General features: G+C 36.5%; 54 protein-coding genes, 4 tRNA genes, 1 other RNA gene, 1 pseudogene and 2 riboswitches (2 of these 62 running past the window's edge). Of the genes and pseudogenes, 44 read left to right on the forward strand and 16 right to left on the reverse strand.

Annotated features, from left to right (window positions below):
* From IGK03_RS04605 to IGK03_RS04620, 4 genes are all read left to right on the forward strand, one after another.
* Positions 1-38 (forward strand) — tRNA-His (locus IGK03_RS04605) (it extends 35 nt beyond the left edge of the window).
* A gap of 14 nt (positions 39-52) precedes the next feature.
* Positions 53-124 (forward strand) — tRNA-Gln (locus tag IGK03_RS04610).
* Positions 125-149: 25 nt separating this feature from the next.
* Positions 150-220, forward strand: a tRNA-Cys gene (locus tag IGK03_RS04615).
* Positions 221-234: 14 nt separating this feature from the next.
* Positions 235-318: transfer RNA gene (locus IGK03_RS04620), tRNA-Leu, on the forward strand.
* Between the two features lie 17 nt (positions 319-335).
* On the opposite strand, the gene IGK03_RS04625 is transcribed toward IGK03_RS04620, so the two are convergent.
* The 3 genes from IGK03_RS04625 to IGK03_RS04635 form a co-directional block, all read right to left on the reverse strand.
* Positions 336-596 carry a hypothetical protein gene (locus IGK03_RS04625; RefSeq protein WP_002358168.1) on the reverse strand — a complete coding sequence of 87 codons (261 nt, stop codon included), beginning with the start codon at positions 594-596 and terminating at the stop codon, positions 336-338.
* A gap of 64 nt (positions 597-660) precedes the next feature.
* Positions 661-828, reverse strand: a riboswitch (M-box (ykoK) riboswitch).
* A 62-nt stretch (positions 829-890) separates the two neighbouring features.
* Positions 891-1,670 (reverse strand): ABC transporter ATP-binding protein, encoded by a 780-nt coding sequence (locus IGK03_RS04630; RefSeq protein ID WP_002360638.1) that lies wholly within the window; start codon positions 1,668-1,670, stop codon positions 891-893.
* Between the two features lie 88 nt (positions 1,671-1,758).
* The gene (locus IGK03_RS04635) at positions 1,759-3,531 is read right to left on the reverse strand and encodes an ABC transporter permease subunit (RefSeq protein ID WP_033624889.1); all 1,773 of its coding nucleotides are present in this window, start codon (positions 3,529-3,531) and stop codon (positions 1,759-1,761) included.
* 44 nt (positions 3,532-3,575) lie between these two features.
* Positions 3,576-3,743, reverse strand: a riboswitch (M-box (ykoK) riboswitch).
* A gap of 314 nt (positions 3,744-4,057) precedes the next feature.
* Here IGK03_RS04635 and IGK03_RS04640 point away from each other — a divergent pair.
* From IGK03_RS04640 to IGK03_RS04650, 3 genes are all read left to right on the forward strand, one after another.
* The gene (locus tag IGK03_RS04640; protein ID WP_031324135.1) at positions 4,058-4,573 is read left to right on the forward strand and encodes an AAA family ATPase; all 516 of its coding nucleotides are present in this window, start codon (positions 4,058-4,060) and stop codon (positions 4,571-4,573) included.
* A gap of 268 nt (positions 4,574-4,841) precedes the next feature.
* Positions 4,842-6,440, forward strand: coding sequence for an Nramp family divalent metal transporter (locus IGK03_RS04645; RefSeq protein ID WP_002382010.1), 1,599 nt, complete (start codon positions 4,842-4,844; stop codon positions 6,438-6,440).
* Positions 6,440-6,865: a universal stress protein gene (locus IGK03_RS04650; protein WP_002358161.1), complete on the forward strand. Its 426-nt coding sequence runs from the start codon at positions 6,440-6,442 to the stop codon at positions 6,863-6,865. The genes IGK03_RS04645 and IGK03_RS04650 overlap by 1 nt, the downstream gene beginning before the upstream one ends.
* A gap of 54 nt (positions 6,866-6,919) precedes the next feature.
* Here IGK03_RS04650 and IGK03_RS04655 read toward each other — a convergent pair whose 3' ends face one another.
* Positions 6,920-8,590, reverse strand: a complete 1,671-nt coding sequence (locus IGK03_RS04655) for a PucR family transcriptional regulator (protein WP_025193339.1) — start codon at positions 8,588-8,590, stop codon at positions 6,920-6,922.
* Between the two features lie 380 nt (positions 8,591-8,970).
* Here IGK03_RS04655 and IGK03_RS04660 point away from each other — a divergent pair, with 380 nt between their 5' ends.
* The 5 genes from IGK03_RS04660 to IGK03_RS04680 all read left to right on the forward strand — a co-directional run bounded on the left by IGK03_RS04660 (position 8,971) and on the right by IGK03_RS04680 (position 14,309).
* The gene (locus IGK03_RS04660; protein WP_002375252.1) at positions 8,971-10,632 is read left to right on the forward strand and encodes a peptide ABC transporter substrate-binding protein; all 1,662 of its coding nucleotides are present in this window, start codon (positions 8,971-8,973) and stop codon (positions 10,630-10,632) included.
* Positions 10,633-11,883: an amidohydrolase family protein gene (locus IGK03_RS04665; protein ID WP_016618214.1), complete on the forward strand. Its 1,251-nt coding sequence runs from the start codon at positions 10,633-10,635 to the stop codon at positions 11,881-11,883.
* Positions 11,880-13,097 (forward strand): amidohydrolase, encoded by a 1,218-nt coding sequence (locus IGK03_RS04670; protein ID WP_010815950.1) that lies wholly within the window; start codon positions 11,880-11,882, stop codon positions 13,095-13,097. Before IGK03_RS04665 ends, IGK03_RS04670 begins: the two co-directional genes overlap by 4 nt.
* A 234-nt stretch (positions 13,098-13,331) precedes the next feature.
* Positions 13,332-13,811, forward strand: coding sequence for a GAF domain-containing protein (locus tag IGK03_RS04675; RefSeq protein ID WP_002360627.1), 480 nt, complete (start codon positions 13,332-13,334; stop codon positions 13,809-13,811).
* 66 nt (positions 13,812-13,877) lie between these two features.
* Positions 13,878-14,309: a VOC family protein gene (locus IGK03_RS04680; RefSeq protein ID WP_025192069.1), complete on the forward strand. Its 432-nt coding sequence runs from the start codon at positions 13,878-13,880 to the stop codon at positions 14,307-14,309.
* Positions 14,310-14,350: 41 nt separating this feature from the next.
* On the opposite strand, the gene IGK03_RS04685 is transcribed toward IGK03_RS04680, so the two are convergent.
* The 3 genes from IGK03_RS04685 to galM form a co-directional block, all read right to left on the reverse strand.
* Positions 14,351-14,989, reverse strand: a complete 639-nt coding sequence (locus IGK03_RS04685) for a sugar O-acetyltransferase (RefSeq protein ID WP_430602511.1) — start codon at positions 14,987-14,989, stop codon at positions 14,351-14,353.
* Between the two features lie 120 nt (positions 14,990-15,109).
* Positions 15,110-15,256, reverse strand: coding sequence for a hypothetical protein (locus tag IGK03_RS04690; protein WP_002384758.1), 147 nt, complete (start codon positions 15,254-15,256; stop codon positions 15,110-15,112).
* A 130-nt stretch (positions 15,257-15,386) separates the two neighbouring features.
* The gene (galM, locus tag IGK03_RS04695; RefSeq protein ID WP_025192068.1) at positions 15,387-16,391 is read right to left on the reverse strand and encodes a galactose-1-epimerase; all 1,005 of its coding nucleotides are present in this window, start codon (positions 16,389-16,391) and stop codon (positions 15,387-15,389) included.
* Positions 16,392-16,643: 252 nt separating this feature from the next.
* Between galM and IGK03_RS04700 the strand changes: the two genes are divergently transcribed.
* From IGK03_RS04700 to IGK03_RS04785, 18 genes are all read left to right on the forward strand, one after another.
* Positions 16,644-17,807, forward strand: coding sequence for a galactokinase (locus IGK03_RS04700; RefSeq protein WP_430602513.1), 1,164 nt, complete (start codon positions 16,644-16,646; stop codon positions 17,805-17,807).
* Positions 17,808-17,822: 15 nt separating this feature from the next.
* Positions 17,823-18,812 (forward strand): UDP-glucose 4-epimerase GalE, encoded by a 990-nt coding sequence (gene galE / locus IGK03_RS04705; RefSeq protein ID WP_010713547.1) that lies wholly within the window; start codon positions 17,823-17,825, stop codon positions 18,810-18,812.
* 14 nt (positions 18,813-18,826) lie between these two features.
* Positions 18,827-20,317, forward strand: coding sequence for a UDP-glucose--hexose-1-phosphate uridylyltransferase (gene galT / locus IGK03_RS04710; RefSeq protein ID WP_025192067.1), 1,491 nt, complete (start codon positions 18,827-18,829; stop codon positions 20,315-20,317).
* Between the two features lie 6 nt (positions 20,318-20,323).
* The gene (locus IGK03_RS04715) at positions 20,324-21,328 is read left to right on the forward strand and encodes a LacI family DNA-binding transcriptional regulator (RefSeq protein WP_010713545.1); all 1,005 of its coding nucleotides are present in this window, start codon (positions 20,324-20,326) and stop codon (positions 21,326-21,328) included.
* A 9-nt stretch (positions 21,329-21,337) separates the two neighbouring features.
* Positions 21,338-21,904 (forward strand): kinase, encoded by a 567-nt coding sequence (locus IGK03_RS04720; RefSeq protein ID WP_025192066.1) that lies wholly within the window; start codon positions 21,338-21,340, stop codon positions 21,902-21,904.
* A gap of 27 nt (positions 21,905-21,931) precedes the next feature.
* Positions 21,932-22,231, forward strand: a complete 300-nt coding sequence (locus IGK03_RS04725; protein ID WP_025186579.1) for a hypothetical protein — start codon at positions 21,932-21,934, stop codon at positions 22,229-22,231.
* A gap of 66 nt (positions 22,232-22,297) precedes the next feature.
* Complete coding sequence (locus IGK03_RS04730; protein ID WP_025192065.1) at positions 22,298-22,810, forward strand: GNAT family N-acetyltransferase; 513 nt, start codon at positions 22,298-22,300, stop codon at positions 22,808-22,810.
* Positions 22,811-22,858: 48 nt separating this feature from the next.
* A complete protein-coding gene (locus IGK03_RS04735) occupies positions 22,859-23,299 on the forward strand; it encodes a GNAT family N-acetyltransferase (RefSeq protein ID WP_010713541.1) in 441 nt (146 codons plus the stop codon).
* Between the two features lie 192 nt (positions 23,300-23,491).
* Positions 23,492-24,646, forward strand: a complete 1,155-nt coding sequence (gene emeA / locus IGK03_RS04740; protein ID WP_002358140.1) for a multidrug efflux MFS transporter EmeA — start codon at positions 23,492-23,494, stop codon at positions 24,644-24,646.
* A gap of 146 nt (positions 24,647-24,792) precedes the next feature.
* On the forward strand, positions 24,793-26,115 hold the full coding sequence (locus tag IGK03_RS04745; RefSeq protein ID WP_002382081.1) for a Y-family DNA polymerase: 1,323 nt from the start codon (positions 24,793-24,795) through the stop codon (positions 26,113-26,115).
* A 4-nt stretch (positions 26,116-26,119) separates the two neighbouring features.
* Entirely contained in the window at positions 26,120-26,509 is a 390-nt protein-coding gene (locus IGK03_RS04750) for a hypothetical protein (protein ID WP_002407077.1), read from the forward strand.
* Between the two features lie 71 nt (positions 26,510-26,580).
* Positions 26,581-26,778: a hypothetical protein gene (locus tag IGK03_RS04755; RefSeq protein WP_002360617.1), complete on the forward strand. Its 198-nt coding sequence runs from the start codon at positions 26,581-26,583 to the stop codon at positions 26,776-26,778.
* A gap of 17 nt (positions 26,779-26,795) precedes the next feature.
* Positions 26,796-27,101, forward strand: a complete 306-nt coding sequence (locus tag IGK03_RS04760) for a hypothetical protein (protein ID WP_002358136.1) — start codon at positions 26,796-26,798, stop codon at positions 27,099-27,101.
* A gap of 52 nt (positions 27,102-27,153) precedes the next feature.
* Complete coding sequence (locus IGK03_RS04765; protein WP_010706572.1) at positions 27,154-27,585, forward strand: universal stress protein; 432 nt, start codon at positions 27,154-27,156, stop codon at positions 27,583-27,585.
* 70 nt (positions 27,586-27,655) lie between these two features.
* Complete coding sequence (locus IGK03_RS04770; protein WP_002358134.1) at positions 27,656-27,898, forward strand: hypothetical protein; 243 nt, start codon at positions 27,656-27,658, stop codon at positions 27,896-27,898.
* 369 nt (positions 27,899-28,267) lie between these two features.
* A complete protein-coding gene (locus IGK03_RS04775) occupies positions 28,268-28,714 on the forward strand; it encodes a GNAT family N-acetyltransferase (RefSeq protein ID WP_010713539.1) in 447 nt (148 codons plus the stop codon).
* A 139-nt stretch (positions 28,715-28,853) separates the two neighbouring features.
* Positions 28,854-29,567 carry a DsbA family oxidoreductase gene (locus IGK03_RS04780; RefSeq protein WP_174120964.1) on the forward strand — a complete coding sequence of 238 codons (714 nt, stop codon included), beginning with the start codon at positions 28,854-28,856 and terminating at the stop codon, positions 29,565-29,567.
* Positions 29,568-29,637: 70 nt separating this feature from the next.
* Positions 29,638-30,033, forward strand: a complete 396-nt coding sequence (locus IGK03_RS04785) for a DUF805 domain-containing protein (protein WP_002358131.1) — start codon at positions 29,638-29,640, stop codon at positions 30,031-30,033.
* A gap of 177 nt (positions 30,034-30,210) precedes the next feature.
* On the opposite strand, the gene IGK03_RS04790 is transcribed toward IGK03_RS04785, so the two are convergent.
* Entirely contained in the window at positions 30,211-31,632 is a 1,422-nt protein-coding gene (locus IGK03_RS04790; protein ID WP_202334792.1) for a helix-turn-helix domain-containing protein, read from the reverse strand.
* Positions 31,633-31,806: 174 nt separating this feature from the next.
* Here IGK03_RS04790 and ebpA point away from each other — a divergent pair, with 174 nt between their 5' ends.
* From ebpA to srtC, 4 genes are all read left to right on the forward strand, one after another.
* Entirely contained in the window at positions 31,807-35,271 is a 3,465-nt protein-coding gene (gene ebpA, locus IGK03_RS04795) for an endocarditis and biofilm-associated pilus tip protein EbpA (RefSeq protein WP_202334941.1), read from the forward strand.
* A gap of 3 nt (positions 35,272-35,274) precedes the next feature.
* Entirely contained in the window at positions 35,275-36,705 is a 1,431-nt protein-coding gene (gene ebpB / locus IGK03_RS04800; RefSeq protein ID WP_430602516.1) for an endocarditis and biofilm-associated pilus minor subunit EbpB, read from the forward strand.
* Complete coding sequence (gene ebpC, locus IGK03_RS04805) at positions 36,702-38,585, forward strand: endocarditis and biofilm-associated pilus major subunit EbpC (RefSeq protein WP_430602518.1); 1,884 nt, start codon at positions 36,702-36,704, stop codon at positions 38,583-38,585. Before ebpB ends, ebpC begins: the two co-directional genes overlap by 4 nt.
* A gap of 93 nt (positions 38,586-38,678) precedes the next feature.
* Positions 38,679-39,536: an Ebp pilus assembly class C sortase gene (gene srtC, locus IGK03_RS04810; protein WP_430602520.1), complete on the forward strand. Its 858-nt coding sequence runs from the start codon at positions 38,679-38,681 to the stop codon at positions 39,534-39,536.
* Positions 39,537-39,848: 312 nt separating this feature from the next.
* Here srtC and IGK03_RS04815 read toward each other — a convergent pair whose 3' ends face one another.
* Complete coding sequence (locus IGK03_RS04815) at positions 39,849-40,142, reverse strand: hypothetical protein (protein ID WP_002358125.1); 294 nt, start codon at positions 40,140-40,142, stop codon at positions 39,849-39,851.
* Positions 40,143-40,336: 194 nt separating this feature from the next.
* Here IGK03_RS04815 and IGK03_RS04820 point away from each other — a divergent pair, with 194 nt between their 5' ends.
* Positions 40,337-40,540 carry a DUF378 domain-containing protein gene (locus tag IGK03_RS04820; protein WP_002381996.1) on the forward strand — a complete coding sequence of 68 codons (204 nt, stop codon included), beginning with the start codon at positions 40,337-40,339 and terminating at the stop codon, positions 40,538-40,540.
* Positions 40,541-40,727: 187 nt separating this feature from the next.
* Positions 40,728-41,021, forward strand: a pseudogene (gene tnpA, locus IGK03_RS04825) (IS200/IS605 family transposase).
* Between the two features lie 155 nt (positions 41,022-41,176).
* On the opposite strand, the gene IGK03_RS04830 reads toward tnpA, so the two are convergent.
* The 3 genes from IGK03_RS04830 to IGK03_RS04840 all read right to left on the reverse strand — a co-directional run bounded on the left by IGK03_RS04830 (position 41,177) and on the right by IGK03_RS04840 (position 44,458).
* Complete coding sequence (locus tag IGK03_RS04830) at positions 41,177-42,943, reverse strand: collagen binding domain-containing protein (protein WP_430602522.1); 1,767 nt, start codon at positions 42,941-42,943, stop codon at positions 41,177-41,179.
* Between the two features lie 704 nt (positions 42,944-43,647).
* Positions 43,648-44,014: a transfer-messenger RNA gene (gene ssrA / locus IGK03_RS04835) on the reverse strand.
* A 138-nt stretch (positions 44,015-44,152) separates the two neighbouring features.
* Complete coding sequence (locus IGK03_RS04840; protein WP_010713532.1) at positions 44,153-44,458, reverse strand: DUF898 family protein; 306 nt, start codon at positions 44,456-44,458, stop codon at positions 44,153-44,155.
* Between the two features lie 334 nt (positions 44,459-44,792).
* Here IGK03_RS04840 and ace point away from each other — a divergent pair, with 334 nt between their 5' ends.
* The 3 genes from ace (at position 44,793) to IGK03_RS04855 (ending at position 49,341) form a co-directional block, all read left to right on the forward strand.
* Positions 44,793-46,817 carry a collagen-binding MSCRAMM adhesin Ace gene (gene ace / locus IGK03_RS04845; RefSeq protein ID WP_202334795.1) on the forward strand — a complete coding sequence of 675 codons (2,025 nt, stop codon included), beginning with the start codon at positions 44,793-44,795 and terminating at the stop codon, positions 46,815-46,817.
* A gap of 124 nt (positions 46,818-46,941) precedes the next feature.
* Positions 46,942-48,537: an ATP-binding cassette domain-containing protein gene (locus IGK03_RS04850; protein WP_016617183.1), complete on the forward strand. Its 1,596-nt coding sequence runs from the start codon at positions 46,942-46,944 to the stop codon at positions 48,535-48,537.
* Between the two features lie 69 nt (positions 48,538-48,606).
* Positions 48,607-49,341, forward strand: coding sequence for a class I SAM-dependent methyltransferase (locus IGK03_RS04855; protein ID WP_025187104.1), 735 nt, complete (start codon positions 48,607-48,609; stop codon positions 49,339-49,341).
* Here the strand turns inward: IGK03_RS04855 and IGK03_RS04860 are convergent.
* From IGK03_RS04860 to IGK03_RS04875, 4 genes are all read right to left on the reverse strand, one after another.
* Entirely contained in the window at positions 49,338-49,739 is a 402-nt protein-coding gene (locus tag IGK03_RS04860; RefSeq protein WP_002375201.1) for a YxeA family protein, read from the reverse strand. The two genes, IGK03_RS04855 and IGK03_RS04860, sit on opposite strands and share 4 nt — an antisense overlap.
* A 109-nt stretch (positions 49,740-49,848) precedes the next feature.
* Positions 49,849-51,201, reverse strand: a complete 1,353-nt coding sequence (locus IGK03_RS04865) for an amino acid permease (protein ID WP_025187102.1) — start codon at positions 51,199-51,201, stop codon at positions 49,849-49,851.
* Between the two features lie 170 nt (positions 51,202-51,371).
* Positions 51,372-51,557, reverse strand: coding sequence for a hypothetical protein (locus IGK03_RS04870; protein WP_002358046.1), 186 nt, complete (start codon positions 51,555-51,557; stop codon positions 51,372-51,374).
* A gap of 180 nt (positions 51,558-51,737) precedes the next feature.
* On the reverse strand, positions 51,738-52,025 hold the full coding sequence (locus IGK03_RS04875; RefSeq protein WP_002390077.1) for a hypothetical protein: 288 nt from the start codon (positions 52,023-52,025) through the stop codon (positions 51,738-51,740).
* Positions 52,026-52,394: 369 nt separating this feature from the next.
* Between IGK03_RS04875 and IGK03_RS04880 the strand changes: the two genes are divergently transcribed.
* The 5 genes from IGK03_RS04880 to IGK03_RS04900 all read left to right on the forward strand — a co-directional run.
* A complete protein-coding gene (locus IGK03_RS04880; protein ID WP_002365495.1) occupies positions 52,395-53,156 on the forward strand; it encodes a (Fe-S)-binding protein in 762 nt (253 codons plus the stop codon).
* A gap of 12 nt (positions 53,157-53,168) precedes the next feature.
* Positions 53,169-54,641, forward strand: a complete 1,473-nt coding sequence (locus tag IGK03_RS04885) for a LutB/LldF family L-lactate oxidation iron-sulfur protein (RefSeq protein ID WP_430602526.1) — start codon at positions 53,169-53,171, stop codon at positions 54,639-54,641.
* Positions 54,634-55,353: a LutC/YkgG family protein gene (locus IGK03_RS04890; protein ID WP_430602528.1), complete on the forward strand. Its 720-nt coding sequence runs from the start codon at positions 54,634-54,636 to the stop codon at positions 55,351-55,353. The genes IGK03_RS04885 and IGK03_RS04890 overlap by 8 nt, the downstream gene beginning before the upstream one ends.
* 220 nt (positions 55,354-55,573) lie before the next feature.
* On the forward strand, positions 55,574-56,122 hold the full coding sequence (lepB, locus tag IGK03_RS04895) for a signal peptidase I (RefSeq protein ID WP_002358039.1): 549 nt from the start codon (positions 55,574-55,576) through the stop codon (positions 56,120-56,122).
* Positions 56,123-56,232: 110 nt separating this feature from the next.
* A protein-coding gene (locus tag IGK03_RS04900) for a PD-(D/E)XK nuclease family protein (RefSeq protein WP_430602530.1) crosses the window boundary here: on the forward strand, positions 56,233-57,671 show its 5' end (the start). It continues 2,152 nt past the right edge of the window; 1,439 of the gene's 3,591 nt are visible here — the first part of the coding sequence; the start codon lies at positions 56,233-56,235; its stop codon lies beyond the right edge, outside the window.

Below are 57,671 nucleotides of genomic sequence, written 5' to 3' on the forward strand. Positions count from 1 at the left end.
GGCTCTGGCATTCGTGGGTTCGATTCCCATCGGTCGCCCTTTGTAATTTTATTGGGGTATAGCCAAGCGGTAAGGCAACGGACTTTGACTCCGTCATGCGTTGGTTCGAATCCAGCTACCCCAGTTTTTTTGTAACAAAAATGGAATATGGCGGTATAGCCAAGTGGTAAGGCAGAGGTCTGCAAAACCTTCATCACCGGTTCAAATCCGGTTACCGCCTTCCAAAAATATCTTGCCGGCGTGGCGGAATTGGCAGACGCGCTGGACTCAAAATCCAGTTCCTTCACGGGAGTGCCGGTTCGACCCCGGCCGCCGGTATACTAAAGACTGTTAAATCATTGATTTAACAGTCTTTTTTGTTTATTATTTTCTCGAATACATAAAAAAACCATCTCAAAAAAATGAGATGGAAAGTTAAGTGAGAGAGTGATAAGTATAGTGCGAATAAATACAAGGGTTACAGAAGAATGTGGGGGTTCTGCATCATCGTCATTAAATGTTCCTGCAGTAGGAATGTGAATTTCTGTCATATTATATTCAATAACTTGAACTGTGATGATTGCAACAGTTCCAATGATTGCTAACATAGTAGTCATACTTTCACTCCTCTCTTAATTTTAAATAAAAGTACTTAACTGATTAACTAGAGACTAAAAAGATACATCAACATGAACGTTGAGCTTTAGCACTATACAACGTAAAGATCACTCTTAGCTATTTTGAGAAAAGCCTTCTCCTCGACCAGTCTTGTTCTACTCATTGGTGTCTCTCGACATTTCTGAGCAATAGCCTATGTTTGTATAGGAGCCTCACCTAACTTATTACAAAGAAATAATAGTCTTTTAAGTAACTCTTTGTCAAGACATAAGCAGAAGTCAAAACAGTTCTATTTACAAATGAATGCGACGAACCATTTCTTCTGTTATTTGTTCTACAATATCAATGGTTGTTTTTGGCGAACGTTGATTTCTGGGGATATCGATTGAGTAAATTTTGGCAATACGACCAGGATTTGCATCCATTAATACAACCCGATCAGAAAGTTGGACTGCTTGTTGAACGTCATGCGTGATCATTACAATTGATTTAGTCGCAATTTGATTGTTTAACCAAATTTCTAATAAATCGTTGGATAATTGGCTGGCTGTAATGATATCTAAAGCTGAAAAAGGTTCGTCTAAGAGCAATAAGCTAGGTTCGATGGCTAAAGCACGAGCAAAGCCTACACGCTGTTTCATTCCACCAGATAACTCTCTGGGATATGCTTTTTCAAAACCAGTTAAACCAATCATTTCAATGAGATTACTGACTCTTTTATTTATTTGTTCACGGGAAATTTCTTTACGGTTTTCTAAGCCAAAGCTGATATTTTTTTCAACTGTCAACCAAGGAAAAAGGGCAAAATGTTGAAAAACCATGCCGATATTGGCATCAGGCTCATTAATGATTTTATCTTCAAAAGTAATTTCACCTCTAGTTGTACGAAGAAGTCCAGCGATACTTCTGAGCAACGTTGATTTTCCTGTTCCTGATTGTCCGATAATACTTAAAAATTCATTCGTTTTAACCGTTAAATCAATATTTTCAAGGACTTTTAAATGTTCTGAATGTCCTTCAATTTCAAATTCTTTATATACTGATTTTATGCTTAATAATTCTTTATTTTCCATCGTCTTATTAGATAGGCAAAGGGAAATCACCTATCGTTCTCCTCTCTAGTTTATCTTAAAAATTTAGTCGAGTTGAGTCGTCCAGCTATTAATAGTGAAATTTTTGTTTTGCTGCTCGATATAAAGGTTGCCAAACAAAGGCGATACATAAACCAACAACGAAACACATCGCTAAGGTTCCTAAGGCAGATTTATCTTTTACACCATCGTTTGCCGCAATATATTGTCCTAGGCCAGTAACATCTATTGATTTTTTTCCCCATTGAATGCTTTCTGCTGCGATATCAGCGTTCCAAGCAGCACCAGCAGCGTTAATAATTGCTGTAATGAGGTAAGGTAAAATAGAAGGGATCAAAAATTTTGTCCACCATTGCCATTTAGATAATTTAAAAAGTTTGGTTACGTCACGAATATCATCAGGGATGGCTAAGTAGCCAGCAATTACATTAAAGAAAAAATACCATTGGCAACCAACCATGATGAGTGGTAAAATCCACCATTCTAATTTGTTGAAGCCCATACTAATAATCAACACAATGAATGGAGTATAAACATTTGACGGAATGGAGCCTAAAATTTGTCCAATCGGTTGAACGATACTTAAGCGCCGATTATCATTCGCAACCCAGATTGCTAAGGGAGTAAAGAGAATGCCAGCAACGACCATAGCCAAGGTAACCCGTAGCGTAGTATAAAGGGTTAATCTTGGAATCATGCTGAAATCTTGATGGGGCAAAAAATGATAGAGCTTAATAGAACAATAAACCCCGACAATGGTTAAGCTGACATACCATAATGTTTTGAAGAAATGGCGTAATTTTGCTAGTAATCGATAGAGATAGTCTAGCTTGAAAAAGTACCAAACTTTTGGTAAATCGTAAATCCAAAAATGACTGAATTTCACAAAAGCTTTTGAAAAGTATTTCGTTAAAGTTGCTTTTTTTAATAAATGATAAATGATGGATTTAGGTGGCGTCGTACTTTCGACATCTGTTTCATATTTAAAATAATAAGTGGCTCGAACTAAAGGTTGAAAGACTAAAAAGTTTAAAATCACCACATTGATTAATAAGGCAAAAACAGCCCATAAACAGGATTTAAAGTCGGCTCGATTTAATGCTACTTGGATATAAGAACCAATTCCTGGTAAATAAAGGTTGGTTTCTTTAGGAAAGGCAACAGAAGCTTGCTCACTAGCCACCAAGGCAAACCAAGCCGCAGTTTGAGAAATAATAACGTTCCAAAGTAAGCCAGGAATTGAGTAAACAAATTCAAGACGCCAAAATTTTTCCCAAGCATTGTACTTGAACTGATCGGTCACATTGACTAGATCTGAAGGAATAACTTCCATTATTTGATAAAGAGTCAACATGATGTTCCAAGCTTGACCTGTGAAGATGGCAAAAATAGCAACCGCTTCTGCGCCCATCACATTTCCTGGAAATAAACCAAGTAACCAAGCAGTTGTAAAGGTTAAAAAGCCTAGTAATGGAACAGATTCAAGGAAATTAACTAATGGTAAAATGACTCTTCGTGCCGTTTTATATTTTACGGCTAAAATACCAAAAACAAAGGAAAACAGGAAGGACCAAGCCATACCCACAATCATTCGAAACATGGTTCGAATTGAAAAGTAAAAAAGATTTGATGGAGATAAGAAATCATCTGTTTTACTTGGTGTTGCGAGGAATTCTTCTGAGGGAAGGGTGTGAAGAGGGCGATTCATTTTTAGCCAAGAGAAGACGATGATAAAAATGAAAATGCCTAAAATGATGAGTAAGGTAAGATTCCCGATACTTTTAGCAAGTAGGGTATTTTTCTTAGATGATGCAGTGACAGCTTTCAATTTAAAAACCTCCAATTAATCATATTAAAGAGGTCGCCGAATAAAAGAAGAAGATTATAGGGTAATCACAATAATTGAGCTTTGGCTTTCTGAGACGTAAGAAAAAAATTCTAGTTATCTTAGGAAAGCCTTAATTCGACAATCCCTGCTTTACTCGTTACTGTCTCTCGACATTTCCGAGCGATAACCTGTGTTCTTCAGAGTAACCTCACCTAATATGATTCTATTTGATTTACATGCTTATCATACTCGTGACTAAAAATAAAACAATTTCTAGCTGGTTATACCTGAATTACTGTTTGTTGTTATTCTATTCAATGATTCTTAAAAAGATTGCCCACATTCTGTTTTTTTAGGGAGAAATTATCAGATGAGTATGTTATGTAACCCGAGGTTAATAGCGTAGGATGTTGTATTTTTAGTTTGTCTCGTTTACTGTTAAAGATGTAAGTAGTAACTATAAGTGAATGGCTAAAAAAATTAAAAGTAATCTAGCACCTAAATTAAACAACAAAGAAATTTGTTCAGAAGAAAGGAAATTATGATGATTATTTGGTTAAACGGTGCGTTTGGAGCCGGAAAAACGACCATTGCACATGAGTTACAACAAAAACTTCCCAATGCAATCATTTATGATCCAGAAATTATTGGTAGTGCATTGATGGAGCTAGTTCCCGAAGAAATGAAAGAAAATGATTTTCAAGAGTATCAGGAATGGCGTTGCTGGAATGCTCATTTATTAAAACGAATGTCCAAAGAGTCTGGACGGCCGATTATTGTTCCAATGACCCTTTATAAAAATGAATATGAAGAAGAGCTGATTGGATATCTGAGACGAGCAGGCATTGACGTTTATCATTTTTTGTTAGCGGTCGAGAAAGAAGAAATTTTACAGAGATTATTGAAAAGAAATGATGGAACTTTTGAATGGGGGAAAAATAAGTTGCCCGAAGTACTTGAAGGTTTTCGTCAGATTCAGTTTACCGAGATTTTTAGAAATCATTCAGCTGACACGACAGAAATTGTAGCATCCATTCTTAATAGAATAACCGAATAAAAATAAAATAAGGGACCTAAGCCGAAATGACTTAGGTCCCTTATTTTCTACTTCTTAAGATAATCAACTACCAGCTATCCTGATTTCTTCAAACTTTAAGACCGCACATTTACGACAATCTATTTTTACACTGTCAAAATTTTCTTTCAAGTCTTGCATTTTGTTATTTTTAGCAGTATATTTTAGGTGTACCTAAAATATATTAGAGGTTAACCATCTAATGGGAAGGGCCTTTTAAAATTATTGCAAAACGAAAGAAGGAATTGAATTGAAAAATTCAGAAGAACATGAACCAAAGCAAAGACATCATTTGATTGAATATGCAAATGGTCCTTCGCTTGAAGAAATTAATGGCACCATCGACGTGCCTAAAAATATGAGTTTTTGGAAAACGTTATTTGCTTACTCAGGTCCAGGAGCATTGGTAGCAGTGGGGTATATGGATCCAGGAAACTGGTCTACTTCAATTACTGGGGGACAAAATTTTCAATATTTATTGATGTCGATTATTTTAATTTCCAGTTTGATTGCAATGTTGCTCCAATATATGGCTGCTAAATTAGGCATTGTTTCACAGATGGATTTAGCACAAGCGATTCGTGCTAGAACTAGTAAGACGTTAGGTATTGTATTATGGATTTTAACAGAGTTAGCAATTATGGCTACAGATATCGCTGAAGTTATCGGGGGCGCAATTGCCTTATATTTATTATTTCATATTCCTTTAGGTCTGGCTGTCTTCATTACGGTATTTGATGTTTTACTTTTGTTGTTATTGACAAAAATTGGTTTTAGAAAAATTGAAGCTATTGTTGTTGCTTTAATTGTTGTTATTTTTGTGATTTTTGCTTATCAAGTGGCATTGTCAAATCCAGTATGGGGAGATGTAATTAAAGGGCTGGTTCCTAGCGCAGAAGCTTTTTCTACATCACATGCGGTGAATGGGCAAACGCCACTGACAGGTGCATTGGGGATTATTGGTGCAACAGTGATGCCTCATAATTTGTATTTACATTCTTCTGTTGTACAAAGTCGTAAAATTGATCGTAAAGATAAAACCGATATTCAACGCGCTTTACGTTTTTCAACTTGGGATTCTAATATTCAATTAACGATGGCATTTTTTGTTAACTCTTTGTTATTGATTATGGGTGTGGCCGTTTTTAAATCCGGTAGTGTCAAAGATCCTTCATTCTTTGGTTTGTTTGATGCTTTATCAAATCCAGCGGTTATGAGTAATTCTATTTTAGCGCATATTGCAGGTTCTGGAATTTTATCGATTTTATTTGCGGTAGCCTTATTGGCATCAGGACAAAATTCAACAATTACAGGAACGTTAACTGGTCAAATCATTATGGAAGGGTTTATTCATATGCGTGTGCCAATTTGGTTACGTCGGATGGTCACACGTTTGTTATCTGTTATTCCTGTCTTAATCTGTGTTTTAATGACCAGCGGGAAAAGTACAGTGGAAGAGCATATCGCGATTAATAATTTAATGAACAATTCACAAGTTTTTCTAGCATTTGCTTTGCCATTTTCTATGTTGCCTTTACTGATGTTTACAGATAGCCGTGTTGAAATGGGTGAACATTTTAAAAACTCGTGGTTAATTAAATTGTTAGGCTGGGTTTCTGTCATTGGCTTAATTTACCTCAATATGAAAGGCTTACCTGATCAAATTGAAGGATTTTTCGGTGATAATCCGACAGCGAGTCAAATTACGTTAGCCGATAATATTGCCTATGTCATCATAGCACTCGTCATCCTCTTGTTAGTTTGGACGGTTGTGGAATTATATAAAGGCGATAAACGATATGCACAGCAGCTTGCAGCTATGGAGCAACAAGTAGAGGAGGTTAAATAATGAAATTTTCAAAAATTATGGTTGGTGTTGAAGAGTCGCCAGATGCGTTAAAAGCATTTCATTATGCTATCCAAAAAGCAAAAGAAGAACAAGCTGAATTGGTTATTGTTTCGATTTTAGAAGAGAAAGAGATTAATGTTTACCAATCGTTAGATAAAAATTATTGGCAAGAACAGTTGGCGAAATTAGAGAAACAAACGGAAAAATATCAACAAGAAGCGTTAGCGAATGGCATCGATAAAGTAAGTGTAATTGTCAATGAAGGGAACCCAGGAGAATTAATTATTAATAAGCTTATTCCTTTGAATAAACCAGATTTGTTAATTATTGGCTCCAAGTCAACTAGCAAATTAAAAAGCTTTTTTGGTAGCCAAGCAGCTTATATGGCTCGATATGCACCAATTTCTGTAATGATTATTCGCTAACAAAATTGAAACAGTTAAAAAAGCCGCCACGATTTACTATTCGTGGTGGCCTTTTTATAGTAATTTTTGTTTATATAAATAAACAGCCAAACTTAGTTGTAGCGAACTATCAGGAAATTCTAAAGTTAAGTGAAGAATCTCTTCTATTTTTTTTAAGCGGTAAATAATTGTATTACGATGTACATACATATTTGTGGCAGTCAACGAAATATTTTTATTCGATTGAAAGTAGGTGTTGATGGTTTCTAGTAGGGAACTTTCATGTTTTTGATCTTCTTTTTCTAATGGTGCAATCAATCGTTGATATATTTTTTGTTTGGCTTGTTTGGTCAGGGTTTCGATCATTAAACGATAAAAAAAGAGGTCGTCATAATTCAAAATAGTTCGTTGTTGTAATTCTTGACTTGCTTGTGCTAAGTGGAATGTTTCTTGTGCTAATTTATAAGAATCACACAGATTGGTGATTTTCTTGACAGTTGGACCAATCGCTAATTTAAATGATAATTTTGGATTCAGTTTCATTAGTTGCTCTAGTAAATTCTTGGCAAGATGAGTGGTTTGTGCAAGGTAGGTGGCTTCCTCTTGCGCTGGATTTTCTAGTAATAAAATAAAGCCAGTTTGTGTAGGAAAGGCAGTAATTTTTTGTCGATATCCTTCTAAAATATGATTCAATTGATGGCCAATGCTATTCATTTGAATAGTCGGATTAAACAGTTGTTCCAATTGTTCAATGGCTACAAGCAAGAGACTAAATGTATCTTTTTCATTTAATTGCAGATAATTACTAAATTCTTGCCAAGCTTGAGGATTGGTATTTTTTTCTTGGATAAGGTCTTGAAACAGCGCCCCGATCTTTTGCCTCGTTGTTAAATTTTCCGAAGATTCTAATTGAAGTTGTGGTAAAAGGTAGTGAGCACAGACCTCCACAGATAATAAATCAATCGTCTGTAATTTTTTGGTAGTTTGCCAAATCACTAAGTAAGATAAGCTGAGATTTTTCTTTTTGATGGGTAAAATTCGCAAAGATAACTGATGGTTCGCTAAGGAAAATTCAACAGTCAATGGTTCTTTATAAAATAATAGTAGCTCATTGTTCTGGGCTTTTAAAGCTGTCTCAAACTGTTTTTTGAGAGTCGCGTTGTTTAAAATACTGGTGATTCTTGTTGGCGCATCAGGTAAATCAAAATGATTCATAATCTGAAAACGCTCGTCTAAAAGCATTACAGGCGCTTGAATCGCGGCACTTAATACTTCTAGTAATTGGGTACTTTTTCCGCCAGCTTTGATAATTGTATAAAATTTATTATGCATATGAACAGAATGTTGGCTAATCGTTTCGTCAGGTTGATTGACTCGGCGATTGACCAATGAAATAATTTGAGAAAAGTTGTAATTATAAGGGATTGAGAGAATTGGTAATCCGACGTCATTCGCTAATTGGATCATCTCTTGTGGAACTTCATTGAAATAGCGTTGGACTTTAAAGCCTAGAGCAGCGCAGTTCATATTTGCTAGTTCTTGAATAAGACGTTTTTGCAAGCAAGGCTGATCTTTGAAAATATAGCCGGTAGTTAATAAAATTTCTCCTGGCGTTAACCAGTCAAAAGCATCAGGATTTTCTAAAATATTTGCTTGTAGAATTGGCGCATCTAAATTGGTCTCGTGCGTCAATAAGGTTAAACCAGGTAGTTCTTCTGCATGGAGTAGATCATTGACCGTCATCATTAGCAAGGCCTCCTTTTGTATGAATTATCTAAAAATTAAGTGTATTTATTGTAAGATGTTACAAAACTATTTTAGGGAAAATAAGGTATCCTTATACTAATAGAAAAAAGTTCCAAGTCATCACGTGATTGGTAGTCACAAGTGACCAAATAAGAACAATCAGCGCTTACAACCTATAGAAACGCATTGTTTAAAGATATAGCAATAGTATACTTAATTTTTAATGCTTTTACTATTGTTTCAGCTACTTTAAATTTCTCAAGTATTTCTATAATCTGTAAGTTTTTTGAGACTCTTATCAGATATGCTTCTTTTTCTATATTTTATCAGAAAATTCTGGTAACTTTGAAGGTTATAGTTTGTAAAATGGAGGGATCGGTATGAAAAAATTAAAAATGTTAGGATGCGTCGGTTTGCTTTTAGCTTTAACGGCTTGTCAGGCGGGAACGGGAAACTCGGCTGATAGTAACAAAGCAGCGGAACAAAAAATTGCAATTAGTTCTGAAGCGGCTATTTCGACAATGGAACCACACACAGCGGGGGATACGACCTCGACTTTAGTCATGAATCAAGTTTATGAAGGACTCTATGTTTTAGGTAAAGACGATGAATTAGAGTTGGGGGTCGCTGCCGAAGAACCAGCGATTTCTGAAGATGAAACCGTTTATACATTTAAGATTAGAGAAGATGCCAAATGGTCGAATGATGATCCAGTAACAGCAAACGACTTTGTTTATGCATGGCAACAAGTTGCTTCCCCTAAATCAGGATCGATTCATCAAGCTTTATTTTTTGATGTCATTAAAAATGCTAAGGAAATTGCTTTAGAAGGCGCAGATGTGAATACTCTTGGGGTTAAGGCGCTAGATGATAAAACGTTAGAAATAACTTTAGAACGGCCCACCCCTTATTTGAAATCTTTGCTTTCGTTTCCTGTTTTGTTTCCGCAAAATGAAAAATATATCAAAGAACAAGGGGATAAATATGCCACTGATGCAGAACATTTGATTTATAATGGTCCTTTTAAATTGAAAGAATGGGATAATGCCTCTTCCGATGACTGGACCTACGAAAAAAATGATACGTATTGGGATGCTGAAAAAGTTAAATTAACAGAAGCAAAAGTTTCAGTAATTAAGAGCCCAACGACAGCGGTGAATTTGTTTGACTCGAATGAATTGGATGTAGTGAATAAGCTAAGTGGTGAATTTATTCCTGGTTATGTTGATAATCCAGCCTTTCTTTCAATTCCTCAATTCGTCACATACTTTTTAAAAATGAACAGTGTTCGTGATGGAAAAGAAAATCCGGCTTTAGCGAACAACAATATTCGTAAAGCGTTGGCACAAGCTTTTGATAAAGAAAGTTTTGTAAAAGAAGTCTTGCAAGATCAATCAACGGCCACAGATCAAGTAATTCCGCCGGGACAAACGATTGCGCCAGATGGAACAGATTTCACAAAACTAGCTGCTAAGAAAAATAACTACTTAACCTACGATACAGCGAAAGCAAAAGAATTCTGGGAAAAAGGGAAAAAAGAAATTGGGCTGGATAAAATCAAATTAGAATTTTTAACAGATGATACAGACAGCGCCAAAAAAGCTGCTGAGTTTTTCCAATTTCAATTGGAAGAAAATCTAGACGGATTAGAAGTGAATGTTACTCAAGTTCCTTTTACTATTCGTGTTGATCGTGATCAAACGAGAGACTATGATTTAGAATTATCTGGTTGGGGAACCGATTATCGTGATCCATTAACAGTTATGCGCATTTTTACTTCGGATAGTACCTTGGGCGGCGTAACGTTCAAGAGTGATACGTATGATCAATTAATCCAAGAGACTAGAACAACACATGCGGCTGATCAAGAGGCTCGTTTAAATGACTTTGCTCAAGCACAAGATATTTTGGTGAATCAGGAAACGGTTTTAGCACCAATCTACAATCGAAGCATTTCTGTATTAGCTAATCAAAAAATCAAGGATCTGTATTGGCATTCATTTGGACCTACGTACAGTTTAAAATGGGCTTATGTTAACTAATTGAATGAAGGTAGGAAGGGGTTTGTCATGCTTTTAAAAAACTGTAAATTAGAAACAGGATTTTCTACTGTGAATCAGCGAATTGTTGCGACAGAAACAGCTAGCTATGATATTCGAATTGAAAACGAGGTCTGTACTGCGGTCGCACCGCAGTTAAGGCCTTTAGAGAGCGAAACAGTTATCGATGTGAATCAGCAACTCGTTTTACCTGCTCTAAGAGAAATGCATATTCATATTGATAAAACGTATTTTGGGGGACCTTGGAAGGCCTGTCGTCCACTAACGAAAGGAATTTTAACACGTATTGAAGAAGAAACTTGGCTGTTACCTGAACAATTACCAACTAGTTTAGAACGTGCTTGCCAAGTTATTGAGCAGTATATTCAACAAGGCCATTATCATATTCGCAGTCATTGTAATGTAGATCCATCTATTGGAACGAAACATATTGAAATCACTAAAGAAGCATTTAGTCGATATGAACAATACATTACTCATGAAATTGTGGCTTTTCCTCAACACGGATTACTCCGCTCACAAGTCGAACCTTTGATGCGCGAAGCCTTACGCATGGGGGCAACTCATGTCGGCGGCGTTGATCCAGCCCTTGTGGATCGTCATGTGGATCATTCAATCGCAAAAATATTTGAATTAGCTACCACATTTAATAAAAAAATTGATGTTCATTTACACGCCCGTGATACTTTGGGACTTTATGAATTTAATAAATTTGTTGATTATACAGAACAAGCAAAAATGTTTGGCAAAGTTACTTTAAGTCATGCTTTAGCTTTGGGGAGCTTAGAAGAAGCAGCAATTAGAGACATTGCGCAAAAATTCATCGAAACAGGGATTGATTTGACTTCGACTGTACCGATTGGAATGCCCACCATGCCGATTCCAACCTTGGTTGAACAAGGTGTTAAGATCTCCGTGGCTCATGACAGTTTGACGGATCATTGGTCGCCTTTTGGCAGTGGCAATACAATAGAAAAATTAAATACAGCGGCTCAAAGATTTAAAATTAGCGATGAGTATCGCTTGAATCGTTTATGGGGCTTAGCGAGTAATTTTGTAACGCCTCTTGATCCTAACGGGCAGCGAGTTTGGCCTAACGTCGGCGATTCTGCAGATTTCCTACTATTTAATGCTGAGAGCACTGCTCACGTGATTGCACGCCAACAGCCAATCCAACAACTGATACTAAAAGGACAACTGGTTGAAGCCGTTCAAAAGGGGGAAAGAGAATGACAGCATCCATTGTTTATTTGAATAATGTTCGTTTAGAAACTGGTTTTGCTAAAGACCACCACGAATTAACGTATACTAAAACCGCACGCTATACTTTAGCGATTCAAGAAGGCAAAATTCAAGCGATTATTCCGCAAAATCAAGTCACTGAAAAGCAACAAGGAACTGATTTAAACGGACAACTGGCTATTCCCGCTTTTCAAGAGAGCCATAACCACTTAGATAAAACCTACCTTTCATTAGGCTGGCGTGCTAGCCAACCTGTTAAGAATTTAAAAGAGCGTTTAGCAGACGAAGCCAGTGAACTTAAATTGTTAGCGCCGTCAACAGAACAACGAGCGACGGCCATGATTGAAAAATTGATTGGGTATGGAGCCTCTTATATTCGGACACATGTCAACATTGATCCTTATGTAGAACTAGAAAACTTCTGGGGCGTCAAAAGAGCCTTAGAAAAATATGCGCATGTGATTGATTATGATATTGTTGTCTTTCCACAGCATGGATTATTAAAAAATCCCCAAACGGTTTTACTCATGAGAGAAGCCCTAAAAAATGGTGGAACAATGGTTGGCGGTTTAGATCCTGCAGGCATTGATTATGCAATTGAAGAATCTTTAGAAACCATTTTCGATCTGGCAGAAGAATTTCAAGTAGGAATCGATATTCACTTGCATGATACGGGGGAAGTGGGTGTTTATACAATTGATAAATTTTTAGACATTTTGGAAGAACGAAAATTTACTCAGCGAACCGCTATCAGTCACGCCTTTGCGCTGCTAGATGTACGACCAGCAGAAAAAGAAAAACTATACCAACGCTTGGCAACGCATCAAACGGCGATTATGTCTACAATTCCCTATGATCCTCGTTATTTATTGCCACCAATTGATGTGTTACGCCAAACTGGTGTATCGGTTCATTTAGGTAGTGATGGCTTTTTTGACTCTTGGAGTTCTAATGTTTCAGGTGATTTATTTGAAAAATTACGTAATTTTTGTGAAATGACAGGAAAGATTACAGAAGAGCAACTTACTCAAGCTTACGTCCATGGCTGCGGCAAAGAAGCACCTTTTTCATTTGAAGAAGAACGTCTTTGGTTTACAGAAGGCGACGAAGCAAACTTTATCTTTACAGAAGCAGCTTCTACAGCAGAAGTGATTGCTAGAAAACCACAGAAACGCCAGATTATGTTGAAAGGACAATGGGTTTAACTTGCTTTAAAATTAGGTAGAAATAGAATGCTAAAAAGCCAAACAGAGGAAACAGGGTTCAGCTCTGAGCGACGCATAGTGTCAGTCCAGCGGTTACTCGTCACAGTTTAATCCTTATAAAGTGCTTCTGCTCACAACGTGTATCAGCGTTTCAAGTTTGTTTGACTCACTTTAACATAGCACTTTTGCGTATCTTCCTTTATAATAAGACAAAATGAAGGAGATGAACCAAGCATGACTGAACAAACGAGAGAAAACAAAAAAGCAGCCTACGAATTGTGCTTACAACAATTGAGCGGTTTGCTAGAAATAGAAACGGATGCTATTGCAAATTTAGCAAACTCGTCCGCGTTACTTGCACAAACATTACCAGATACCGTTTTTGCTGGGTATTATTTATATAAAGATGAAGAATTAGTTTTGGGGCCTTTTCAAGGGAAAGTCTCTTGTACCAGAATTAAAATGGGCAAAGGTGTCTGCGGTGAATCAGCGGAAAAACAAGCTACATTGATTGTTGATAACGTGAAGACACACGCCAATTATATTTCTTGCGACTCAGCTGCGATGTCTGAAATCGTTGTACCGATGGTAAAAAATCATCAATTGGTCGGTGTTTTAGATATTGATAGTGGTGTAACAAATAGCTATGATGCGGTTGACCAACTGTATTTGGAAAAATTTGTTACCTTGTTACTAGAAAAATCAGATTTTTAAGCAGACTATTTTTGCTTTCTGACAAATCATGAGAAAATAAAGTATAAAATTTGATCATGAAAGAAGGTGAGTCATTTGTTAGAGCTGTATATAAATTTTAAAGGTGAAGCAAAAGAAGCAATTGCGTTCTATGAAGATGTTTTTGATACAAAATGTCAAAATTTAATGACTTTTGGCGAAGCACCTGAGGATCCTGAGCATCCTATAAGCGACGAGATAAAGGATTTAGTGATGAACGCAAGTATCATTATTGAAGGAACCTATGTAATGATTTCAGATGTTCCTGATATGTTTGGTTTTGAAGTTACGGAAGGAAATAACCTTTCGCTCGTGGTTAGCACAGATGATGATGAAAAAATTGATCGCTTATTTAAACGATTATCTGAAGGTGGCACTGTTACAATGCCATTATCTGAAACTTTTTGGTCCAAAAAGTATGGTTCCCTAAAAGATCAGTTTGGCATCCATTGGATGTTTAATTATTATGAAGAAGATTAAAAAAAGCCCCAATCCGTTGTTTTCATTGGATTGGGGCTTTTTTATTCATGAAAGAATTGCTTCTTAGCGATTTGATACTGCCGTTGCTTTTCTGTCCAAAATTGCTGATCGTTTTCATCAATTTTGCGAATGACTTTTGCTGGATTACCCCCAACAATCGTGTTCGCAGGAACGTCTTTTGTAACCACAGCACCAGCAGCGACAATAGCATTTTTTCCAATTGTAACGCCAGGTAAAATGGTGGCACTGCCGCCACTCCACACGTTATCTTCAACAATAATTGGCGTCCCGAATTCTAATTCTGCAGTTCGAATCGTTGGATCAATTGGATGGCCGGCAGTATAAAAACTAGCACGAGGGCCAACCATGACATTATCACCGAAGATGATTTTGTTTACATCTAAAAAAATGCAATCCATATTTGCATAAAAATTTTCTCCTACCTCAATATGGCGACCGTAATCTACATGGAGGGGTGGGGTGATATATAACTCATTGCCAGTTTTTCCTAATAATTCTTTTTCTAGGGCCACAATTTCTTTCACATTATCGATAGGAAGTTGATTGATTTTTTGAGCTAACACCTTGCCTTTTGTTGATTTGTTTTCGGGTAAAATGGTGGGGGCGTAATATAATTCACCTTTTAACATTTGCATATAATCAAAGTCATTTTGTTTCATGTAAGCGCTCCTTTAGGCTTTTTCTCTATTGTATCAAATCAATACAATAAGTCGAGGAATATGTAAAATAAAAAAGGATAGATAGCAAAATAGCCTTGCTTATCTATCCTTTACCTAAGGTTATCCAATTTTTTTAACTCTCCCGCCAATTTTATCTGCTAATTTTTGTGCTTCTTTTTCAGAGTGGTAAACTAAACAACCTGATTTATCTCGCGTACGTTTACCATCTGCAGTTAAATAGCCATGAAAAAATTTGATTGCATACATAGACATCACCGCCTTTCTAATTGAAAATAGTGTAAATGGAGCGATTAAAAATGTCAAATAATAGAAGTGCTCTTAACCATTCTTATCTTTTTTAGTTCGAAGATAAGCTTGGTTAAGAGCATCTTTTCACTTAATAAATTAGTTTGAAACGGGTCGTTGAGTGAAATTCCTGTTCAGGTAAGAGGGTGATAGAACCGAACAACGGAAATCTTTCAGCACCAGGACAGACTTGGGTTTCAAATGTGAGCGCTCCGTGATTGACTAATTTTTGCCCTTGAATATCGGGACCGTTATCAGCAAAATTTGCTGAAAAAATAACAACTGAAGGTTGATCAGTGAACATCTCTAAGGTGATATCTTTAGTTGGACTTTTTAAGATAACATCTGGGTTAATTAAATCATGATTGGTTAAGATGAAAGGGTGATCGAAGCCGTTCATCTTTTGGATTTGTTCATCGTTACTTGAAAAAACCTCAGCTAATTTTTTAGGTTTTTGTAAATCAAAAGCTGTCTGGTCGACGGAAGCTAATTCTCCAAGCGGTAAAACTCTTTCATCAAGCGGGACAAACTTTTGGGCATTTATTTGTAACTCATGCGCATCAATGGGGATTGTAGGATTTCCAGTTAAATTAAAGTAGACATGATTGGTTGGATTAAAAAGTGTTTGTTCATCTGTAGTTGCCTGATACTCAATTTGCCATTCATTTTCTTCAGTCAATGTATACGTGACTGAAACAGTGAGATTTCCAGGAAAACCATTTTCACCAGCAGGACTCTCTAGCCAAAATTTCACAGAAGGATTTGCTTGTGCCTCTTGGATTTCGCTGTGCCATTTTTTACTTTCAAACCCAGGTGTGCCACCGTGAAGTGTTGTTTGAGTAGGAGTATTAATCATCGTTTGATACGTTTTACCCGCTAGTTCAAAGGAGCCATCGGCAATTCGGCCAGCTGTTCGACCAATTGTTGCACCAAAATATACGTCTTTAGACAAATATTCATCTGCTGAGGGAAAGCCTAGCACGAGTGATCGGGATTCATTTTTTGTAAGAGGAACGTCGAGCGCAACAATTCGCGCACCAAAATCTGTTGCTTTTAAAGTCACACCATTTTTATTCGTCAGTGTGTAAAGAAGCATTCCTTGTCCAAATGATTCAGTTGAAATAGTCAAAATAATCAATCCTTCCTTTAAGTAAATATTTAGTAAATTTAACTTTGTTGTTTAGATTATTTAAATAGTCAAAAAGAAACGCTAAGAAAATAAATCTTTATTTAATTGTATTGTACACGTTTTCAATCAAAATGACAATCAAGAAAATGTTAAGTAAATATTTGCAAAAGTTTAGTAAATATTATACAATTTGTTTACTAGTGAAAGGAGCGATTAGTGATGGAAGAACTGTTAATGAATCGATTTGTAGAAATATTTGGTGAGAAAGGGACAGCCTGTTATTTTGCCCCTGGAAGAATTAATTTGATTGGTGAACATACAGATTACAATGGCGGTCATGTTTTCCCAGCGGCTATTACTTTAGGGACATTTGGTGTGGCAAGAAAAAGAGACGACCAAAAAATTCGAATGTTTTCTGATAATTTTAAAGAGGTTGGTCTCATCGAATTTTCATTAGAAGATTTAACCTATTCAGATTCGGATGATTGGGCAAATTATCCTAAAGGCGTTTTAAATTACTTGATTGAAAGCGGACACAATATTGATTCTGGCTTAGATGTGCTCTTCTACGGTACGATTCCTAATGGTGCTGGCTTGTCTTCTTCTGCTTCTATTGAACTTTTAATGGGAACGATCTGTAATGATTTATATGCTTTACACTGTCCAATGCTTGAATTGGTGCAAATCGGTAAAAAAGTGGAGAATGAATTCATTGGCGTTAATTCGGGAATTATGGACCAATTTGCCGTAGGGATGGGAGAAAAAGATCAAGCTATTCTACTAGATACCAATAATATGCACTATGAAATGGTTCCCGCCAAATTAGGTGAGTATACGATTGTTATTATGAATACTAACAAACGTCGTGAATTAGCAGATTCAAAATATAATGAACGTCGTGCAGAATGCGAAGAAGCCGTTCGTTTGCTTCAAAAAGAGTTATCTATTGAATTTTTAGGTGAATTAGACAGCGAGACATTTGAACAATATCAAGCATTGATTGGAGATCCAGCGTTGATTAAACGAGCGCGTCATGCCGTCACAGAAAATGAACGAACTTTATTGGCAAAACAAGCGCTAACTGAAGGGGATTTGGAAGAATTTGGCTTATTATTAAATGCCTCACATCGTTCGCTAAAAGAAGATTACGAAGTAACTGGCATTGAGTTGGATACCTTAGTGGTTTGTGCGCAAGAACAACCAGGCGTTTTGGGCGCACGGATGACTGGTGCAGGGTTTGGCGGTTGTAGTATTGCTTTGGTACCAAAGCAAAATATAGATGCATTTATTGAAGCTGTTGGCCAGAGTTATCAAGATAAAATTGGCTATGCTGCTGATTTTTATCCTGCATCAATTGATGACGGTGCCAGAAAGTTATTTTAGAAAGGAAGGCTTTAAATGTCTATTTTAGTATTAGGTGGCGCAGGCTACATTGGCTCACATGCCGTCGATCAATTAATTTCAAAAGGCTATACCGTTGTGGTTGTTGATAATTTATTAACGGGGCATCGTGCAGCAGTTCATGAACAAGCGACTTTCTATGAAGGCGATATTCGTGATAAAGCTTTTTTACGTAGTGTCTTTGAAAAGGAATCAATTGAAGGGGTGTTACACTTTGCGGCCAATTCTTTAGTAGGAGAATCCGTGGAGAAACCGTTAATGTATTTCAATAACAATGTTCACGGCACTCAAATTGCCTTGGAAGTCATGCAAGAATTCGGGGTGAAACACATTGTTTTTTCTTCCACAGCGGCCACTTATGGCGAACCAAAAGCAATGCCTATTACAGAAGAAACCCCAACGAATCCTAAAAATCCGTATGGGGAAAGTAAATTAATGATGGAAAAAATCATGAAATGGTGCGACAACGCTTATGGAATGAAATATGTTGCTTTGCGTTATTTTAATGTTGCAGGAGCAAAAAAAGATGCCTCAATTGGTGAGGATCACACGCCAGAAACGCATATTGTGCCAATTATTTTACAAGTGGCATTAGGCCAACGAGCAGAGCTAAGTATTTTTGGGGATGATTATGATACACCAGATGGCACGTGCATTCGAGATTATGTTTACATTGAAGACTTGATTGCAGCACATATTTTGGCTTTAGAATATTTGAAAAATGGCGGCGAAAGTGACGTCTTTAACCTGGGAAGCAACAACGGCTATTCTGTTAAAGAAATGTTAGATGCTGCACGCGAAGTGACAGGTCAAGAAATTCCTGCGACAATCGCCCCACGCCGAGCAGGGGATCCTAGTACGTTGATTGCTTCTAGTGAAAAAGCCAAACGAGTTTTAGGCTGGCAACCAGAAGTAACTGAGGTCAAGGATATTATCGCCACCGCTTGGCAATGGCATGTGAAACATCCTCAAGGCTATAATGAATAGGAGAACATCAGATGATGAAAGAAAGTAGTAAATGGATTGCTGCATTTGTAGAGATAATCATAGAAAATGGCGATTGGACGGAAACAGACCGTTATTATTTGACGAATCGGATTGCCAAACTAGTTGGCTGTGATTTTTTTGAACAACCAGAAGCGGTTGTTTGTGAGCAAGAACCGTTGCGTGTGGTGGAACATCTTTTAAACATTGCACAAGCCAATCACCAAATCGATGACTCAATTACGGAAGCAGAACAACTAGAAGCAGAGTTAATGGATTTTATTACGCCGACCCCAACCATCATTAATCGGAAGTTTATGGATTATTATCAAGAGTCTCCACGAAAAGCAACGGATTATTTTTATCAGTTATGTAAAACAAATAACTACATTAAAACGAAAGCAATCGCCAAAAATATTATTTTCCCAATGGACTCACCCTATGGTAAACTAGAAATTACCATTAACTTATCGAAGCCAGAAAAGGATGCTCGAAAAATTTTGGCTGAAAAGAAAATGAGTCAAAAAAAATATCCAGCGTGTATGTTATGTATGGAGAATGAAGGCTATTATGGTCGTGTGAATTATCCAGCACGGACAAACCATCGGATTATCCGACTAAATTTAGAGGACGAAGCTTGGGGCTTTCAATATTCGCCATATGCTTACTATAATGAGCATGCGATTTTCTTGGACCAACAACATCGAGAAATGAAAATCGAGAAAAAAACGTTCCAGCGGCTCCTTAAAATTACGGAGTTATTCCCTGAATATTTTGTGGGCTCTAATGCAGATTTGCCAATTGTTGGTGGTTCTATTTTATCTCATGATCATTACCAAGCAGGACGTCATACATTTCCAATGGATTTAGCACCAATGGAAACAAGATTTTCTTTGAAAAAATATCCTGAGATAACTGCTGGTATTTTAAAATGGCCGATGTCTGTGATTCGTCTTCAAAGTGATCATCAAGAGGAACTAGTTGAGGCAGCCGAATTAATTTTGACCAAATGGCGCAATTATTCTGATGAACGAGTCTCGGTTCGGGCCTATTCAGAAGATGGTACACCGCATCATACGATTACGCCAATTGCTCGACGCAAAGGGTCATTATTTGAATTGGATTTAGTTTTACGAGATAATAATGTTTCGGAGGAATTTCCAGATGGCATTTTTCATCCACATCCAGAAGTACAACATATTAAGAAAGAAAATATTGGCTTAATTGAAGTAATGGGACTAGCTATTTTGCCACCAAGGCTGGCACAAGAATTAAAAGAAGTCGAAAAGTATTTATTAAAGCAACCCAATCAAATTGCTGAAAGTCATCGAGCTTGGGCGGATGAACTCAGTCAGCAAACCATCACTGAAGCCAATGTCAAAGAAGTGATCCAACAAGGAATTGGGACAATTTTTGTTCAAATTTTAACAGATGCCGGCGTCTTTAAACGTGATGAAGAAGGCCGTCGTGCTTTTGAACGATTTATTCAATGTATAGAAAATGATTAGTTTGAGGTGAGGAACATCGTAACCATTAAAGATATAGCAGAGCAAGTCGGTGTTTCTTCAGCGACAGTTTCGAGAGTTTTGAACTATGATGAAACATTATCAGTTAGTGATGAAACGAAGAAGAAAATATTTGAAACAGCAGAAACGTTAAATTATAAAAAGCGAGCCAGAAAAAAACAAGCAGGCAAAAAGAAAATTCGGTTTGTCCAATGGTTCAGCGATCCAGAAGAACTGGATGATATTTACTATTTATCGATTCGTTTAGGTGTTGAAAAGCGGGCAGAGGAATTGGGTTTTCTTTTAGTCAAAGAATCTCTGACAAACCTGTCTCAAAAAAGATTTGATGGGACAATTGCCCTAGGAAAATTTGATGAAAAGCAAGTGGCGGCCTTAGCCGCCTTAGGCGCACCTCTTCTATTTGTAGACTTTGATGCAATGGTTTTTGGCCAAAACTCCATTGTTGTTGATTTTACTGGAAGTGTTAAAACAATTGTGCAAGAATTTTTGGCGCAAGGGCATCAGAAAATTGGTATGCTTTCTGGGCAAGAATATACGAAAGAGTCCCACGTGGCATTGGTTGATCCACGTTTTGTCGCTTTTAAAGAAACCTTAAAAGATCTGGACCTTTATCATCAAGAATGGGTTGTCGAAGCAGCTTTTTCTGTTGAAGAAGGCTATCAAGCGATGAAAGACTTTATTGAAGAAGCGGACACTCGTCCAACCGCTTTTTTCGCTGCAAGTGATACATTGGCGATTGGTGCAATGCGGGCGTTACAAGAAGCAGCCATTCGTGTGCCAGAAGATATTTCTATCATTGGTTTTAATGATATTAGTGTCGCAAAATATGTTTCACCAACATTAACAACAGTTAAAGTTCATACTGAATGGATGGGTGAGCTAGCCGTTGAGACAATGAAAGAGTTATGCTTGAATACCCCACCAGTTCCTAGAAAAATTATTGTCGGAACGGAATTCATTCAGCGAGATTCAACGAAACATTCATCAAAATAACAGCAAAACTTGGAGAGTTTTTTCCAAGTTTTTTGCTCTTTTGTGCTGGTTTTCAACAATCAAGAAAATGGAGGGAAACAGATGCAACCAAAATTAATTATTTTACGTGGTAATTCTGGTAGTGGTAAAACAACGATAGCTAAAGCGCTTCATCAGTGTCTTAAAGAACAATCGTTATTGATTTCTCAAGATGTGGTGCGCAGAGAAATGCTTCGTGTTAAAGATGAAACAGATAATCTAAGTATTGCTTTGTTAAAACAGTTGGTAGCTTTTGGTTATCAAGAATGCCAGTATGTGATTGTTGAAGGGATTTTTCAAAAAGCCATTTATCATTCCTTTTTTCAGGAAATAATTCATCTCTTTGAAGGAAACGTTCAGGTTTATTATTTTGATATTTCTTTTGAAGAAACGCTGAAAAGACATAGCCAGAGAAACAAGAATCAAGAATTTGGTGTCGTGGAAATGAAACGTTGGTGGCTACCAGAAGATTATTTAGGGTTTCCGGGAGAACAGCGGTTATCTGAACAACTGTCTGAAAAGCAGATTATCAGGCAAATTTTAGCAGATATTCAGTAGTAAGTGCTGCGCTTTTTAGAGAAATGGATGTTGTGGTATGATAAAAAAGAAGGAGTGGTTTCAATGGATTATCAAGAACGATTAAAAAATTTACCACCTGAAGTCATGACAGCTTTTTCAGAATCATTTATTTTTTTAATCAGTAACGATAAAGTTCAACATTTTCCTGCACGAGACTTAACGCAAGCTGAAATGATTCAACGAGTGAAAGAGAAATTAGGTGAAACGGTGACGTGGTCCTTATGGCAAGGGTTCGTTATTGCTGTTAATTCAGAAGAAACATGTGTTGCTGTTTTGCCCAAATATCATCAACTCGATGGTTTTTGAAAATGAATAAGGGAGCGAAGAATTATTCGCTTCGTTTTATAAAATGAAAACGCTTTTCGGGAGGAAATGCTAATGTCTGAGCTAGTGGTTATTAGAGAAATGCAAGAGAAAGATATCTTAGCGCTGGATACTCAATTTGTCCAACAAGGTTGGCCAAGTCGCCAAGAGATTTTAATGAACTATTTAGAAGAACAATTAGTCAAGCAACGAACGGTTTTTGTAGCGGAGAAAAAGGCAACGCTGTTAGGGTATGTGACGTTACTGCCATTATCTAAGGAAGGACCTTTTAAAAATTTATATCCTGAAATAGCTGATTTCAATGTATTCTTACCATTTCAAAAACAAGGAGTGGGGCGGTTATTATTAAATCGTGCAGAAAATGTTGCCAAAAGTTATGCAGATACTGTTTCTTTGGGAGTAGGCCTGCATCCTGGTTATGGTGCAGCGCAAAGATTATATATCAAACAAGGATATGTGCCAGATGGTTCAGGAGTCTGGTTTCAAAATAAGCAGCTGAAACCAAACGAACGGTGTGTTAATGATGATGAGTTAGTTCTTTATTTATCGAAAAAACTATAGAGTAGCCAAAGTAATACTCTATAAATATCATTTAGGAGGGTGTTACTCTTGATTAGAAAAATGAAGCCAACAGATGCAACGGCGTTAACTATCATTAATAAAGAACAATTGGGCTATGAAGTTCCCGTTGACGTGACCTGTAAACAGATTGAGAAATTACTACTAGCCAGTGACAGAGAGTTTTTATATGTTTATGAAGAAACGAAGACAGGCAAGATTTTAGGCTATGTGCATGCGCAACTGTATGAAACAATTTATTCCCAAACGTTATTGAACGTTCTGGGATTAGCAGTGGCAAAAGAAGCAGAAGGCCGTGGAATTGGCAAACAATTAATGACGAAACTAGAAACGGAAGCTAAAAAGTGTAACTTGTCTGCGATTCGCTTAAATTCAGGGGAACAGCGTACAGCAGCACATCAATTTTATGAACACATTGGCTATATTTCTGATAAAAAACAAAAGCGATTCATTAAATACTTGGATACTTAAGTTATGTCTTTAAAAAATAACAATTTCCTTTAAAAAAATAAGTAAAAACTAGTGAAATTTTCAGCGAATTAGTGTAAAATGTATCTCAATGACTCAACGAGTGTTTCAGCCGAAACACTGTCAAAGAAAGTACATACAAAGAAACAGAAATAGCCATTTTTGATGGCTGTTTTTTTATGGAGGAGGCAAATTATGACGAAAAAAAATAGTATGATGTACTTAGCAATTTCTAACTTATTTCTTGTTTTTCTAGGCGTAGGCCTAGTCATTCCCGTAATTCCCCAATTAAAAGAAGAAATGCATTTTTCTGGTACCACAATGGGAATGATGATTTCTATTTTTGCGATTGCCCAATTAATCACATCGCCAATCGCAGGTGTCCTTTCGGATAAAATTGGTCGGAAAAAAATGATTGCGACGGGTATGTTGGTGTTTTCAATTTCTGAGTTATTATTTGGTTTAGCCCAAGCGAAAAGCGGTTTTTATATTTCTCGTGGTTTAGGTGGGATTGCCGCCGCTTTATTAATGCCGTCAGTGACAGCCTTTGTGGCAGATATGACCACGATTTCTGAACGTCCGAAAGCGATGGGACTTGTGTCAGCTGCAATTAGTGGTGGTTTTATTATCGGACCAGGAGTTGGTGGTTTTATTGCTTATTTAGGTATTCGCGCCCCGTTTTTTGCAGCCGCATTTTTAGCGTTTATTGGTTTTATTTTGACATTAACTGTTTTGAAGGAGCCAGAGAAACGAATTTTAGCCGCTGTTGAAGCGAAAAAAGGTTCATTTATGGATATTTTAAGAAATCCAATGTTTACCTCATTATTTGTGATTATCTTAATTTCCTCTTTTGGCCTGCAAGCGTTCGAATCTATTTATAGTATTATGGCGACTATTAATTTTGGCTTTACCACAAGTGAAATAGCAATCGTGATTACGGTTAGTGGTATTTTAGCGTTGATTTGTCAGTTGTTTTTCTTTGATGCAATCGTCCAAAAAATAGGTGAAATGGGTTTAATCCAATTAACCTTTTTTGCAAGTGCCATTTTTATTGCCGTGATTGCCTTTACAAAAAATAATTTAGTTGTTGTATTTTCAACGTTTATTGTCTTTTTAGCGTTTGACTTGTTTAGACCAGCAGTAACTACTTATTTATCCAAACATGCTGGAGATCAACAAGGAACCATCAACGGTCTAAATTCGACATTTACAAGTTTTGGTAATATTTTAGGACCAATGGCAGCAGGAGCTTTATTTGATATCAATCACTTTTTCCCTTATTATGTTTCAGCAGTAATTCTGTTAGGAACGGGCTTTTTATCATTATTTTTAAATCGAAATAAGATGTAAAAGAAAAAATAAGTATTTGGAATATAAAAATTCCGAATACTTATTTTTTTTGATCACCAACCGTTCTTGAAAAAAAACAAAAAAATAAACAGTGTTCGCTTGATTAATCGAACATTTGTTCGTATAATGATTTTGCAAGTGAGGTGATGTTTGTGAAATTTGATTATGAAAAAGAACCTAGTCGCGATATTCTTTGTATTGATTGCAAAAGTTTTTACGCTAGTGTAGAATGCGCAGAACGTGGGTTAGATCCGTTGAAAACGATGTTGGTAGTGATGAGTAATGCCGAAAATGCGGGGGGATTAGTTTTATCAGCATCGCCAATGGCAAAAAAAGTTTTAGGTGTTTCAAATGTTACGCGTAAAAATCAAGTGCCCGCTCATCCTGATTTATATGTGGTTCCGCCACGAATGAATTTGTACATGAAAAAAAATCAAGAAATTAATAATTTATATAAAAAGTTTGTCGCAGATGAAGATCACTCTGTGTTTAGTGTAGATGAATCATTTCTTGATGTAACGGCTTCTTTAAGTTATTTTCATTGTGAAACTGCCTATAAAATGGCTCGGATTATCCAAAGAGTCGTTTATAATCATGTGGGTATTTATGTGACCGTTGGGATAGGGGACAATCCGTTACTGGCTAAATTGGCGTTGGACAATGGCGCCAAACATTCGCCAGATTTTATTGCAGAATGGCGGTATGATCGTGTACCAGATACTGTCTGGCAGTTGCCTTCTTTGACAGATTTTTGTGGGATTGGTCGCAGAATGGCTAAACGACTGAATCGTTTAGGAATTGATTCTGTATATGAGTTAGCGCAAGCGAATCCGCATCTTTTACAAGAAACATTTGGCGTGATGGGGCTTCAATTGTATGCTCATTCATGGGGGATTGATCGTACCTTTTTAGGGAAAAAAGCGCAACATAAAGCTGAAAAATCATTTGGAAATAGTCAGATTTTGCCGAGAGATTATGCGCGAAGAGATCAGATTGAACTAGTCTTAAAGGAACTGACAGAACAAGTGGCTGCTCGTTTAAGAAAAGCGCATTGTCAAACGGAATGTATCACAGTCTACGTTGGTTATTCCAAAGGTCAAATTGACCGTGAAGGACGAACTGGTTGGCGAAAACAACAAACGATTCCTGCAACAAACAATACAAAAGTTTTGATCACCTATGTATTAGCCCTTTTTAGAGAACATTATCTAGCGGGAACCGATGTCCGGCAATTAGGGCTTTCTTATGGGAAATTAGTTTGGAATGAATCTTTACAATTAGATTTATTTTCGGAACCAGAAGAGCAAATTAGTGAAATGGAGTTAAACTATCTGATTGATAAAATCCGACAAAAATTTGGCTTTCAAGCTTTAATCCACGCCTCTTCTTTGTTGGAAGGCGCGACGGCAATTCATCGTTCAGGATTAGTCGGTGGACATGCTGGAGGAAATGTCGGTTTAGGAGGATAACACCATGAAACGAACAAAAAAAGAATTTACACCTTATAATGAGTACCATGATCGGCCCTTTGAACTGAAATGGGCGACCGCTTTTGCATTGGGGGAGTTACAAGAAGGAATCGAAGCTTCTGACGAATATTCTAAGAGAGCGTTTGAACGCTTACCGCAACAGACAACAGAAGAAATTGAAGAATACTTAGAGCAGTCTTTAAAAAATAACCAGGTTTTAGAAATCCAATTGAATACATTGGATGATTATGGCCGTGTTCAACCGCCAATTGTTGGTGTTTTTGAAGGGATGAGTTCAATGGAGTATGCAAAAGTTGGACATACACATATTTTATTTGAAGAGATTCGGCATATTAAAAGTCATGAGTTTACAAAGTGGTCGAGCCTTGATTAAAAAACTATTGTTATACGTGCGTTTTGTGAAAACATATGAGATAATGTTCATAGGTAATAGAAATAAAAATTATGGAGGTGGCTAGGATGGGACATCATTTAAAAGGACACCATGGCAAAAAAACAAACGCAAATGGCGGTTTTTTAACAAAGTTATTGGCAGGCGGCGCCTTAGTGGGCGTAGGAAAAAAGTTATACGATAATCGTGAAAAAATTAAAGAGCTGTTAAGTGACGACAAAGAAAAAAGCAACGACACTGAAAACAAATAAAGGACTGGATTGACGGAATGGTAAAAGATGCAGCGTATATTATTGAAGAGATTACCACGATTTTAGAAGGAACCTATTTTGTGATAACCAAGAAAGCGAATAAGCGCCGCATGTGTTTACATGTTTCAGATACCGCGAAAGAATTTTTACGTTGTCGACTGGAGTATGAAACATTCTTAGAGCAACAGTTTGATTATGCCACAATGTTTTTAGAAACATGTACGGAAGATGTTTCTGTTGAAATTCAAACGGGACTACTTGAAGAAACAAATTATCAAGCATTAACCGTGGAAAAATTACAACAGATAGCCACTAAAATGTAACACAGCTGTTGTGTTAGTTTTGATTCTTAATTTGGTTAAGGAGGCGGATAAAATGTCAGTATATCAACATATTTTGGTTGCTCTTGATGGCTCAGATCAATCTGAAAAAGCTTTTCATGAAGCTGTCAGGATTGCCAAAGAGGAACAAGCCACTCTTTATTTAGCTACAATTATTAATGATGCTGAATTTACGACGAGTCCATTTTCTTTTGAAGAATTGTATGATTTAGAAAAACACAAGTCAGAAGAGATGCTCACTGGAAAGGCAAAACAAGCGAGTGAAATTGGTGTAAAAACAGTCAAAAAAATTGTTGAACTTGGGAGCCCAAAACGTTATCTTGCCAACACGATTTCTGAAAATTATGCCATAGATTTAATTGTGCTAGGTGCCACGGGAAGAGGTGCTATTCAACGAACCTTGATTGGTTCTACTACAGATTATGTGGTTAACCATGCTTTGTGCAATGTCTTAGTCGTTCGCTAATTGTGAGTAATTAATCAAGGAAACAATGTTTTATCGGGACGTTTTTTTAAATTAAACGAGAGGTGAGTTTATGAAAACAAAAATCGGAAAAACAGTTATCTTGTCAGCGTTTTTATTCACAAGTTTCCTTTTACTGAGTGGTTGTACCTCGGCTGGCGAAGAGATGGAAAAAACAATTGATCGACAGAAAGAAAAAGTCGATAAAACGGTCGATAAGCAGAAACATAAAAATGAAAATTCCATGGAAAGTTACGACGAAAAAGTTGACCGTTCTTTAGATAGTCAAGAAGACAAAATCGATACTACTGAGTAACGGGAAAGCTTTCAACTATCGGCTAGTAAATAAATAATATACAAAAGGGAGCATCCACTGCAGTTATTTCTCACAGCGGATCCTCTCTTTTGTGGTTAAAAAGAAAAAGTTAACTGCTCCCCAACAGTTAACTTTTAATCATGTTGCACATAGTTAAAACACTCTATATATCATTTATATCATTTGAAACGGGCAGTGTAAAAAGAAATCTCTTGAAAAGAGTCTCCATTTATAGGGAAGATTTCCCATAAAAAAGAGAAACGTATAATCACAGAGAGTTAGAGAAAGCAAAGGGAAATAAGTATGTTAAAATAAGAAGCAAGAAAGAAGACAAGTATGCAGAAAATAACAACTAATTAGGTGAAAACAATGGAAATACATTTTGAAAAAGTAACAAACGATAATCGTAAAGCAGTGGAAAACCTACAAGTTTTCGCTGAACAACAAACCTTCATTGAATCAATGGCAGAAAATCTAAAAGAATCGGACCAATTTCCAGAATGGGAATCGGCAGGTATTTATGACGGCAATCAATTAATCGGCTATGCCATGTATGGACGTTGGCAAGATGGGCGCGTTTGGTTAGACCGCTTTTTAATTGATCAACGGTTCCAAGGACAAGGTTATGGGAAAGCAGCCTGTCGACTTTTAATGTTAATGCTAATAGAAAAATACCAAACAAACAAGCTATACTTGAGTGTTTATGATACGAACAGCTCAGCAATTCGGTTGTATCAACAACTTGGTTTTGTATTTAATGGTGAATTAGATACGAATGGTGAGCGGGTAATGGAATGGACACATCAGAATAAGTAGATAGAACAGGTGAGACAAAAGCCATAGCGCATTTTGTTTCATCTTTTTCTTTTAATTGGCTTCATTTGTTTACTTTTAGTAAGCAAAATGGTAAATTTAGTTCAATCTGTTTTGAAAAAAGAGTTACTGGAGGGTAAGGATGAAAATAGAATTTTTCCATGATGTTATTTGTAGTTTTTGTTTTCCAATGTCTGACCGCATGCATGAGATTCAACAAGAATTTCCTGAAATTGAATTGATTCATCGGTCGTTTGCGTTGGGGTGGTCCGCAAACGATTTTGAAACAATGTTTGGCTCACGAGCAGCAGTAAAAGAAGAAGTTTTGACGCATTGGGTGCATGCCAATCAAAACGATTCAAAGCATCGTTTTAATATTGAAGGGATGAGGAAGCAACGATTTGATTTTCCAACATCAAAGAATGCATTATTAGCAGCAAAAGCAGCTGGATACATTGGCAACCAAGACACTTATTGGGTACTGTTTGATAAGTTACAAGAAGGTTTATTTATGAGAAGTTTAAATATTGAAGAGCCAGAAGTAATTGAGGAGCTAGTAAAAGAGACAACGATTGATTTTGCTTTATGGAAAGAAGCTGTTGCTTCCGAGGCTGTTTGGACGGCGGTTCAAGAAGATTTTGCGCTAGCTTCTGCTTATGGTTTACAAGGAGTTCCCGCACTAATCATTAATCAAAAATATTTAATTAATGGTGCAGTACCGAAACAGCAAATCAGCCAAACTATTCAAAAAATTCTCGCAGAAGAAAAACAACAGCAACCGTTAGTTTCATTAACTCCTTCTTCTGAAGAGTCAGCTTCGTGTGAGTTTAAGGAAGGCACATGGACGTGTCATTAAGCGGCATAAAATAACGTTATTCTTTGACAAAACGAAAGACTTCTGTAATAGTTAATGCGGGGGTGATAATATGTTTAACGCGTATAGAGAATACTGGAATAATATTACAACAATGAATGCGTCAGCAACACGAGCACAATATTGGTGGCCACAATTAATTAATTATTTGGTGTTAGGGATTTATTCAGCAATTACGGGCGTTTACAGATATATTGAAGTAACACCCAATGATGGAACAATCATTAAAGAATGGAATACTGTGACCATTATCTTTTTCTTGCTGACTGCTTTAATTTGGTTGGCAAACTTTACTGTTCGAGCAAGAAGATTGCATGATCGCGACCACAGTAACTGGTGGATTTTATTCTATTTACTTCCTTTTATCGGTACTTTAGTGATCTTCATTACATTAATTTTGCCAAGTAAAAGTCACACAAGATGGCCAGTGAATCAATCAGAAATTTAATTTGCTGGTTTCGTTTATCAATTTTTAAGCCTGGGACAAAAATCCAAAGTGATTTTTGTCCCAGGCTCATTTTCTTTTTTATTTTAGAAAAATATCTTCTGTATGATGGCACCTCACATTACGCGGTTCTTGATAAAAGGGCTATCTTTTTGGTAGATAGGGAAAACCATTAAGACGTTAAAAGTTTAATAAATCGAGCAATTCTCTTTTGTTAGAAAATAAGATAGCATCATTAATTAAAATACTTGGAACACTGGTTTCAATAATTGGTTGATTGGTAATAATCAAATCAAATTCTTCAAGTTGATGTTCACCTAATTGTTCTTCCGTAATTGCTAACGTATTTGAACGAATCCGATGCAAAGCTAAAATATCGTGGACATAGTTTCCAATATATTGACTATGATTCAGGCCCATGTCGCTAATAATCAAAATCTTTTTTGAGTCGAAACTCTGGTTAATTTCTGGAAAAGTATTAAGCAACCAAAAAATATAAGAAGATGAATAGTTTAATAGATTTGTTTCTAAAAGAGCGGAAAAGAAATGCAATTCTGCTTTTAATCGTGCATATAAGTGAAGCTGAGTAAAATGAATTTGTCGAGTGAAAAAGGTGGCCCTTTGTGTCAATTCGGAGGTGTCAAAAGGCACTAATTGAGAAAACAAATAAAGACAGGTTAACAAGTGAACAGCGAAGTCGACGACTTCTTCTGTTAATTGTTCAATCTGTGAAAAAGCATTAAATTTTAAATTTTCACGTATTCTTTGACTGATGACTTCTTGGTCTTCGGAGTAGTATTGCTGAAAAGCGCCTCTTTGAAAATACAGGAGAACTTCCCGATAGGTCTCACGGCTGAGTCCAGTAAAATGACGACTGAGTAAAAGATAATCTTCCATTTTGATTGGACTCTTTTTATCTGTTTTTTTCTGGAAACGTTGTTGAAATCCTTGATGCTCTCTTAATAAATCAACAATAAAATACATAATAAAGAAATCGTGTTCATAACTGTTATCCATACTAATAATATTTAATTGGCATTGATTACGGCGCATTAATTGTTTGATTTCCTGCTTATCTAATTGATAAGGCAATTCATAATGACCATAATACATTAAAAAGAAAAAGGTTGTAAAAATACGTAAAGGCAATTCTTCTGTTTGGCTAGTTAATTGATAGCCTTGATCAACGATAACGCGAAGAGAGTAAGTTTCCAAGACCTGATTACACTGCTTCAATTTTCGAGCAAAAGAAGAGCGACTAATATTGATGGTATCGCAATAATATTCGATGGTTTTGCCAGGATTTTGGATAAATTCATGGAGCAATTGGGTGGTCGTTGACGTTTTTGCCATATCCGTCAGTACGTTTAAATATAAGGACACATTAAAGTTTTCTAAACGATAGCCTAATTTATGCGATGTTTTAATGGTTAAACTTTCGCCCCAACGCTGTTTAATCTCCTCAATATAACGAATAAAAGTAGACTCAGAACTACCAATATATTTTGCAAGTTCTTTTTTAGTCATCCATTTATCAGAAATGGATAAGACACGAATGATTTCTTCCATTTTCCGATAATTTTTTTCTAAAAACCTAATCATATTGTTTCCTCCCAAGTCCTTTACTTTAATGAAACAATCATCGAAACAATAACGCAATTTCAGAAATGAAACCGCTTGGTATGAAAGCTGGTGTGATTTAATGAGCTCCTTCTCTGTATAATAATTATCAGATTAGAATAATGAAATTTTACGTGCTAGGCAATTCTAATTTAACTGTTAATTCATAAAAGAAAGGAGAGAACAGACATTAAATTACTAAAGAAATTTGGGGTTTTCGGCGTAGTCTTTTTACTTGTCTCATCCTATTTCATACCGCTCATTGGCTATGCAGAAACAGCCAAAGAAGTTGAAATTACATCCGCTCAAATGATAACAGATGAGAATGATAAAACGAATATTAATATCGAGTTAAATCTTCTCAACCAAACAGAGCAGCCATTACAACGAGAAATTCAATTGAAAAATGCACAGTTCATGGATACTGCTGTAATTGAAAAAGACGGATATTCTTACCAAGTGACTAATGGTACGCTTTATCTGACTTTGGACGCACAAGTAAAAAAGCCGGTACAGCTTTCGTTAGCTGTTGAGCAAGGTTCGCTTCAAACAGCTCAGCCACCTAAGTTATTGTATGAAAACAACGAATATGATGTTTCAGTTACTTCTGAAAAAATAACAGTAGAGGATTCTGCTAAAGAATCAACTGAACCAGAAAAAATAACTGTACCAGAAAATACGAAAGAAACTAACAAAAATGATTCGGCTCCAGAAAAAACAGAACAGCCGACCGCAACAGAAGAGGTAACCAATCCATTTGCAGAAGCAAGAATGGCGCCAGCCACTTTGAGAGCGAATCTGGCACTACCTTTAATTGCACCACAATACACGACGGATAATTCTGGTACTTATCCGACAGCTAATTGGCAGCCCACAGGCAATCAAAATGTGTTAAACCATCAAGGGAATAAAGATGGTGGTACACAATGGGATGGTCAAACGAGTTGGAATGGGGACCCTACTAATCGCACAAATTCTTATATTGAGTATGGCGGTACAGGAGACCAAGCCGATTATGCCATCCGAAAATATGCTAGAGAAACAACAACACCAGGGCTTTTTGATGTATATCTTAATGTGCGTGGAAATGTTCAAAAAGAAATCACACCATTGGATTTGGTCTTAGTCGTTGACTGGTCCGGAAGTATGAATGAAAACAATCGGATTGGTGAAGTACAAAAAGGAGTGAACCGTTTTGTTGATACATTGGCAGATAGCGGTATTACCAATAACATCAACATGGGCTATGTTGGCTACTCAAGTGACGGTTATAATAACAACGCCATTCAAATGGGACCGTTTGATACAGTCAAAAATCCAATTAAAAATATTACGCCAAGTAGCACTAGAGGAGGAACTTTCACTCAAAAAGCATTAAGAGATGCTGGTGATATGTTAGCAACGCCAAATGGACATAAGAAAGTTATTGTACTTTTAACGGATGGCGTCCCAACCTTCTCTTATAAAGTGAGTCGAGTTCAAACAGAGGCGGATGGTCGCTTTTACGGGACACAATTTACGAATCGACAAGACCAACCAGGTAGCACTTCTTATATCTCTGGTAGCTATAATGCGCCAGATCAAAACAATATCAGTAAACGAATTAACAGTACGTTTATCGCCACGATAGGTGAGGCAATGGCCTTAAAACAACGTGGGATTGAAATACATGGATTGGGCATTCAATTGCAAAGCGATCCACGAGCTAATTTATCTAAACAACAAGTTGAAGATAAAATGCGTGAGATGGTGTCAGCCGATGAAAATGGAGACCTTTATTATGAATCCGCGGATTATGCACCAGACATTTCTGATTATTTAGCGAAAAAAGCCGTTCAGATTTCAGGAACGGTTGTAAACGGAAAAGTAGTTGATCCAATTGCTGAACCTTTTAAATACGAGCCAAATACATTATCAATGAAAAGTGTGGGTCCTGTTCAGGTTCAAACATTACCAGAAGTGTCGCTAACAGGCGCTACAATTAATAGTAATGAGATTTATTTGGGTAAAGGGCAAGAAATTCAAATTCATTATCAAGTACGTATTCAAACAGAGTCAGAAAACTTCAAACCTGATTTTTGGTATCAAATGAATGGTCGGACAACGTTTCAGCCATTAGCCACGGCCCCTGAAAAAGTTGATTTTGGGGTTCCTTCGGGAAAAGCACCTGGCGTGAAGTTAAACGTGAAAAAAATCTGGGAAGAGTATGATCAAGACCCAACAAGTCGGCCAGATAACGTGATTTATGAAATTAGTAGAAAGCAAGTAACTGACACAGCCAACTGGCAAACTGGGTATATTAAATTATCAAAACCAGAAAATGATACCAGCAATAGTTGGGAGCGCAAAAATGTAACCCAACTTTCCAAAACCGCGGATGAAAGCTATCAAGAAGTTCTTGGACTTCCCCAATACAATAATCAAGGACAAGCTTTCAATTACCAAACAACCCGTGAATTAGCAGTTCCTGGTTACAGTCAAGAAAAAATCGACGATACTACTTGGAAAAACACGAAGCAGTTCAAGCCATTAGATTTAAAAGTAATCAAAAATTCTTCCTCAGGTGAGAAAAACTTAGCGGGAGCCGTCTTTGAATTGAGTGGTAAAAATGTTCAGACAACATTAGTGGACAATAAAGATGGGAGCTACTCCTTGCCAAAAGATGTGCGCCTACAAAAAGGGGAACGCTATACATTAACTGAAGTAAAAGCACCTGCAGGACATGAGTTAGGTAAGAAAACGACTTGGCAAATTGAGGTGAGTGAGCAAGGCAAAGTAAGCATCGATGGACAAGAAGTGACCACCACAAATCAAGTTATTCCATTGGAAATTGAAAATAAATTTTCTTCTTTGCCAATCAGAATTAGAAAATACACCATGCAAAACGGCAAACAAGTGAACTTAGCAGAGGTGACTTTTGCGTTGCAAAGAAAAAATGCTCAAGGAAGTTACCAAACTGTGGCAACTCAAAAAACAGATACTGCAGGATTGAGCTATTTTAAAATTAGTGAACCTGGTGAGTATCGAATGGTGGAACAATCAGGACCATTAGGATACGACACTCTTGCTGGAAATTATGAATTTACTGTTGATAAATATGGGGAAATTCACTATGCAGGCAAAAATATTGAAGAAAATGCGCCAGAATGGACACTGACACATCAAAATCATTTGAAACCTTTTGACTTAACGGTTCATAAAAAAGCCGATAATCAGACGCCACTTAAAGGAGCGAAATTCCGTTTAACAGGACCAGATACGGATATTGAATTACCAAAAGATGGCAAAGAAACGGATACTTTTGTTTTTGAAAACTTAAAACCAGGGAAATATGTCCTAACAGAAACCTTTACGCCAGAAGGATATCAGGGGTTAAAAGAACCAATCGAATTAATAATTCGCGAAGATGGTTCAGTCACGATAGATGGGGAAAAAGTAGCAGATGTTTTAATTTCTGGAGAGAAGAATAATCAAATTACTTTAGATGTTACTAACCAAGCAAAGGTTCCTTTACCTGAAACTGGTGGCATAGGACGCTTGTGGTTTTACTTGATAGCGATTAGTACATTCGTGATAGCGGGTGTTTATCTCTTTATTAGACGACCAGAAGGGAGTGTGTAATCGATGAAAAACGCACGTTGGTTAAGTATTTGCGTCATGCTACTCGCTCTTTTCGGGTTTTCACAGCAAGCATTAGCAGAAGCATCGCAAGCAAGCGTTCAAGTTACGTTGCACAAATTATTGTTCCCTGATGGTCAATTACCAGAACAGCAGCAAAACACAGGGGAAGAGGGAACGCTGCTTCAAAATTATCGGGGCTTAAATGACGTCACTTATCAAGTCTATGATGTGACGGATCCGTTTTATCAGCTTCGTTCTGAAGGAAAAACGGTCCAAGAGGCACAGCGTCAATTAGCAGAAACCGGTGCAACAAATAGAAAACCGATCGCAGAAGATAAAACACAGACAATAAATGGAGAAGATGGAGTGGTTTCTTTTTCATTAGCTAGCAAAGATTCGCAGCAACGAGATAAAGCCTATTTATTTGTTGAAGCGGAAGCACCGGAAGTGGTAAAGGAAAAAGCTAGCAACCTAGTAGTGATTTTGCCTGTTCAAGATCCACAAGGGCAATCGTTAACGCATATTCATTTATATCCAAAAAATGAAGAAAATGCCTATGACTTACCACCACTTGAAAAAACGGTACTCGATAAGCAACAAGGCTTTAATCAAGGAGAGCACATTAACTATCAGTTAACGACTCAGATTCCAGCGAATATTTTAGGATATCAGGAATTCCGTTTGTCAGATAAGGCGGATACAACGTTGACACTTTTACCAGAATCAATTGTGGTAAAAGTGGCTGGAAAAACAGTTACTACAGGTTACACACTGACGACGCAAAAGCATGGATTTACGCTTGATTTTTCAATTAAAGACTTGCAAAACTTTGCAAATCAAACAATGACTGTGTCGTATCAAATGCGTTTAGAAAAGACCGCTGAACCTGACACTGCGATTAACAACGAAGGACAATTAGTCACGGACAAACATACCTTGACTAAAAGAGCCACAGTTCGTACAGGTGGCAAGTCTTTTGTCAAAGTTGATAGTGAAAATGCGAAAATCACCTTGCCAGAGGCTGTTTTTATCGTCAAAAATCAAGCGGGGGAATACCTCAATGAAACAGCAAACGGGTATCGTTGGCAAAAAGAAAAAGCATTAGCTAAAAAACTCACGTCTAATCAAGCCGGTGAATTTTCAGTTAAAGGCTTAAAAGATGGCCAGTACTTCTTAGAAGAAATCTCTGCACCAAAAGGTTATCTTCTGAATCAAACAGAAATTCCTTTTACGGTGGAAAAAAATTCTTATGCAACGAACGGACAACGAACAGCACCGTTACATGTAATCAATAAAAAAGTAAAAGAGTCAGGCTTCTTACCAAAAACAAATGAAGAACGTTCTATTTGGTTGACGATTGCAGGCCTGCTAATCATTGGGCTGGTAGCCATTTGGCTATTTTATCAAAAACAAAAAAGAGGAGAGAGAAAATGAAGCAATTAAAAAAAGTTTGGTACACCGTTAGTACCTTGTTACTAATTTTGCCACTTTTCACGAGTGTATTAGGGACAACAACTGCATTTGCAGAAGAAAATGGGGAGAGCGCACAGCTCGTGATTCACAAAAAGAAAATGACGGATTTACCAGATCCGCTTATTCAAAATAGCGGGAAAGAAATGAGCGAGTTTGATAAATATCAAGGACTGGCAGATGTGACGTTTAGTATTTATAACGTGACGAGCGAATTTTACGAGCAACGAGCGGCAGGCGCAAGCGTTGATGCAGCTAAACAAGCTGTCCAAAGTTTAACTCCTGGGAAACCTGTTGCTCAAGGAACCACCGATGCAAATGGGAATGTCACTGTTCAGTTACCTAAAAAACAAAATGGTAAAGATGCAGTGTACACCATTAAAGAGGAACCAAAAGAGGGCGTAGTTGCTGCTACGAATATGGTGGTGGCGTTCCCAGTTTACGAAATGATCAAGCAAGCAGATGGTTCCTATAAATATGGAACAGAAGAATTAGCGATTGTTCATATTTATCCTAAAAATGTGGTAGCCAATGATGGTAGTTTACATGTGAAAAAAGTAGGAACTGCTGAAAATGAAGGATTAAATGGCGCAGAATTTGTTATTTCTAAAAGCGAAGGCTCACCAGGCACAGTAAAATATATCCAAGGAGTCAAAGATGGATTATATACATGGACAACGGATAAAGAACAAGCAAAACGCTTTATTACTGGGAAAAGTTATGAAATTGGCGAAAATGATTTCACAGAAGCAGAGAATGGAACGGGAGAATTAACAGTTAAAAATCTTGAGGTTGGTTCGTATATTTTAGAAGAAGTAAAAGCGCCAAATAATGCAGAATTAATTGAAAATCAAACAAAAACACCATTTACAATTGAAGCAAACAATCAAACACCTGTTGAAAAAACAGTCAAAAATGATACCTCTAAAGTTGATAAAACAACACCAAACTTAGATGGTAAAGATGTGGCAATTGGCGAAAAAATTAAATATCAAATTTCTGTAAATATTCCATTGGGGATTGCAGACAAAGAAGGCGACGCTAATAAATACGTCAAATTCAATTTAGTTGATAAACATGATGCAGCCTTAACTTTTGATAACGTGACTTCTGGAGAGTATGCCTATGCGTTATATGATGGGGATACAGTGATTGCTCCTGAAAATTATCAAGTGACTGAACAAGCAAATGGCTTCACTGTCGCCGTTAATCCAGAATATATTCCTACGTTAACGCCAGGCGGCACACTAAAATTCGTTTACTTTATGCATTTAAATGAAAAAGCAGATCCTACGAAAGGCTTTAAAAATGAGGCGAATGTTGATAACGGTCATACCGACGACCAAACACCACCAACTGTTGAAGTTGTGACAGGTGGGAAACGTTTCATTAAAGTCGATGGCGATGTGACAGCGACACAAGCCTTGGCGGGAGCTTCCTTTGTCGTTCGTGATCAAAACAGTGACACAGCAAATTATTTGAAAATCGATGAAACAACGAAAGCAGCAACTTGGGTGAAAACAAAAGCTGAAGCGACTACTTTTACAACAACGGCTGATGGATTAGTTGATATCACAGGGCTTAAATACGGTACCTATTATTTAGAAGAAATTGTAGCTCCTGATGATTATGTCTTGTTAACAAATCGGATTGAATTTGTGGTCAATGAACAATCATATGGCACAACAGAAAACCTAGTTTCACCAGAAAAAGTACCAAACAAACACAAAGGTACCTTACCTTCAACAGGTGGCAAAGGAATCTACGTTTACTTAGGAAGTGGCGCAGTCTTGCTACTTATTGCAGGAGTCTACTTTGCTAGACGTAGAAAAGAAAATGCTTAATTTCTAGCATCACCGAAGAAATTTTTAGAAAAACAAAGAGCCTGGGCCAATCACTGTCCCAGGCTCTCATGCTTTATTTTTAAGGAGGAAGCAATGAAGTCAAAAAAGAAACGTCGTATCATTGATGGTTTTATGATTCTTTTACTGATTATTGGAATAGGTGCATTTGCGTATCCTTTTGTTAGCGATGCATTAAATAACTATCTGGATCAACAAATTATCGCTCATTATCAAGCAAAAGCAAGCCAAGAAAACACCAAAGAAATGGCTGAACTTCAAGAAAAAATGGAAAAGAAAAACCAAGAATTAGCGAAAAAAGGCAGCAATCCTGGATTAGATCCTTTTTCTGAAACGCAAAAAACAACGAAAAAACCAGACAAATCCTATTTTGAAAGTCATACGATTGGTGTTTTAACCATTCCAAAAATAAATGTCCGTTTACCAATTTTTGATAAAACGAATGCATTGCTATTGGAAAAAGGAAGCTCCTTGTTAGAAGGAACCTCCTATCCTACAGGTGGTGCGAATACACATGCGGTCATTTCAGGCCATTGTGGTCTCCCTCAAGCCAAATTATTTACAGATTTGCCAGAATTAAAAAAAGGCGATGAATTTTATATCGAAGTTAACGGGAAGACGCTTGCTTATCAAGTAGATCAAATAAAAACCGTTGAACCAACTGATACAAAAGATTTACACATTGAGTCTGGCCAAGATCTCGTCACTTTATTAACTTGCACACCGTATATGATAAACAGTCATCGGTTATTAGTTCGAGGACATCGTATCCCATATCAACCAGAAAAAGCAGCAGCGGGGATGAAAAAAGTGGCACAACAACAAAATTTACTATTATGGACATTACTTTTAATTGCCTGTGCGTTAATTATTAGCGGCTTCATTATCTGGTACAAGCGGCGGAAAAAGACGACCAGAAAGCATGGAAATTAACGATTCGTATAATAAAAGTGACTATGTTTTTATTTTTTTAAACCCTTTACGTAGTAAATCAATGACCAAACCTAAGCAAAAATAAGTACAAAAATGAAGCCCAGAAGAAATCAACATTCTGGTTGTTAAAGGCTGCTGGGAATAATAAGTATCCAGCACAGGCGTTTGGTGAATAATAGAAAAACCTAGAAAATCTGTAAGGGCCAATAGAAATCCCTTACTATCATATCCAGAAAACCAAAGTAGTATGACGAAAAGGCTAAACATACTAAAAAAAGAGTAAAAAAATAGCTTTTCAATTTTTAATCCTCCTTATCGTGCATAATTGAACCAGAGAAACAGAAGTATTAACGAAATAACTAAAAGAGCAAGCCCTGAATAAAAAGCGACAAAGGGCCAATCAATCGACTGTTTAAATTCCTGCCAAGTTTGGATTTTTCTGTTTTTTTTCGCGCTATCCTCAAGCGTGAGTAAATAATTCAATAGTAAGAGGAGCAGCAACACCGTGAAATCATTTGTGGTAAAAAGCACATGTAAAAATAGAATGACAAAGACAACACGGGATAACACTCGATTCCGCAAAATTAAAAATAACTTAGCACGCATAATAAACCACCATTTCTTATCAGAGATAATGAATCTGTTTTTGTCTACTCTTTAGTTATATCATAAAATTCTTAATAACGAAAAAATGATTCGAGAAAATAATTGAAAAAAGTTTTTTTCCTGAATCATTATTTTCGTAAATAAAGAATAAACGTGTTACTCTTGGCTTATCAAATTTGGAAGGAGTGTTAAAAATGAAATATCTGGATATTATTGCTTTAATTTTATTGATTGTCGGAGGTTTAAACTGGTTATTAGTTGGTGCATTTAATTTTGATTTAGTTGCAACAATTAGTGGCGGTGCAACCACACCATTAGCAAAAATTATCTATATTATTGTCGGAATTTGTGCGATTTATTCTATTAAGTTTTTAGCTCCTTTGTTCCGCGAACCATAGGATTGATTTAAAAGATTTAGATAACGTGAAGTTATTTTGACTTAGCAATTGAGAGTTTCCTTGAGGAAGGGGACTCTTTTTTTATATGCATTGAAAACCATCCACTATGCAAATGGTTTCTCGACCATCATATCAAAAGTTTTGAGGTAACCCTTATGAAAAAGGGCATAAAAAGTTTATACACAAGATGGAATGTAAGTATCATATTGTTTTTGCGCCAAAATATCGCTAGAAAGTTGTATACGAAACATATTCATATGCTAGTATGCATTCCTCCAAAATTAAGTGTCTACCAATTCATTCTGCATTTAAAAGGAAAAAGTAGCTCAATGATATTCGATAGACATACAGAACTAAAATATCGTTAGGAACATAAAAAATTTTGGTGTGGCGGTTACTATATGGATACAGTAAAAAAAATAAAAAGCAGATAGAAGAATACATTCGTAATTAACTTTGTGAAGATTATGTAGCAGATTAACTAACAATGTTTGAAGATGTAGGTCCGTTCACAGGACAAAAAATACAAAAAATAAAATAGCTCCTTTCAGGAGCAGTGAGTAAATGTGACGCGGAAGGTAATAGAGGTCACAGCCACAAAACAAACCACCCGTGTGAGCGGGTGGTTTTGATTATTTAATTTACTTTTTTATATTTAGAATAAACAGTAATTGAAGTGAAAAGAATGATTAGCAGACCCAGTAGGGTTAAAAACATATTGTTTGTTGTTCCTGCTTTAGGAAGTATTTTTTTCTCTTTCTCATTTACTGATGATAAAGATGAAACGGTTGTCATACTTGTGTCACTTGTTGTTTTTTGATTCGCTTGAGGGCTGTTTTTTTTCACAGCAGTTTTGTTTGTATCAACAGTGTTGCTTGTTTCTTTTTTGATTTTTTTAGAAGAAAGAGGTTTTTCTGTTGATGGAGTGTCTTTTAAATCTTTAATTTTATCGGATTCATCTTCAACAAGGTCTTCTTTTTCACTAATACGGCTTTCAGGTTGGTTTTTATCAACAGAGTTGTTCGTTTCATTCTCAACTTCTTTAGGAGGAAGAGGCGTTTCTGTTGATGGGGTGTCTTCTAAATCTTTGGTTTTATCAGACTCATCTTCAACAACTTCCTCTTTTTCACCGATATGGATTTCAGGTTGATTTTTATCAACAGAGTTGTTCGTTTCATTCTCAATATCTTTAGGAGAAAGAGGTTTTTCTGTTGATGGGGTATCTTCTAAATCTTTGATTTTATCGGATTCATCTTCAACAAAGTCTTCTTTTTCACCAATATGAATTTCAGGCTGACTTTTATCTGGTCCTTTTTCTGAAGGATTTTCTGAATCTTCAACTAATGGTTTTTCAGGAGTGGGGGTGTTATCTGGTAATGGTTCAACTGATTCGTTAGGAGTTTCAATCTCATGCTCATTAGGATCCTGTTTGTCTAAATCGCCATCTGCTTCTCCTTCAGCAAATAGATTTTTGACGCTAGTTGAATTTTTTTCTGTCATTCGCTCTTTGTTAAAAATTTGATAGTTTACGTCATAACTATTTTCAAAGAGCTCTTGTTTACGACCTTCAGTTGTAATGGTCGTAGTGTACATTATAGTAAATGAGGCTAAACGTGCATGGTCTTTCTTCAATCGAATAATAAAATTATTATCTGTTGAAAGTTCGATGGTGCCGAATCCTTTTTCCATGAAAGCGTTGAGAGTATAGGTAGTTGAACCTAAATAATTATTTACCGTAATATTGAAACTATCTTTGTTTAATAATTGACCAGATCCGTGAGTGTCAGAGATGACGATATCATCTGAAAGTTCTTCTTTGTTTAAATTTACATTTAAAAACCAACGGACCTTATCAGAGTCGCCTAGTAAATCCCCTGATTTGTAGAAAAATGGTTGAGTACTCGTTCCTGGATTTTGAGAAATGCCTCGGACAGTTACGGATTTTTTTTCTAAAGTTGTTCCAAAATTTGTTTCAATAGTGGCATCGGTTGTACTGTTAGTAACAGTTGATTTAATACCAAAACTAAAACTACCATGTACATGTTCTAGAAATTTTACACGATCATTGGCAGTTGCAACAATTCTGTCTTTGTATATAAGTGCTTCGCCTAAGTCGCTTAACAAAATTTTTCTTGGTGAACCGTCATTTTCAGTCATGCCCTCTAGCCCCGCTGGCATCGGAAAGGTCAATGTATCGCCAGGTTTGATATGATCTTTATATTTTTCACTAAATGTTATTTTGACAGAAGTTGTTTGTCCTTGAGATAAGTTAGTATCACTAAATTCAAATAGATCAACTATACCAGTTCCGACTAGCTCCTCTGCAGAAACAACTTGGTGGCTGTAAAAACTTCCAATAATAATAATCAGTAGAGAAAATGTATACTTTAAAAACTTGTTCAAAATGATCTTCCTTTTCTTTCTTTTTTTGTTATTTCTTTTCCTTTTTGGATATTACTTTGTTTTCCACTAAAAATATATAATAACTTATTTTTTTTAGTTAATAATTTATCATTTTTAACTCATATTCTAATATAAGCGATTTCTTAGTCTAGACCAATTGGTTGTTTTCACTAATTTAAAATAAGTTAATTAATATAACGAGTGTTTTTTAAAGTTTTTTTGTTAAAAGAAATTTTTATTGTGAAATTAAAGATTAAAAAATAAGGAGTGGATTATGGGTGCTTTTTTCTCGGTTCCTTTTAAAATAGTTTTTAGTTATAGAAAAAATTGTAAAAAATAAAAAAACTAGTCTGGGATTTCGTTATTATATTGTTATTTAATATGCTGAAAAGATATGTAGAGAATTTTTTAATTTAAAATATGGATATACAAATTTTTTTTAGTTTCAATGCTATTCATTGTAGATTCTGAAGTTTACTATTCTTTGATAATAGTTGATTTAACGTTTTGTTCCTGGCTAATTTGAAGTGTATCATTGGATTACTCCAACCGTAAGAGTTGTTAAGTCGCAAGTTTTTCAGAGAATGAGTGCAAAATATTTTGCATTTCTCTTCTTTTGTATCCTTTTCTTATAGAAATAAAAAGAGCTAAAACCTTTATTTTATAAGGTTTTAGCTCTCTTTTGTTTTTCTCTACTTTTCTAAAAATGGAGACGGCGGGAGTCGAACCCGCGTCCAAACATATTGCCACTTAAATCTCTACGTTCATAGACACTCATTTAAAGGTTCGCTTTACAGCGTGCCGAGTGACAGGCATTCTGTATTGCTAGTCTGGTAAGCTCCTCTAAATTTTACAGACGGAAAAATTTAGCGTATCCCACTTCGATTAGGACCCTGACCCGAGCACATGGGCGATGCCGGGAGGATCTTCGCTAGCTGGTTTTTAGGCAGCTAAAGCGAAAGAATTGTTTTCGTTTTTAGCAGTTATATTTAACTGTAACGTTTTAACGTAGCCGTAACCTACGAAACGCAATTCAAGCTCAACTATGCCTGTCGAATCCGTAACGCCCCCGAAATAACATAAGTATCCCTTGATACTTATCAAAGTATAGCATAAATTCCTTGTTTTTTCAAAGAGTAGGATAACACTCTGTTAGATATTCATAAAAAGAGGAAGGATGGACCGGAACTCAGTTCATCCTTCCTCTTTTTATGAAAGCGTGTGGGTATGTTTTGTAATCCATTGTTGCAAACGGATATTCAACCAAAAACCATAAATTCCTAAAGTAATTATAGTTAATAAAAGCCATTTAATCCAATGACCGAATAATTGCATAGCTGTACCGTCAAAATAAAGGCGTTTACCATCAATAACGGTATGCTTGATTTTCCAGTTGTACATCATACAAATTCCCCAAGGTGTGCAAATGCCTAATGTAAAGACAGTAATCAAGGTTGCTAAAATTGAAGTCCCGATATACGTGGCTAAACCACCGTCAAAATATGAATTTTTCATTCTTTTCCTCCTTATCTCATAAACTTTATTATAACAAGAATAAATGGCCTGGGAAACAAAATGAGGATGAAATAAGTATTTTTATTCATTATTGATGTGAAATATGTTATTTATGCAACTCAAACTTGGCAGCATTAGATATTTTGTAACAAACGTTATCTAATGTAACTACCATAATAAAACGTTTTCCTTAGGAAGTGAATTAGAAATTTAAAAAAAAGGCTACTTAAATGAGCATTAATATTGTGCGAGACATATCTTTTTGCTATTGTCAACTTCTGAAAAAGACCACTAAGTGGAAAAAATAAGAGAAAAGAAGGGTGAATAATTTTTTATGACAAAAAGTGTAAAATTTTTAGTGTTACTGTTGGTAATGATTCTACCAATTGCGGGGGCGTTATTGATTGGTCCAATTTCGTTTGGCGCCGAATTGAGCAAAAGTTCAATCGTTGACAAAGTAGAATTAGATCACACTACTTTATACCAAGGGGAGATGACCTCCATTAAAGTATCTTTTAGTGACAAAGAAAATCAGAAAATAAAACCTGGAGATACTATTACTTTAACTTTACCAGACGAACTAGTTGGAATGACCGAGAACGATGGCTCACCACGAAAAATCAATTTAAATGGTTTAGGGGAAGTTTTTATCTATAAAGATCATGTTGTAGCAACATTTAATGAAAAAGTTGAATCTTTACATAATGTGAACGGGCATTTTTCTTTCGGGATTAAAACGCTTATCACCAATAGTTCGCAACCGAATGTGATAGAAACGGATTTCGGAACAGCAACGGCGACTCAACGTTTGACGATTGAAGGAATGACTAACACAGAGACTGGCCAAATTGAGCGAGACTATCCGTTTTTTTATAAAGTAGGCGATTTGGCTGGAGAGTCAAATCAAGTACGTTGGTTTTTAAATGTGAACCTCAATAAATCCGATGTCACAGAAGATATTTCAATTGCGGATCGACAAGGAAGTGGTCAACAATTAAATAAAGAGAGTTTTACATTTGATATTGTGAATGACAAAGAAACTAAATATATTTCACTTGCCGAGTTTGAGCAACAAGGTTATGGCAAAATTGACTTCGTGACGGATAATGACTTTAATTTACGTTTTTATCGAGATAAAGCACGCTTTACTTCCTTTATCGTCCGTTACACTTCGACAATCACGGAAGCGGGGCAACATCAAGCGACATTTGAAAATAGTTATGACATCAATTATCGACTAAACAATCAAGAAGCAACGAATGAAAAAAATACATCACAGGTTAAAAATGTTTTTGTAGACGGTGAGGCAAGCGGCAATCAAAATGTGGAAATGCCAACAGAAGAAAGTCTAGACATTCCTTTAGAGACAATAGAAGAATGGGAACCAAAGATACCTACTTTGGAACAGGCAACAGAAACAACTGAAGAGAATGGCGCAACAGAAACCACAGAAAGCAGCCAACCAGAAGTTCATGTCTCACCAACAGAAGAAGAAAATCCAGATGAAAGTGAAACGTTAGGTACAATTGCACCAATCATACCTGAAAAACCAAGTGTGACAACTGAAGAGAATGGCGCAACAGAAACCGCAGAAAGCAGCCAACCAGAAGTTCATGTCTCACCAACAGAAGAAGAAAATCCAGATGAAAGTGAAACGTTAGGTACAATTGCACCAATCATACCTGAAAAACCAAGTGTGACAACTGAAGAGAATGGCGCAACAGAAACTGCAGAAAGCAGCCAACCAGAAGTTCATGTCTCACCAACAGAAGAAGAAAATCCAGATGAAAGAGAAGCACTAGGCACGATTGAGCCAATCATACCTGAAAAACCAAGTGTGACAACTGAAGAGAATGGCGCAACGGAAACGGCAGAAAGCAGTCAACCAGAAGTTCATGTGTCGCCAACGGAAGAAGAAAATCCAGATGAAAGTGAAACACTAGGCACGATTGCACCAATCATACCTGAAAAACCAAGCGTAACAACTGAAGATAATGGCACAACAGAAACCGCAGAAAGCAGCCAACCAGAAGTTCATGTCTCGCCAACAAAAGAAATTACTACAACTGAGAAAAAACAGCCATCCACAGAAACAACTGTGGAGACAAATAAAACTATTACATCAAAAAATCAACCACAAATACTAAACGCTCCATTAAACACATTGAAAAATGAAGGAAGCCCACAGTTGGCTCCCCAACTGCTTAGTGAACCAATTCAAAAATTAAATGAAGAAAACGGGAAACGAGAACTTCCCAAAACAGGCACAACAAAAACACCGTTTATGCTAATAGCAGGAACACTGGCAAGTACATTTGCCGTTTTAGGTGTAAGTTATCTACAAATCAGAAAGAATTAACAATAGAAAAGCCATCCAGCTTTCGCTGGGGGGCTTTTCTATTATCTGGAGATAAATTGCTGATAGGCGCCAATCAAAAACTATGCTACAGTAAGGTATGTACTGTTCGAAAAGGAGGGAGTAAATGACTAAAAAAATATGGTCGCACTTTCGGAAAAGCTTCACTTGGTACATTTTGATTGGCGTGATTGTTTCATTATGTAGTGCTTTAGCAATTTATTTTTTTCAACAGTTGTTAGATCATTATCAAAAAAGTTTCCAACTAGGGTTGTTAGTAGCGTATGGAACAACAATTATTTTAATTCCGCTATTGTCTTACTGTGAACAGAAACCGAAAGCTTACTTAACTAATGGCATCTATTTCTATTTGAAGAAATTAAGTTTAATAAAAATGAGCAAGATTTCCTATGAAGAATATCTAAAACTGGGAGCGGGAGCTTTACTACAAAAAGTAGAAGTTGGTGCAGCAGCTGGGAGAAATATCCACTTGAATTTTTATGGGCGCTTATTTCGAGAGTTAATTCCAGAGACGTTATTTAATTTATTTTTCATAGCATTGATTGATAAAAAATTATTACCAGCAATTCTAATTGGTTATGTGATTGTATTTATTTTAACTAAAATACTTTTGAAAACGCTACAAAAAATGAAAGAAAAAACACTTATTTCTGAAGAAGCAATGAATGCTACTTTGATACGAGGGATGACAGAACTAGTAACTTTTAGAATTAATCGAAAATATAAAAAAGAGATTGAAAATTACGCGTTAATGGCAGAGGAAAATAGTCAAAATATAACAAAAATGACTATGATCCATGAATTTTTCTTTGGCTTTTTTGCCTTTTTAGTAGCACTAATCAAAGTAAGTATTGTCGTACTTAGTTTTACTAACGTCGTGACGCTAAGTTTAGGTGGACTTGTAGCGATAGTGATGTATATCGATCGAATTTATACGCCGATAGCCATATTTAATGTTTTATTTGTTCAATATAATTTGGATAAAGTAGCCTATCAGCGCTTGGAAGATTTTTATAAAAAAGAAGATGATCCTGATTTAGCGGTTCCAGGCAAAGCGTTACCTGAAATTCAAACAATTTCATTAAAAGATGTGTGTTTTAGCGTAGATAGTCAAACGATTATGTCCCAACAAAATCGACAATTTTCAATGAACAAAACCTATGGCTTGATTGGAAAAAGTGGGACAGGCAAATCTACCCTGATTAAATTGATTTTAGGATTATTGAAACCGACAGAGGGGACAGTTTATGTGAATCAATTTCCTCTAACACAATTCAATTTGGAAGATTATTATGAAAAAGTTTTTTATTTATCGCAAGATGTGCCAATATTTCAAGGAACGTTAAAAGAAAATATTGTATTGAATCAAGAAATTTCTGATGAACAAGTAATTGAAGCTATGTATCGTTTTCAGTTGGGGGAACTTTATGAACGGTTGCCGGAAGGTTTAAACACTATTGTGAGTGAAAAAGGAATGAATTTTTCTGGCGGCGAGAAACAACGGATTGCTTTCACGCGCTTAGCATTTACACAAGCAGAGATCCTTATTTTAGATGAGGCGACTTCCGCATTGGACGAAAAGACCGAAGAAAAAGTGTTACAAGAAGTACAAAAATTTACCCACAATAAGTTGACTATTTTGGTTACTCATCGACCTAAAACCCTGCGATTTGTGGATGAAATTATTGATTTAAATGAGTGAACTTGTTAGCTCTTTGGCGCTTCTTTTGCTACACTTTTTATAAGAATTGAGAGAAAGGGGCAATTGTTGATGAATAATAATGAGCAAGAATTGGCGGAATTTTGGGATGAATTTGCAGAAGAATATGAAGAAATTCAACAAGAATCGCCATTTCCAATTGCTCGAGAATTACGTGATTTCTTGGTCCAAGAAGGTCTTTTTCCGTGTCAGACATTTCTGGATATCGCAGGTGGGACAGGACGATACTTACCTTTTTTTCAAGAGCAAGTCACGGAGTATACGCTAGCCGATATTTCTCAGAGAATGTTGGAGATTGCGGAAGCAAAAGCACAAAGCAACGTTGTTTTTCTTCACCAAAGCCAAGAAAGACTGATTGAGACTGGGAAAAAATTTCAAGTCGTTTTTTCAGCGATGAACCCTGCTTTGGATACGCCGGAAAAAGTTAATGCATTGTGCCAATTAAGTGAGGAATGGTGTCTTATATTTCGGCTAGTGGAAGAGCAAGATTCGTTGTTTTCTCCTTTTGAGCAAGAGAGCAACCCGCAGTTAAATTGGATGGCACAATACAAAGCATTTCTAAAAAAAGAACAGCGACCTTTTTTCACAAAAAAATTTTTCTTTGAAGCATCAGAAGCTATTTCAAAAGACTTTTTCCGCAACTATTTTGAAGAACAATGGTCAGTTCCAATTTTAGAACAACGCGTACAAGAAATTTTTGGTTCTCATGAAATTAAGCAAAATCAGCGTACCATTATTTATGAATTAATTGTTATTCCATGTAAAAAAACAACCAGCGATGACTAATTATCGCTGGTTGTTTTTCGGTTATTTAATTGTGCAAAAGCTTTTTCTGGAATCTCTTTTTTATCAATTTTGACAGGAGATTGGATGATTCTTTTTTTACTAATGGTTGCTTCTATGTAAGCATTTGGTTCCAAAGGTTGAGGATTTTTGTCTGTCCGTTCGTAATCCATGACTTGCGTTTTTCCATTACTTTTAACAAAAGTTAATGCGTATTTTAATGAATATAGACCAGAGACTGGTTGTTTTTGATTGTTTAATGCTTGTTTTCTTTCAGGAATTTCTAGAGGAACTTGTGCATAGGCTTTTTCACCCTTATATGTATCTGCATAAAAACGATAGCTTATATAACCACCAACAATCAATACGCCAATAAATAAAATAGCGCCAATTTTTTTCATTTTTTCTCCTCCTAACAATTTACGAAAATAGTATAGCAAAAGAAGACGGCTTTTGAACATCGAAAAAACGAACAGTTATCTTACAAAACTGTTCGTTTTTTCGGTCTATTTAGCTTTCATCAGAGAGTAGAAAGGAATCATTTTTCTTACGATAACTAAAGAAAATAACAAAGTACAATAGGCCTGTTAAAAGAGTAACGCCTGACGAATTTGTAAATAAGATGCCAATAAAGATGAGGCCTAAAATGATTAAAGCAAGAAGATTAATACTTTTTTCAAAGAGAGACCCTCGTTTTAAAGACAGAACAAACGCCGCAGCGCTAATTAAAATCCAAATTAACAAGACAGTGTAAGAGAGAGAACCGGCTAAGTAACCAAATAATTCATCGCCAACAAAATAAGAAAGAATAACGCCCAGATATAAAACACTGGCGCAGAAGAAAACTGAACGTTGAGGTACTTGGTGCTTGTTTAAAACCGCTAGTTTACTTAGGGGCCCTTTTTTGTCTTTTAAACGAAAATATAAAAGGCGAGAAGAGGCGTATACTCCAGAATTAATAGAAGAAAACAAGGCTAAAATAATCACAAAATTTACGATGTCAGCAGCAAAAGGAATATTCATTTTTTCAAAAACCATAACAAATGGACTCACCGTTGTGCCTGCTAAGGTATTCCAAGGGAAAATAATCAAAAGTAAGAATAATGGAATGATATAGAAGGAAATAATCCGTCCCATCACACCACGAATCGCTTTAGGAATGGCTTTTTTAGGATCATCTGCTTCACTGACAGTAATCGCGATTAATTCTGAACCGCCATAAGAATAAATAACTACTAATAAAGAATTAACAATACCTTTCATGCCATGTGGGGCGAAGCCACCATGATTGGTGATACTTTGTAAAGTAGGGAAGACACCACTGCCTAGCATTTGTTGTCCCACCAGATAAACACCAAAAATAATTAACAAAATGATGACACTAATTTTAGCAAACGCCAACCAATATTCTGTTTCTGCAAATAAACGAACCGAGTAAAGATTGATGAGCGTCGTTAAAATAGCTAAAATGAAAACAAAAAACCAAGCAGGAATATTAGGAAACCAAAGTTGTAAAAAGGAAGCTGCGGCAACCGCTTCTGCGATAATATTAATTGTCCACATGGAATAATAAACCCAATCAATAAAATCAGCAGAATGTGCACCTAAAAATGGTCGAACTAAGCCAGACAAACCATGATGTGTGTCTCCGCCATCTAAAACAAGTTTTCCTAAACCACTCATGACGATGAAGAGAACAGCACCGCCAATTAGAAAGGCGATTAAAACAGAAGGACCAGCAATACCAATTGCTTCGCCACTTCCTTTAAAAAGACCTGCGCCAATCGCTCCCCCTAAGGCTAACATCGTAATATGGCGCGAGCTTAATTGTTTTTTTAAGGTTGTTTGTTGTGTTTCACTCATAGGATTCTCCTTTAATTGAAAAAAATAATATGAAAATAACTTTCTTTATTATATACAATTTTCTGACAATTACAACTATTCTGTCAATGAAAATGAAAAAATAAGTGAAAAATATTATGAAAATAAAAAAATCGAGCAATTTAAGTGATTAAAATCGCTCAATTTTTTTATTAATTTTTATTTTTTAATAGAGTCATAATTGTTAATGGAACAGTAATGACTACATAGCCGATGATACTAGCCACTACTAAATAAGCTATAGGACTCGAGAAATTAAATAAGTCCGTTAAAAGTATTGCGACAATCATTGAAATAGCATAACAAATGAATAATTGAATAAACCGCTTTGCAGACAAAAAATCACCTCTTCCTAATTAGTAAAAGTCTCTTTTCAATCATTTAGTATACACCTGAAAAGAAGAATAAACTATCATTAATTAAAAGAAAAAGTGAAACAACTAGCGGATTTTTTGTTCAGCTAATTATCTTAAGAATTAGAAAATGGGACATAAGTCATCTCGACTTATGTCCCATTTTCATTTATGACGTTGGCTTCGTGTAAATTGAGAAGTCTCGTCCTCTCTAGTGGTTGGTTTCTGTGTTCGTTGTACGGCTTGCTTTTCTGGCTCGCTCTTTTTTGCAACATCAGTCACAACATTTGGCTTCTGAGAAGGGGGAACGGTTGTTTTTTTGTTTAAAGTTGGCGTAGTTCTTTTTGTTTCTTTCTTTTGTTTCTTTTTATTATTTTTATCATTTCCAGTGACTGTCAAATAGATAATCAGAAAAATCATTAGGATCGTTGCAACAATTAATAGAATAAACATGTTAAATGAAATGAACATGCATGGCCCTCATTTCTCGTTTTTTCTTAGTTTACCAAAATTTCAAAATTTCGTCACTCTTTTCTTCAGAAAAAACGAATTTCAAAGGGGTTAAAAGAAACTTTTATAAAAAAGCTTCCTTTTTTGTGTGAAAATGCACAAAATTTCTGGAATCGTTTGCTGTTAAAACCAGATACTGGTAAAATAATTATTGTATAAGAATCATTTTAAAAAACGATTTTTGTTACAAATAACGTATTTGTTGAAAAGGCACTGTGAAGTAGTTAGAGACGACAGCCAAGTGACTTTTAATGACAGCCGCCCAATTAATTTCATGGAGCCTTTTCGTAGAAAACGAGGAGGTTATTTTGCGTGAAAGTGAGTATATTTTCGACATGCGTGGTGGATTTACTTTTTCCAAATGTAGGGCAAGCAATGGTAGAGGTTTTGGAACGGTATGGCTGTGAAACGGTTTTACCAACAAGCCAAACGTGTTGTGGTCAGCCAACGTACAATAGTGGCTATGTGACAGAGAGCACGACAACGCTTAAGAATCAAATTGATAGTTTTGACGGTGCCGATTATGTGGTGGGACCTGCGGGGTCTTGTGTCGGCATGATGAAAGAATACCACAAATTTTTAGCAGATGATCCTATTTATGGGCCAAAAGCACAACGTTTAGCTGAGCGAACTTACGAGTTTAGTCAGTTTCTTTATCGTGTCTTAGGGGTCAAAGATGTTGGCGCAACGTTACATGGGAAAGCCACTTATCATCGTTCTTGTCATATGACGCGAATTTTAAATGAACGAGAATCGCCTTTTGTTTTGTTGGATCATGTGAAAGGATTAGAAATGATTCCTTTAGGACATCTTGAAAATTGTTGCGGATTTGGCGGAACGTTTTCAGTGAAAATGCCAGCTATTTCTGAACAAATGGTGACGGAAAAAATGAACGATGTGATTGATACAGGCGCAGAAATTTTAATTAGTGCGGATATGGGTTGCCTGATGAATATCGGCGGTAAATTTAATCGTGATGGGAAAAAGATTAAGATTATGCATATTGCAGAAGTCCTTAATCACGAAGTGGATGAAGCACGCATGGACCAACCACAAATCATATCGGTAGGGTAAGGGGGAAGAACTGTGGGATTATCAACGAGCAATAAGCCGTTAAGTGAACGAATTGAAGAAAGTAAAAAAGATGTGTTTATGCAAAAGGCTGTCGCCAAAGCACAAGATGCCCAATGGGAGAGGCGAGAAGGTGCGCGGGAAGCTTTAGGCAATTGGCCACAATGGCGTGAACTGGGAGAACAAATTCGCCAACATACAATTCAGTATCTGCCTGACTATTTAGAAGAGTTCAGTGATAACGTCGCCAAACGAGGTGGCAAAGTCTTTTTTGCTCAAACCGCCGAAGAGGCCAATGAATATGTGAAACAAGTGGTTCTAGAAAAAAAGGCGAAAAAAATTGTGAAATCTAAATCAATGGTGACGACCGAAGTCGATATTGATCCAATGTTATTGGGATTAGACGATGTCAGTGTGATGGAAACAGACTTGGCGGAATTCATTTTACAAATGGATGACTGGGATGAACCGTCACATATTGTTTTCCCAAGTATTCATAAAAATCGCGAACAGATTCGTCAGGTTTTTGCGAAAAAATTAGGGTATCAAGGAGATAATGACCCGGTAAATTTGGCACGCTGTGCACGAGAAGTGATGCGCAAATTCTTTTTGGAAGCGGAGATTGGCATTACAGGTTGTAATTTCGCTATTGCGGATAGCGGCTTAATTAACTTAAATACAAATGAAGGAAATGCTGATTTGACCATCAGTATTCCTAAGACACAAATCGTGTTAATGGGAATGGAAAGAATCGTACCAACGATGCGTGAAGCAGAGGTTTTAGATAACCTTTTAGCCAGAAGTGCCGTTGGTCAAAATTTAACAACGTATGTGACGTTTGCTGGGCAAAAAAATGCGGATGAATCCGATGGTCCGGAAGAATTTCACGTAGTCATTTTGGATAACGGGCGTTCAAAAGCGTTAGGAACAGCCTTTCAGCCAGTCTTACAGTGTATTCGTTGTGGGTCTTGTCTGAATGTTTGTCCGGTCTATCGCCATATTGGAGGACACGGTTATGGCTCTATTTATCCAGGACCAATTGGTGCTGTGCTTTCTCCAATTTTAGGTGGATATAAACAGTTTGGGGAATTGCCTTATGCGTCTAGTCTCTGTGGGGCATGTACGGAAACATGTCCTGTGAAAATTCCATTGCACGAATTATTAATTGAACATCGTAAAGTGATGACCGATGATCTGAAAATGAAACATGGATTTGAAGATTTCCAAATGCGTATGGTAGGCAAAGCCACTGGTTCACCAGCAATGTTTAAAGCAGCCATGAAAGTCGATCATGCTGCAGCGGGCATTTTAAGTAAACAAAAAGAAATTACTGTTGAAAACATGTACAATCATGGGGGCTACCTTGATAAAGGACCAGGGTTAGTAAAAGGTTGGACCGATGTTCGTGATTTGCCAAGACCACCAAAATCTTCAGAAAACTTCAGAAGTTGGTTCAAAAAACATCAAGAAGGTGAAAAAAATGACTAACGAAGCGATTCAAAATCGAGAACCTTTTTTACAAAATCTACGAGAAAAATTAGGCGTAGAAAAACAGTCTGTTTCAGCTCATCCATTTGAGCCGGTTAATCATTTACCAGAAGAACAGTTGGCAGATAAAACACCAGCAGAGCTATTAACGATTGTGAAAGAACGTGTGGAAACGATTCACACGAACTTAGTGGAAACTACACAAGAAAATTTACTGACGACGATTCAGCAAATTGTTGCTGAGTTCGGTGGAGGCAATCTTTTATTGCCAACAGATGCACGTTTTGAAGCCTGTGGATTAGTTGATTTAGCTAAGTCATTAGAGGCTGTTTCTGTTAAGCAATGGCAACCTGGAAGTGAGCAACGAGAAGCGAATATTCAAACAGCTGCTCAGGCAAATATTGCGATTGCCTTTGCTGAGTTTTTACTAGCTGAATCAGGAACGATTGTGGTGGAGTCCAATGCGGGGCAAGGCAGAGCTTTACACTTTTTACCGAAGCATTACATTTCAATTATACCGTTTAGCAAACTCGTTCCACGTTCGACTCAGCCAGCAGCTTTTTATACAGAAAAAATAGAAAAAGGCGAAAAAATCGGCTCAGCGATTCACTTTATTTCAGGGCCTTCTAATTCAGGAGATATTGAAATGCAACTGGTTGTCGGGTTGCATGGTCCTTTAGAAGTTTGTTACGTGGTTGTGATGGATCGCTAAAACGCTAGAAGCATAATCAATTCAGCCCTTTTTAGAATTGATTATGCTTTTTTTATGAGCAGGATCAAAAAAGTAAGAATCAAATTTGAAAGAAATACGTTTTTTTTCTGACCATTTTGTAAAAAAAGCGTACATAAAAATTAATTGGGTGTTAAGCACTATAGGATTGATTTACTTTGTGGTAGAATATGAGACATAAGATAATAAGGTTTTTGGAGGAATGAGTTTGAAATCAAAAGAATTAATTAAAACAGTCGTCTTTTTTGCCTGTTTAGCTTTGGGTCTGTTTTTACTGAGACAATTTGTATTTACGCCTGTCGTAGTGAGAGGTCATTCAATGGATCCAACGTTAGCAGATGGTGAACGGGTAATTACGTTAAAAAACACAGAAATTAATCGTTTCGATATTATTACTTTCCCAGCGCCAGATGAACCAGATAAAAATTATATTAAACGTGTGATTGGTTTACCTGGAGATACAATTGCGTACAAGGATGATACGTTGTACATCAATGGAAAAGAAGTTGACGAACCCTATTTAGATGAATTTAAAAAAGCCTTAACAGATGGTCAACCTTTGACAGGCGATTTTTCATTAAAAGAAAAAGTACCAGCAGATAGCTACTTTGTTTTAGGTGATAATCGACGGAATTCAAAAGACGGTCGTGTCATTGGTTTTATTCATAAAAAAGATATTTTGGGTGAAGTGAAATTTGTGATGTGGCCATTCTCACGGTTTGGTCCAATACCAGAAGTGTCAAAACAATAAAAGAGACAATGAGTAAAAGAGAAGGACGGAAATGTGTAAAAACAAACACATGTTTCCGTCCTTCTTTTGTGGTAAAATAAAGGCAGTGCAAAGGAAAAGGATGTGAAACCATGAGTGTGCAGTTTATTAGAGGAACCGCCGTGGCAGACTTAGAAGCGCCACTTATACAGGCGACAAAACAATGGCTAGAGGAAGACGCACAGCATGAAGTATTCTATTTAGTCCCGAACCATATTAAGTTTGAGCAAGAAATTCAAGTCTTGCAAAAGTTACGTCAATTACAGACAACTACGTCTGATTCAATAACCAGTACCCGTCTGCAGGTTTTTAGTTTTTATCGTTTGGCTTGGTACTATTTACAACATACACCTTTTTACTCGGCAGATGTTTTATCTGATGCAGGTGCTGCGATGATTTTTCGCAAAATTTTAGTAGAAGCAGAAGAAGAGTTAAAAATTTTTAGAGGTGAAATTAACAAGCCTGGCTTTATTCAGCAACTATTTCAGCTTTATCAAGAAATGCACGAAGGCAATATTGAAATTGCGGAGCTTTATCCATTTTTAGAAAAACAAACGGAGAACCCTAAAGGACAAGATTTACAACTTAAGTTTCAAGATTTAACGTTAATTTTTACACGATTCCAATTACAAATGAGTCAGTATGGCTATGAATCAGCGGAGATTATTCAACATTTAAGCGAGTATTTACAAACGGTTGATTTGTCGAATGTTCAATTCGTTATTTCAGGCTATCAGCAGTTTACCGCCAGAGAATTAAAGTTGATTGAAGTGCTAATGGCGCAAGCAGGTTCTGTGAAAGTAGCCCTTTTATTGGACAAACAATATCCGCATGACTTACCTGATCCGCGGTCGTTATTTTATGAAGCGGGGCAAACCTACCATCAGCTTTATCAATTAGCAAGACAGAAGCAAATTCCGATTCTTTCAGATTATGTGGAAAAGAAAGAGGTATTAATTACAAACCCAGACTTGCAAGGATTAAATGATTATTGGATTCAATCGCAAGAGCACCTGCATCCATTAAGCACAACTGACTGGAGAGGCGATGGCTTATTTCTGTGGCGTGCTGAAAACGTTAAAGAAGAATTAACACATGTTGCAACTGAAATTCGCCGTTTAGTGGTGGAAGAAGGGTATCGGTACAAAGAAATTCAGGTGTTGACTCGTGATTTAGATTGTTATGAAAATTTATTAGAACCGATTTTTGCGGAACACGAGATTCCTGTTTATGTCGACCGAGATATGGCTATGGATCGGCATCCTTTAGTCGAATGGATTGAATCTTTATTTGCTATTCATTCGTACAATTATCGTTATCGCGATGTGCTCCGTTTTTTGAGAACGGAATTATTTATGCCAATGAATCAACTCGCTACTTCTGAAGAAAGCTTGACTGATTGGTTAAACCAACGGAACGCTTGGCGCAGAAAAGTTGATATTACCGAAAATGTAGTCCTGGCATACGGCTATGAAGGTTATTATTGGTCGCAAGAAAAAGATTGGGAATTTATTCGGTATGATTTTGAAGC

The organism is Enterococcus sp. DIV2453a (genome assembly GCF_050533535.1).
Taxonomy (GTDB): Bacteria; Bacillota; Bacilli; order Lactobacillales; family Enterococcaceae; genus Enterococcus; species Enterococcus faecalis.

Bases quoted from the DNA above. Each gene is read 5' to 3' on its own strand.
- IGK03_RS04625 (WP_002358168.1), bottom strand. From the start codon at position 596: ATGACTACTATGTTAGCAATCATTGGAACTGTTGCAATCATCACAGTT.
- IGK03_RS04630 (WP_002360638.1), bottom strand. From the start codon at position 1,670: ATGGAAAATAAAGAATTATTAAGCATAAAATCAGTATATAAAGAATTT.
- IGK03_RS04640 (WP_031324135.1), top strand. From the start codon at position 4,058: ATGATGATTATTTGGTTAAACGGTGCGTTTGGAGCCGGAAAAACGACC.
- IGK03_RS04650 (WP_002358161.1), top strand. From the start codon at position 6,440: ATGAAATTTTCAAAAATTATGGTTGGTGTTGAAGAGTCGCCAGATGCG.
- IGK03_RS04655 (WP_025193339.1), bottom strand. From the start codon at position 8,590: ATGATGACGGTCAATGATCTACTCCATGCAGAAGAACTACCTGGTTTA.
- IGK03_RS04660 (WP_002375252.1), top strand. From the start codon at position 8,971: ATGAAAAAATTAAAAATGTTAGGATGCGTCGGTTTGCTTTTAGCTTTA.
- IGK03_RS04670 (WP_010815950.1), top strand. From the start codon at position 11,880: ATGACAGCATCCATTGTTTATTTGAATAATGTTCGTTTAGAAACTGGT.
- IGK03_RS04675 (WP_002360627.1), top strand. From the start codon at position 13,332: ATGACTGAACAAACGAGAGAAAACAAAAAAGCAGCCTACGAATTGTGC.
- IGK03_RS04685 (WP_430602511.1), bottom strand. From the start codon at position 14,989: ATGAAACAAAATGACTTTGATTATATGCAAATGTTAAAAGGTGAATTA.
- IGK03_RS04690 (WP_002384758.1), bottom strand. From the start codon at position 15,256: ATGTATGCAATCAAATTTTTTCATGGCTATTTAACTGCAGATGGTAAA.
- galM (WP_025192068.1), bottom strand. From the start codon at position 16,391: ATGCTTCTTTACACACTGACGAATAAAAATGGTGTGACTTTAAAAGCA.
- IGK03_RS04700 (WP_430602513.1), top strand. From the start codon at position 16,644: ATGGAAGAACTGTTAATGAATCGATTTGTAGAAATATTTGGTGAGAAA.
- galE (WP_010713547.1), top strand. From the start codon at position 17,823: ATGTCTATTTTAGTATTAGGTGGCGCAGGCTACATTGGCTCACATGCC.
- galT (WP_025192067.1), top strand. From the start codon at position 18,827: ATGAAAGAAAGTAGTAAATGGATTGCTGCATTTGTAGAGATAATCATA.
- IGK03_RS04725 (WP_025186579.1), top strand. From the start codon at position 21,932: ATGTTGTGGTATGATAAAAAAGAAGGAGTGGTTTCAATGGATTATCAA.
- IGK03_RS04730 (WP_025192065.1), top strand. From the start codon at position 22,298: ATGCTAATGTCTGAGCTAGTGGTTATTAGAGAAATGCAAGAGAAAGAT.
- emeA (WP_002358140.1), top strand. From the start codon at position 23,492: ATGACGAAAAAAAATAGTATGATGTACTTAGCAATTTCTAACTTATTT.
- IGK03_RS04745 (WP_002382081.1), top strand. From the start codon at position 24,793: ATGTTTGTGAAATTTGATTATGAAAAAGAACCTAGTCGCGATATTCTT.
- IGK03_RS04750 (WP_002407077.1), top strand. From the start codon at position 26,120: ATGAAACGAACAAAAAAAGAATTTACACCTTATAATGAGTACCATGAT.
- IGK03_RS04755 (WP_002360617.1), top strand. From the start codon at position 26,581: ATGGAGGTGGCTAGGATGGGACATCATTTAAAAGGACACCATGGCAAA.
- IGK03_RS04760 (WP_002358136.1), top strand. From the start codon at position 26,796: ATGGTAAAAGATGCAGCGTATATTATTGAAGAGATTACCACGATTTTA.
- IGK03_RS04765 (WP_010706572.1), top strand. From the start codon at position 27,154: ATGTCAGTATATCAACATATTTTGGTTGCTCTTGATGGCTCAGATCAA.
- IGK03_RS04770 (WP_002358134.1), top strand. From the start codon at position 27,656: ATGAAAACAAAAATCGGAAAAACAGTTATCTTGTCAGCGTTTTTATTC.
- IGK03_RS04775 (WP_010713539.1), top strand. From the start codon at position 28,268: ATGGAAATACATTTTGAAAAAGTAACAAACGATAATCGTAAAGCAGTG.
- IGK03_RS04780 (WP_174120964.1), top strand. From the start codon at position 28,854: ATGAAAATAGAATTTTTCCATGATGTTATTTGTAGTTTTTGTTTTCCA.
- IGK03_RS04785 (WP_002358131.1), top strand. From the start codon at position 29,638: ATGTTTAACGCGTATAGAGAATACTGGAATAATATTACAACAATGAAT.
- IGK03_RS04790 (WP_202334792.1), bottom strand. From the start codon at position 31,632: ATGATTAGGTTTTTAGAAAAAAATTATCGGAAAATGGAAGAAATCATT.
- ebpB (WP_430602516.1), top strand. From the start codon at position 35,275: ATGAAAAACGCACGTTGGTTAAGTATTTGCGTCATGCTACTCGCTCTT.
- ebpC (WP_430602518.1), top strand. From the start codon at position 36,702: ATGAAGCAATTAAAAAAAGTTTGGTACACCGTTAGTACCTTGTTACTA.
- srtC (WP_430602520.1), top strand. From the start codon at position 38,679: ATGAAGTCAAAAAAGAAACGTCGTATCATTGATGGTTTTATGATTCTT.
- IGK03_RS04815 (WP_002358125.1), bottom strand. From the start codon at position 40,142: ATGCGTGCTAAGTTATTTTTAATTTTGCGGAATCGAGTGTTATCCCGT.
- IGK03_RS04820 (WP_002381996.1), top strand. From the start codon at position 40,337: ATGAAATATCTGGATATTATTGCTTTAATTTTATTGATTGTCGGAGGT.
- IGK03_RS04840 (WP_010713532.1), bottom strand. From the start codon at position 44,458: ATGAAAAATTCATATTTTGACGGTGGTTTAGCCACGTATATCGGGACT.
- ace (WP_202334795.1), top strand. From the start codon at position 44,793: ATGACAAAAAGTGTAAAATTTTTAGTGTTACTGTTGGTAATGATTCTA.
- IGK03_RS04850 (WP_016617183.1), top strand. From the start codon at position 46,942: ATGACTAAAAAAATATGGTCGCACTTTCGGAAAAGCTTCACTTGGTAC.
- IGK03_RS04855 (WP_025187104.1), top strand. From the start codon at position 48,607: ATGAATAATAATGAGCAAGAATTGGCGGAATTTTGGGATGAATTTGCA.
- IGK03_RS04860 (WP_002375201.1), bottom strand. From the start codon at position 49,739: ATGAAAAAAATTGGCGCTATTTTATTTATTGGCGTATTGATTGTTGGT.
- IGK03_RS04865 (WP_025187102.1), bottom strand. From the start codon at position 51,201: ATGAGTGAAACACAACAAACAACCTTAAAAAAACAATTAAGCTCGCGC.
- IGK03_RS04875 (WP_002390077.1), bottom strand. From the start codon at position 52,025: ATGTTTATTCTATTAATTGTTGCAACGATCCTAATGATTTTTCTGATT.
- IGK03_RS04890 (WP_430602528.1), top strand. From the start codon at position 54,634: ATGACTAACGAAGCGATTCAAAATCGAGAACCTTTTTTACAAAATCTA.
- lepB (WP_002358039.1), top strand. From the start codon at position 55,574: ATGAGTTTGAAATCAAAAGAATTAATTAAAACAGTCGTCTTTTTTGCC.